Consider the following 57,671-nt stretch of genomic DNA (forward strand, 5'->3'; position numbering starts at 1 on the left):
CGCCCCGCCGCCCCTGGGCACGGTGCAGGTCGAGCAGCCGGTCGCGGACGTCACCGGCCCCTAGCAAGCAAGACGGCCCCGGCACCGATCGGCCTTCCCGGGCCGGCGGGCGCCGGGGCCGCGAGAAAGGCATGGTGGCAGATGCCCCAGCAGCAGATCATTCTCGTCCGGCACGCGGAGACGGCCTGGAACCGCTCCCGCCGCTACTACACCGGGCACGACGATCCCGACCTGACCGCCGCGGGCAAGCGCGAGGCCGGCTTGCTCCGGCCGCATCTTCAGGCCTACCGGGACGCCCACGTGCTGTGCAGTCCGGCGCTGCGGGCCCGCCGCACCGCGGCTCTGGCGGGCCTGAGCGTGGACATCAACCCCGACCTGCGGGAGTGGAGCTACCAGCTGCCCGACGGGCACACCGTGGACGAGCGCTGCGGGAGCGGACCGTGCCACCACGACATCTGGGATGCCGCCCTGCACACGAGGGCGTGCACGGGCGAATGCCTGCCGGAGGTGACCGCCCGGGCGGACTGTGTGCTCGACTGTGCCCGCCGCCTCGCGGCGGGCGGCAGACCCGTCGTCCTCGTCTCGCACGGCAACCTCATCCGGTTGATGACCGCCCGCTGGCTCGGCCTGTCTGCCGCGGCCGGGGCGCACCTGGTGCTGCGCACCGCTTCTCTCGGCCGTCTGGCCCACTACGACGGGCGGCCCAGCCTGCTGGGCTGGAACTTCAACCCGTCCTTCGACGACCGTCTGCCCGCCCACCCCACGGCAGCGCCGCCGCAGCATCACGCCCCCGACACCGCGATGCATCGCCCCTGACGCCCCTGCGCCCCTCATGGAGAAACCGTTGGACACCCACCCGCCCGTAGACCTGGATCCGCATGCCAGGCGTTTCCTGGCGCAGCTGGCCGCGGCCGATGCGCCGCCGCCGGAAAGCCAGTCGCCCCCCATGGCCCGGGCCGGCGCTCTGGCGGGCCAGCGCGCCGCCCGGGCGGTGCTCAAGCCCGTCCACGTCCACGAGCAGCACCTGCCCATCGGGCGCCGTGGCACGGTGCTGGTGCGGATCGTGCGGCCGGAAGGCTCCTCGGGCGTGCTGCCGGCGGTGATGTACGTCCACGGCGGCGGCTGGGTGCTGGGCGACCGCTTCTCCTACGACCGCACCACCCGCGACCTGGCCCACGCCGGCGGCGTGGCCGTGGTGTTCGTGGAGTACACCCGCTCACCGGAGGCCCGCTATCCCGTCGCGCTCGAAGAGGTCTACGCAGCCACCGCCTGGATCGCCGAGCACGGGCGGCAGCTGGGCTTGGACGGGTCCCGGCTGGCGATCGCCGGGGACAGCGCGGGCGGCAACCTGGCCACCGCCGCCGCCCTGCTGGCCAAGCGCCGAGGCGGCCCCCACCTGCTGCAGCAGGTGCTGTTCTACCCGGCGCTGGACGCCGGCTTCGACACGCCGTCCTACGAGCAGTTCGCGGACGGCTTCTTCCTCACCCGCACGCAGATGCGGTGGTTTTGGGACCACTACGCGCCCGACCACTCGGTGCGCACCGAACCGACCGCCGCACCACTGCGGGCCACCGCAGCTGAGCTGGCCGGGCTGCCGCCCGCCCTGGTGATCACGGCCGAGGCGGACGTGCTGCGCGACGAGGGCGAGGCCTACGCCCGCAAGCTCACGCAGGCAGGTGTCTCCGCGGTCGCGGTCCGCTACCTGGGGGCCATCCATTCCTTCACCGCGCAGGACGCACTGGCGGCCTCTCCCCTCACCCAGGCGGCGATCAACCAGGCCGGACAGGCACTGCGGCACGCTCTGGCCGCGCCCCACTCCCAGGCGGGGGGCCGCTGATGTCGACGGCCCTGGTACTCGGCGGAGGCGGCGTGACGGGCATCGCCTGGGAGCTGGGAGTGCTCCAGGCGCTGCAGGAAGCGGGGGTGGACCTTACGGACGCCGACCTGGTGGTCGGCACCTCGGCCGGATCGGTCGTGGCGGTCCAGGCCACCAGCGGCATCGGCCTTCACTACCTCCTCGCCGACCAGTTGGTGCCCGCCGCCACCGCCCAGGAGGTGAAGGCCGACTTCGACCCGCAGGGCACGGCGGCCACCCTCACCCGGCTGATACAGGGTGCCCACGACGAGCGGGAGATCAGGGCTCGGATCGGTGCCATGGCCCTTGCGGCGCCCACCGTCTCGGAGAGAGAGCGGATGCGCACCATCCGAGCCCGGCTGCCCGTGGACACCTGGCCCGCACGCCGGCTGCTCATCACGGCGGTCGACGCACACACGGGCGATCTTGCCGTGTGGGACGGCACCTCGGGCGTCCCGCTGGCATCCGCCGTGGCGGCCAGCTGCGCCGTGCCCGGCATATGGCCGCCCGCCACCGTCGCCCGACGCCGCTACATCGACGGCAGCGTCCGCTCCGCGACCAACGCCGACCTCGCCCTGGGCCATGACGTGGTGGTCGTCCTCGCACCCGACACCGGCCCCGGCCTCAACCCCGCATCCGAGGGACTGGCCGGCGAGGTGCCACTGCTGCGCACGCACAGCCAGGTCCTGGTCATCGCACCCGACACCGTCGCCCGGTATGCGATCGGCCCCAATCCGCTGGACCCCGCCCGGCGGCCCGCCTCCGCCCGCCAAGGCCGGCGCCAGGGGCAGGCGCTGACCAGCACCGTGCGCAAGATCTGGCCCGCTGCCACCGCCCGATAGCCGCACGCCATGACCGGCCGACGGTCGGTCGATCCTCTCCCTGCCCGTGCCGCCGCCCTGCGACGTACCGTCGAAAGGTGCTCCGGGAAGAAGCCACCGGCTCCGCCACCGCGCCTTCGGACCGCCGCCCGCTCCACGGGCTCGCCGACGCGGCCTGGGAGTTCGTACTGACGTCCGTCCTGTTGTACTGCGTGGTCACTGCTGCCCGCTGGCTGACGTCACCGGACTCGCCGCTCGCCGTGGACAGCGCCTGGGCGGCGACGGCCATCGTGGGGGTGGTGGTCGGGATCGTCCTCGTGGTGCTGATCACCTCCCGGCCGGGGCGTTGCTCCGGGGCCCACATGAATCCCGCGATCAGCGTCGCGCTGTGGCTGATGGGTGCCTTCCCCGGGCGTTACGTGCCCGCCTACGCGGTCGCGCAACTGGCGGGTTCTGTGGCAGGCACCGCGCTGGGGCGGCTGTGCTGGGGGCCGGTGGTCTCCCGGCCCTCACTGCGTTATGCCGCCGTGCACCCCAATCCGGCGTGGAGCACAACCGCGCTGGTGGTTGCGGAGGCCGGCTGCCTCACGCTCGTGGTGCTCATGGTGGGGTTCTTCCTGGCCCACCCCGCGATCAGCCGCTGGCTGCCGTACGCCGTCGGCACGGTGACGGCCCTGATCATCACCGTGCTGGGGCAACTGAGCGGGGGCTCGGCGAACCCGGCACGCCAGTTGGGTCCCGCGCTGCTGTCCGGTGGCACCCAGCTGCTGTGGGTCTATCTGGCCGCCCCGCTGATCGGCGCGTCGCTCGGGGCCACGGTTCACTGTCTGTTCCAGCGGCGCCTGGGCGCCCCCGCACCGTGCACCTACCGACTGTGCGGGAGTGACGACGCCGTGCGAAACCGGGCCCGATAAGTGGGCGGGGGCGCGCCGGCCGAGTTCGGCATCGGCCGTTCTCGCCTCACCGCGACGAAGCCAGGACCGAAAAGGTGGGATACAGGTCCGAAAGCACGGCCATGCCCGTGCGGGCGTAGCCGGTTGGCCTCTATGTGTCGACGGATCCTCCGCCGCGCAGGCACCCTCGGAGATCGCCATGCTGTCCCGTCCGCGCTATCCCTATCCTGCAGCTCACCAGAGCGTATTGGCCGTGGACGCCGTACGCCGGATGACGCCGCCTGTGTCGGATCCTGCTCGGGCAGCTGTGGTCGCGCTGCCCGCCGAACCCGCCAGCGTGAGCGTCGCCCGTCACTGGACCACCGACCTGCTCACCCGGTGGGGAGTGAGTGCGGACGCTCTCGACACGGCCGCACTGGTCATCAGTGAATTGGCCGCCAACACCGTCCGTTACGGCCATGCGGAGATGACCATCCGCCTCCTCCAGCAGGAAGACTGGCTGTACATGTGCGTGACGGACTCCGGAGCTCCTTTGGCGGCGCAGCGGCTGGTCATCCCGCAGGAACTGGTCGAGCACGGACGCGGCCTGGCCATCGTCGGGGCACTGGCCGAAACGATCGAGGTGACCCGCGAGCCGGATGGATGGCGCGTGGGCGCGGTACTGCGCGTGACGACGGCCGGGAAACGGGCGCGATCCACCGCCGGCGGGGCCTGACGATGAGAGGAACCTGGCAGGGGTGACGGCCGCCTCCGTACACAGTGAGGCCTTGCCCGCACGAGGGATGGTGTCGTCGGCAAGGCCGGCTGTCTGACTCCGCCGCGGTCCCACGGCTGCCCTCAAGGCCCGGCGTGAGGCCCACACCGCCGCACGTCGGCCCGGCCGCGCACGGTCACGGCGGCTTGGGGGCCGTCGATGAACCTGCTGTTGTCGTCATACACGTACGGGTTGGACTGCATCCCTTGCGCCCCTTGATCTGCCGCATCATCACCGGAGCCGGGGGGCGCGCTGCGGCTGCGATCCGGGCAGAACCTGGTCGGTGTCGCCCCGCCCGGCTGCCGTGCACTCAAGGAGCCGGTGGGTGTGCCGGGTCAGGGCCAGCACCCGGCGCAGCGCGGTGCTCACCGATGCGATGCGCAGCCACTGGCCGCGTCGTCTGCTGAGCGCATGGGCCTGGACCAGGGGGCGCAGACCGGCCGCGTCGATGAAGGTGAGGTCGGCCGCATCGAGGGTCACGCCGTGGCTGTGGTCGAGGCTGAGGCAGAAGTCGAGTGCGCTCTTGACCGCGGGGCCGGTGGCGATGTCCAGTTCGCCGCTCAGGCGGACGAGCATGCTGCAGCCGGATCCCACAAGGAGGGTGATGCGCAAACCGGACGGGCACGGCCAGGAGATCATCGGGCCGAGGACAGGACGGTCGAGCGTGCTCGTGGTCATCACGTGTTTCTTTCCTCAAGAGATTCCTGGCCGCCTCCGACGCGGCGCTCGCTGCCGCCAACGGAACGTAGCCGTCGACTGCATCCAGCCTGCGCCCCACCGCGTCCGTGAGCATCCATCGAGGTGGCGATGGTGGAAATCATTCGTGGGGATGACAGCGACAGGCGCCCTCCTCCCCGGTGCTGTGCTCTAGGGACGGGTGGAGGGCAGGGCAAGTCCCGTGTCATAGGCGAGGATGACAGCCTGAACGCGGTCGCGCAGATGGTACTTGTCGAGGATGTGGGCGACATGGGTCTTCACCGTGGCTTCGCTGACGAAGAGTTCGGCGGCGATCTCCGCGTTGGACAGGCCGCGGGTCAGAGCCCGGAGCACATCCATTTCCCGTTCCGTGAGGGCGTCCAGGCTCGGCGGGGCAGGCACCGGTTCGGGAAGTGCGGCGAACCGTTCCAGAAGCCGGCGGGTCACCCGCGGCGAGATGACCGCCTCCCCTGAGGCGATCGTGCGGATCGCTCCGACGAGGGAGTCGGCAGGGCCGTCCTTGACCAGGAAGCCACTGGCCCCGGCGCGCAGTGCGTCCAGGACGTGTTCATCCAGGTCGAAGGTGGTCAGGATGATCACCCGGGTCGCCGACTTGGTCCGGAGAATACGGCGGGTCGCCTCCACCCCGTCCAGCCGGGGCATGCGTATGTCCATGAGAACGACGTCCGGTTGCAGGCTGCGGGTGTCCTCGACCGCGGCCAGGCCGTCGCCGGATTCACCGACCACGATCAGATCGGATTCGGCTTCGAGAATAAGGCGGAGCCCGGTGCGGATCATGGGCTGGTCGTCGACGAGCAGGATGCGGGTGGCAGTCATCAGGGATAGGCCGTTTCGTTGTCGGGCAGGGTGAGGGGCAGGTCGGCGCGCACGAGGAAGCCGCCGTGCGCACGTGGGCCGATGCGGAGGCTGCCGCCGACGGCGGCGACACGTTCGCGCATGCCCACCAGGCCGTGCCCGCCGCCGGGCGGCACGGGCCGGGCCGCAGCGGTCACGAGCGGACCGTCGTCGCACACCGTGAGCGTCAGGCAGTGCGGCTGCCAGTCGAAGGTGACGGCCGCATGGGTGTGCCCAGCGTGTTTGAGCGTGTTGGTCAACGCTTCCTGCACGACCCGGTAAGCGGTGAGTTCGGTGCCGGCCGGCAGTTGGCGGGCCGTGCCCGTGTGGGTCGACTCCACGCGAAGTCCGGCTTCGCGCAGGGAGTCCAGCAGTTGGGGGATGTCGGCGAGGGCCGGCTGCGGCGAACGTCCCGCCACCGCCTCGTCCTCCTCTGTGCGCAGCAGTTCCAGCAGGCGCCGCAGCTCCGCGACGGTGGCACGGCCGGTCGCTTCGATGGCGGCGTGCATCTCACGGGTCTTGGCCGGGTCCGTGGTCTGGACGCGGTCAGCGGCGATGACCTGCACGATCATCAAGCTCACATGGTGGGCCACGATGTCGTGCAGTTCGCGGGCAATCCTGGCGCGCTCCTCCACCACGGCCGTACGGGCCAGCGCGACCTGCTCCCGCTTCAGGGCGGCCGCATGCTCGAGCGCTTCTGCCGCTATGGCACGACGGGCCCTGACCAGGCATCCCAAAGCCCACGAGGCGACCACGAGGACCTCCACGGCGAGGGCCGAGCCGATGCTGTCGGCGGAGGAGATCAGCACTTCGGTGCTGCCCGCCACCAGTGCCGTGACCGCCAGCAGCCAGTAGGTCGGCCAGCGTCCGAGGCGAACGGTCGTGAGGAAGACCGCCACCCCGACAGCCAGCAGCACCGTGCCGATGGTGGCGCCCCCGCCCGCAACCGGGGCGGGGATGGAGTGGCGGGCCTGGAGCGCGGCCGCTGCCGCACCGACGGCCCACAGCGCGGCGCCCGGCCATCGGCGATGCACCGCGAAGGGAGCTCCCACCATCACGGCCAAGGCGATACCCACCGCGTCCAGGCCATGCCCGGTGGGATGCGCGGGATCGACGGCCTCCGCGAGAGCGGCCACCGCAAGCAACGGGGCGAGCAGGAGGTCCACCGCTGCACGCGGTACCCGACGCCGAGCGAGAGCATCGATATGTCCCTGCCCGCACGCCTCGCGCACAAAAGAAAAACGTCTGCCGATGACAGCTCCCAAAGCGGCCCCTTTATCGCGGTACGGATTCGGCAACGTGCAAGAACTCCGACGGATTTCCGAATCCGGCGCGAAAAGGAAGACGTGGCCCGTTCAGCGGTAAGTACGGCCGAATGTGTGGCCGGAATGAAAGCAGTGGCCGGTCAGCGGACTTTGGCCAGAACCGACCGGGCGGTAAGGGTGGTCCGGAACCGTGCCCGGTAGGCGCCGGGGGTGATGCCGTGTTCCCGCTGGAAGGCCCGGCGCAGGGTTTCCTCGGAGCCGAAACCCGAACGCCGGGCGACGACGTCCAGCGGGTCGGTACCGGACTCGAGCAGCCCTTGTGCCGCTTCGAGGCGAATCTGCTCCACAAAGCGGGTCACGGTCATTCCGGCCTCGGCGCGAAAGAGCCGGGTGAGCTGGCGCACGCTCACGCCGACCCGCCCTGCCACGGCCTCCAGGCCGTGATCAGCGGTGGGATCCGCGGTGACGTCGTCCAGCACCTGCCGCACCGTCTGGTGACGGGGCTGCCGGGCGGCCTGGCGGGCGCTGAACTGGGACTGACCGCCCGGACGGGCCATGAAAACCACCAGGTACTTCGCCGCGGCACGCGCCACCTTGGGCCCGAAGTCCTCCTCCACCAGCGACAGGGCCAGATCGATGCCGGAGGTGACACCGGCGGAGCTGATGACCTTCCCGTCACGCACGAAGATCGAGTCGGCGTCGACCTGAACGTGCGGGAAGTACTCGGCCAGTTCACCAGCCAGGCACCAGTGGGTGGCCGCCCGGCGCCCGTCGAGCAGCCCGGTGGCCGCGAGCGGGAACGCGCCCGCACATACCGAGGCCACCCGGCGGGAGAATCCGGCCAGGCGGCTGATCCCCGCGATGAGGGGGGTGTCGGACACCGCCCGGCGCCAGTCGGAGCGGCCGGGGATGATCAGGGTGTCGATGGTGCCGGTGAACTCCTCCAGGGCCGTATCCGCCGCCAGCCGCGCACCCGCCGTGGTCACCACCTCCCGCCCCCCGCAGGAGGCGGTCAGCAGCCGGTAACAAGCGCCCTGGTCGTTGGCGGCGGCGAACACCTCCAGTGGCCCGGTCACATCCAGCAACTGGACGCAGTCGAAGAGCACCATCACCACGAGGTGCGGCCGACGGTGCGGCCTGCTCCTGCCGTCCATGGGGAAATCCTCCCCCTGCCGCCTCAACCACCACAAGCCGGTCAAAAGCCCGTGCCGACCGGCGCCCTCGACGCTACGGCCACAAACCGCGCGTCTGGGATCGATTGAACAAGTCAGGAGCGGTGGGCGGAGGCCATGGGGCAGTCCGGCTGCGTGCTGCGAAAGCGTGCGCGGTAGGCGCCCGGGGAAACACCGAGCTCGCGCTGGAAGACACGGCGCAGCGTCTCCGCCGATCCCAGTCCGCTGCGGCGGGCGACCACATCCAAGGGGTCGGTGCCCGATTCGAGCATGCCCTGCGCCGCTTCCAGGCGGATCTGCTCGACGAACCGGGCGGCCGTGGTGCCGGCCTCCTGGCGGATCAGCCGGGTCAGGTGGCGCACGCTCACCCCCGCGCGCGCCGCCAGCGCGGGCAGTTTGTGGTCCGCCTGGGGAGCGGCCGTCACGGCGTCCAGCACCGCCCGCACGCTGGCGCTGCGGCCATACCGTGCGCGCAGCCGGACGCTGAACTGGGACTGTCCTCCCGGCCGGGCCATGAAGACCACCAGGTCCTTCGCCGCAGCACGCGCCACCTCCGGGCCCAGGTCCTCCTCCACCAGCGACAGCGTCAGGTCGATGCCGGCCGTCACGCCCGCCGAGGTGATGATCCGTCCGTCACGGATGAACAGCGCGTCACGGTCCACGTGCACCGACGGGAAGCGTGCGGCCAGCTGGTCGGCCTGCCGCCAGTGGGTGGCCACCCGGCACCCGTCGAGCAGACCCGCGGCCGCCAGCGGGAAAGCCCCCGCACACAGGGAGGCCACCCGACCGGCCGAGCGGGCCAGCCGCGTCAGCTCCCCGATCAGCCCATGGTCTTCCACGGGCACGTGCCAATGGGGGCTACCGGGAACCATGAGCGTGCCGATCCGCCCCAACCAGTCCTCCAGCACCCCGTCGGCGGCAAGCCGCAACCCGGACGTGGTCCGCACCTCCTTACCGCCAGGCGAGAGGGCAACCACCCGGTAGCGGCCCCCGTGGTCGTTGGCGGCCGCCAGGACGTCCAGCGGCCCGGTGACGTCCAGCGCCTGCACCCCGTCGTAGAGGACCATCACGACGAGGTGGGTGCGAGGGCCGGCGCCGGCCCGGCGGTTCGAGGCGATCATGACTGCCAGGGTCGGGTCCCGCCTTACGGCGGGGCAAGGACCGATACCCCTCGCATCCGGCCATCGCCCGCCAGAGGGGCCCGCACCGGGGCCCGGACGGGCAGTGTGCGGACATCGGGCGATCGGCTCCTGCGTGGCCCCCGCGCTCACGACGACAGCACAGCTCAGTGGGCGGCCGGCCCGCCGGTGCGGGCCGGTGCAGGGTGCGCACCGTGCACCGGCCCTCTCACAGCAGTCCGGCGCGGGCGGCGTACCAGCCCAGCTGCATGCGGGTGGTGCAGCCGGTAAGGGACATCAGACGGCGGATGCGCCGGTGGACCGTGCGCACGCTCAGCCCCAGTTGGGAGGCCAGGGCCTTGTCGGGCAGGCCGGCCAGCATCAGCGTGAGCAGCTCGAGGTCGTCGCCGCCGACAGTGGCAAGCGTGTCGTCTTCGGGCGCGGTCTTATCGTGCAGCTGCAGCGGCACCGAGCGGTCCCAGACCTGCTCGAACAGGGCGGCCAGAGCCTCCACGAGCCCTGCGGTGCGGATCAGGAGGCAGCCGGACACCGGCTCCTGCTGGTCGCTGCGGACCGTGATCATGGCGAGGTGGCGGTCGGCGATGACGAACTTGCCGGGCAGGACCGTCGCGGCGCGGGCCTGCTCACCGGCGTTCAGGTAGCCGCGCAGCTGCTCCCGCGCGCCGGGCTGGGCCAGCACGGCCCGCTCGTAGACGGCCCGGTACTGCACGCCGTGCGCGAGCATCTCCAGCTCTGTGTCGTTGCTCTCCAGGGCCAGGGCGAAGGGCAGGCGGGTGAACGTGAGCACCTCCCGGCGGGCCGTGCGCTGCAGGCGCACGAAGCATTCCCGGATCTCTTCGGGGTGGATGAGCTCGGCCGGCGGGCCGGCCCCGTCCGCACGGCTGCGGTAGGTGTACATCAGCGCGTCGATGCGGGATTGGACCTTCAGCAGGGCCGCTTGGCGCTGCATCACCGCCGCCGCCACCGCGACATCGGGGGCCACGGCCGTGTACCGGCCGCCGGTCGCCGTGTCCTGCCCGGCCACCAGCCCGAGCGCCGCCAGGTGGGCCAGGCCTGCTGCCGCGGTCTGCGCCGGCAGGTCCAGCAGGTCGGCGAGCCGCTCGGTGTGCTCGCCGCCCAACGCCAGCAGTGTCAGGTAGATCCTCTCCTGGGTCGGTGACAGGCCCAGCGGGGCAAGAACGGGTTCCGCCTCCTGGCCGGGCCCCTGATCCATCACGTTGACCTGCACGCTCGCCTTTCACATCGGTTCGCCTTGACGGGCGGCTCGGCCTGGTCTCGTGCGGCCTGCTGCCCGGGACCCGTGAAGGCTGGCAGAGCCGCAGCCGGCTCGGTAACCGCACCAGTGGCCACTCTTGCCTCATCCTGGGCCATCTCGTCCCTTCGGGCGCGTCGGCTCGTGGCCCGGCCCGGGCGGCCGCCCGCCCCGTGTCTCTCCCGGGCCTGCCGCGTGCGGATACGCCGCATCCGGCCGGGGCTTGTGTGCTCGTCCCGGCCGGATGCGGCCTGTGGTGGTGCATCGGGTGAATCAGCGGGCGGTCAGGATCGCCTCGTTCAGGGTCTGGTCGATGGTGCCGCCCTCGGCGTCCCGGGCGGTGACGTGCAGGGCGACCATTTGGCCGGCCGCCAGGGCGCTGCCCGGCAGGACACCCTGGTAGCGGCCGTCCTCCATCGCGCCGTTCGGCTTGTGCCAGGTCTTTCCGCCGTCGGTGGAGTAGGTGACCTCAAGCGAGGTGATCCGGCTGGGCTGCGCGCCGGCCAGGCGGTGCGCGGCGATCGTCAGGGGCAGGGCGTGGCCCGGCCGGGCCTGGTTGTTCTCGTCCAGCGGGATGCGGTAGTCGAGGTTGAGCAGAGGCAGCGAGACGGCGCCGTCGGTGACGGGCCTGGTCTTGAAGGTCCACACCGTGTGCGTGTCGTTGCCGCTGGTGAGCTTGCCGGGGGTGGTGATGTCGCGCTGGACCTTCCAGGTGGTCGGGGTGGACGGCGCGGGCAGGTCGAAGCCGCCTTGGTAGTCGTGCCAGTCGGCGACCAGCCGGCCGTCCTGCCACGCCCGGGTCTCATTGCCCCAGCCCGGCTCCGTTCCGGCGGGGTTGTCGTTCCACAGGCTGTTGCCGGCGGTGTCGGTCGAATCCCAGGCCAGCATCTCCAGGACGTGCGCGTCCAGCCGGCCGGTGCCGACCGTGGTGAACGGGCCGGCGAGCTGGTCCTCGTGCGTGCGCTCACCCGTGCGGTAGTGCTGGGCCGAGATGCTCATCAGCTGGGTGGTCGCCCAGTTGCTGGAGGAGTTGTGGAAGTACCAGCGTTGCCAGTCCAGGTGGGGGCTGACGTACTCGGTCCGCTTGATGGGCAGGGCGATCTGCTGGTGAGGGGGCCACAGGAAGAACAGCGGCTTGCCGTTCGCGGAGGGCAGCCGTCCCTCGAAGTCGCCCCGGCTTTGCTGCGGGTAGTTGAGGTTGCGGTACTCGGCGTCCACCCGGGCCAGCTTTTCCACGTCCCGGTCCGTGAGCACGTGGTGCATGTCGGTGGGGAAGGAGTGGCCGGTCCAGGCCAGGTCGTACACCTGGGAGGCGTGCGCGGGGTCGGTGGCGTGCGCGGCGTCCACCAGCCGGACGTACTGCTGGGTGTCCAGGGTGCCGTGGACGACGGGATCGGCGGTCTGACCGGCGTACAGGGCGATGTCGGTGGAGGCGTCGGTGGCCATGTCGAAGAACGCGATGTGGCCGGCGCCGTCGGCGCTGGTGCGGTTGGCGTTCACGTAGGTGGTGGCCGTCGCCACGTGCCGGCTGGGGATGTCGGCCGTGACGGGCGAGGTCTTCCGCATGTCCAGCACGACGTCCTTGCCGGGGGTGACCGTGATCTCGGGGATGTTCATCACGGCGGCGGCCAGGCGCCCGTCGGGCTGCATCTGCTCCACGCTGAGGGCGAAGGCCAGATGCTTGCCCTTGGGCAGCAGCATCGTCGTCCCGCTCTCGGCCATACTCACGCCCGTGTGGCGGTCGGTGTCCAGGTCCAGCACCGGGCCGTAGGCGATGGCGGGCTTGCCGTCCAGGCCGAGCGCCGAGAGGTGCAGGGCGCACAGGTCGGACTTCTCGAAGCCGATCGCCAGGTGCAGGGGTGCACCGCCGCCGGTGGGGGTGGCCACGACCTGACCGGAGTACTCGCCTTCAAGGGTCTGGCTCGGGTCGAGGGTGAGGGTGAGGGTCTTGGATCCGCCGGCGGGAACGGTCAGGTGGTCTGCGGACAGCTTCACCATGCCCTCCGGTGCCGCCTGCAGGTTGCTCAGGGCGGTCAGCTGGGAGGACAGGTCGAACGACGCGTCTGCCTTGCCGGTGTTGGTGAGGGTGACCTGCCGGGTCATCGCACTGGTGTTGTCGCACAGCAGGCGGCCGAAGTCGAAGGTCGCCCGGTCGGGGACGACCTGCTGGTCCAGCGCGGCGGCGGCGTCCAGCCGGCCGGCGCCCTGGTCGGAGCCGAAGACCACGCCCGGGGCCGGGCCGCCCAGGGTGTGGGAGCTGGACTGCAGGACGGACTTCAGTTGCGCCGGTGTGTAGTCGGGGTGCTCCTGGGCCAGCAGGGCGGCCGCGCCCGCGACGTGCGGGGTGGCCATGGAGGTGCCGGACAGGGTGGTGTAGTACTGGTCGACCGGGCTGCCCAACGAGGTGCCCGCGGCGCGGTCTTCGACGATGCCGTCCCCGGGGGCGGAGATGTCGGGCTTGAAGGCGCCGTCGATGCGTGGGCCGCGGGAGGAGAAACGGGCCACGGCATCGTCGCGGTCGGTGGCGGCCACCGTCAACGCGTCATCCGCCGCGCCGGGCGTGGCGATGGTGTGGGGCTTGCCGTTGTTGCCGGCCGCGACGACGAACAGGGTGCCGTACTGGGCGGTGAGCTGGTCAAGGGCCAGGCTGTCGGGGTCGGTGCCGTCGGTCGGCTCACCGCCCAGACTCAGGTTGGCGACCTTCGCTCCGTGCTGGGCCGCCCACTCCATGCCGGCGATGACGGAGGAGTCCATGCCCTGGCCGTCGTCGTCCAGGACCTTGACGTTCAAGAGCGTGGCACCAAAGGCGGCGCCCTTGCGTGCCCCGCCGGAGGCGGCGCCGGTACCGGCGATGGTGCCCGCCACATGAGTGCCGTGGCCGACGTGGTCACCGGTGTCGGCCGCGTCGGAGAAGTTGACCGACGCGTCCACCTGGTCGGCCAGGTCGGGGTGGGTGGTGTCGATCCCGGTGTCGATGACGGCGACCTTCACGCCCTTGCCGGTGGCACCGGTCGACCACGCCTGCGGGGCGTTGATCTTCTCAAGGTTCCAGTCGAGGCCGGCGGCCTTGACCTTGCCGTCCAGCCACACGTGCCGGACGCCGGCCAGCGCACCACCCAGCGTGCCGGCGGCCTTGTGGCCGGCCAGCGCGGCGTGACCGGCCTTCGCCAGGGCTGCTCCCAGACCGGCGGCGGCCTTGGAACGGACCTCACCGACGGCGGTGGCATGAATACTGCTCAGCTCCCGACCGGTACGCGCCCAGGCCCCGCTCAGCGCGGCAGCCCGCGCCCCCGAAGCGTGCTGCACGATCAGCGGCAGCGACGAGGCGTGCGCATCGTCGTAGCCCTCCCGCATGAGCTCACCGACATCGAACAGCCGCTCGTCCAGGACCGAGCCCAGCAGCGGCGCCATGTCGCTGGGCACCACCCGCACGTCGCCGCCGGGACCGGTCCACGCGCTGAACACCACATGACGCCCGGGGATGTCGGCGGGCTCCACCGCAACAGCCCGGTGGCCATCGGCGTCCGTGGAGACCTTGACCCGGTCACCGGTGATCAGCGTCACCGTGGTGGCGGCACCCGCACCCAGCCGGGTGGCCTTCAAGGCGACGGGCGCCGCACCGGCCTGAGCGGGCAGGACGGTGATACACAGCGAAGCGGCGGCGACGACAGCCGCCGCGGCCATATGAAGACGTTTCAACAGAACTGACTCCTTGGATCACAAGCAGGCAGACAAAAGTTGTGCCGCATGTCCCGGCACAGGCCCAGAACTTCGTGGATTCACCTGCCGGGCGGCGTCATCTTTCAACGCCGCCGATCACCCGCGAAAGGGCCTGGCATGGCGAACAGGAGTCACCGTCAGGAAGTGGCCACACGCGTCCCGGATAGGCCGTCAGCTCGGCAGACCCTGGGGCCACATGCCACGGCTGAGAGGGAATGCCACGCCGGGGAGCCCGAGCCGGGAACGCGTGGAAAAGAACACCCCCCCTTTCGTTACGACATGAGGCCGCACCGATGTCCCGATCAGAGGGAATGACGGCCCATTCGGTGGCCACTCGGCCTCTTTCCGCCGCTGCTTTTTGTTGGTGACTTGGCGAGCGCACCACTGCGCCGCGTATACATCGACGACCGATCGTCGGCGTGTGCTCCTCCACGGCTACCGCCTGCACGGCCCGACGCACTGCTGGGGTCCTCGACGCACCCGATGCCCTGCTGCGGCCCGAACCGGCTCACGTCCGCCGCCACGGCCGTCCTGGCCCCGCAAGCCATGGCCGGCGGGTCTGCGCCGGGTGGCGGCGGTTCTCGGCCGGCGGACGGAGCAGCATGCTCCTCTCCCCCACAGGGCGGAGCCCAAGGGTGGTCCGAGGAGCGGACGTCTTTCACCCCGGCCGCACGCAGGCTGGTGACACACCGATCCGCCGATGCGGAAAAGAACCTGCCTCCTGGGAGCCATTTTCATGACCCGTGACGCCACCACTCCCGCGCGCCCGACACGCCGACGCGGCAGGTGGGTCGCCGCCCCGCTGTGCGCCGCGGGCGCGGCCGCAGCCGTCCTTGCCCCCGGCGCCACCGCTTTCGCCGCCGGCCATCACACGGCCCCCGCCCCCGCAGCGACCTCGCACACATCACCGGGCCGCCCCTGGGCTGGTGACCATGCCGTCCGGCAGGCCGTCCGCCAGCTGACCAGGGCGGGTCTGCCCGGAGCGGTCGCCCTCGTCCAAGACCACGGCCGCACCGCGATGGCCGCGGCCGGCTACGCCGACCTGGCCACCAAGCGGCCCATGAGCACCGCAGACCATCTGCGCATCGGCAGCAACACCAAGGTGTTCACCGCCACCCTGGTACTGCAGTTGGTGGCCGAAGGCCGCCTCGGCCTGGACGACACCGTGCAGCAGCTCCTGCCGAACATCATCAAAGGCGGCGACCACATCACCGTGCGCCAGTTGCTCAACCACACCAGCGGGCTCTACCCCTTCGAGCAGGACCCAGCCTTCGCCGCCCCCTACTTGCATGGCGACGCCGGATACTACCGATCACCGCGTCGGCTGGTGGCGTTGGCGAACGCCCATGCACCGCTGTTCAAGCCCGGCACGAAGTTCTCCTACTCCAACACCAACTACTTCCTGCTGGGCCTGATCATCGAAAAGATCACCCACCACTCCTACAAGCAGGCACTCAATCACCGGATCATCCAACCCCTCGGGCTGCGCGACACCCAGCTCCCCGTCCGCTCCCTGAAGATCCCCGAGCCGGCCGCGCACGGCTACCTCCTGGGCCAACCCGGCCGCGCACCCCGGGACATCACCTCCGCCATCAGCCCCTCCACCACCTGGGCGGCGGGCGCACTGACCTCGACCGTCAACGATCTGGCCCGCTTCGACCGAGCCCTGCTCACCGGCAAGCTCCTGCCCAAGGCCCAGCTGAACGAGATGATGAAGCTCGGTCCCTACAAGGTCGATCCCGCCGATCCGACCAAGGGCTACGGACTGGGCCTGGAAAAAGTGCGGCTGTGCGGCGTCACCATGTGGGGTCACACCGGGAACGTCCTGGGAACCCAGACCAACGCCTTCACCAGCACCGACGGCACCCGACAACTGGTGCTGGCCACCAACGCCGACACGGACACCTGGAATGCCGGCCAGGTCTCCGCCTGGCTCACCACCGCACACCACACACTCTGCGTTAATAACCCGCATGACAGGGGCCACTTCCCTTCCCACAGTGAACACCACCAAAAGCCGCGCACCATGAGCAGCCACAACGGCCGGATAGACGGCCCAAGGACCTACCGCTCCGCGGAACAACCGACCACGTCCTGACATCGAACGACACGTGGAGCACCGCGAGCTTGTTCACCGTGCCGGTGTTGCCAGCGCGTCTCCCACACTGCCGTGTGGGGGTCGGGTCATCGAGCGACGGCCGACCGCGGCGCTGGCCTGGACCGTCGTCCCGTAGGCGGACTGCCGGTCCTCACGTCCAACGGGCCGACCGCGGTGACCTTCGTGCTGCCTTCAGGACCGGGCCGACCCAGGTCACCGTGCCGACCCGGCGGATGCCACCGCGGCACACCTTCACGTCCGCGAGGCGCTTGGCCGACCGTCGCATTCAGCACCGGCCAGGCCGCCCGCCCGCCCGCCAGGGCGGCACCTGACCGATTCCAACGGCGCCATCACCAACGGGCTGTGGCCATCAGTGATCCTCCCGGGCCGTGCCGACTGTCGCTGCACTTGTCCCGCATGAGCGCCCCGTCGCGGCGCCGGCCCATGCCGCGGCGCCGTGCCGGCCGCGGATGCGGCCCGGCCGTACAGAAGTAGATGAGGAGGCATGCCATGCCTGAACGGACTGTCACCGTCCGCGAAAGCGGGCACCTGGCTCGGACGATCGGCATCGGCCCCCACCGGCTGACCAGCGATGAACCCGACCCGATCGGCACCGACACCGGCGCCACCCCCGTTCAGCTGCTCCTGGCCGGCCTCGGCGCGTGTACCTCGATGACGGTACGCCTGTACGCCGAACGCAGGGGCTGGCCTCTGGCCGGCATCAAGGTCGATGTCCGCATAGCCCATGGGATCGGGCCGCTCGGGCAGATCCTCAAGGATGTCGAGATCATCGGTGACTTGAACGCCGAGCAGATCAGCCGGCTGGCCACCATCGCCGAGCACTGCCCCATCCAACGCATGCTCAATGCCTCGGTGCCCGTGCACACCCGCACCACGGCGCGCCGTCCCTGGGCGCTGCCTGAGAGCCCTGCACTGGCAGGTGCCCCGGCCCGTATCGGGTCGGGGCACCTGCCGTTGGGGGGACCCTGCCGGGTAACGAGAGGGGTGAGGCCGGCGGGTGTCTCATTCCTGCGGCGGAGCACGGAAACCGCTCGTGCGGCAGAGGAACGAAAGGCCGGACGCAACCACGATGGAAACCAAGCCGGACGGGCCGCAAGGGGCCCGCCCGCACGTCGAAAGGGCGCACCATGCCGCACAGTTCATCGACCGGCGACCGCACTCGACCCCTCACCCGACGTCGCACGCTCGCCGTGATCGGGGCGGCGCTGGCCGCCGGCACGGTGGTGGCGACCGGTGCAGGGGCCCAGGCCTTCACCGGCGATGCGTCCCCGACGCACAGGAGCGTCTCGAGGCAGCCGACGATGAGGACGCTGACGCCGCAGGTCCGCGCTCAGCTCGACCGCGCCGTCCAGCGCGTCCTGAAGACCACGCACACGCCCGGTGTGACGGTGGGCCTGTGGGCGCCGGGCAAGGGCAGCTACGTCAAGGCTTTCGGCACCGCCGACACGGCGACGAAGCAGCCGATGTCCCCCCACTTCAACATGCGCATCGGCAGCGTCACCAAGACCTTCACAGTCACCGCACTGCTGCGTCTGGTCGACCACAAGCAGGTGAGTCTGGACGATCCGATCTCCAAGTACGTTCGGGGTGTCCCGAACGGCCATCACATCACGCTGCGCCACCTCGCGGAGATGCGCAGCGGCCTGTTCAACGCACTGTACGACGACGACTTCGCCAAGGCCTTTCTGGCCGACACCAGCCGCACGTTCACCAACAAGGAGCTGCTGGCCTACGCCTTCAAGCACCCGGTCGCCTTCCCTGCGGGCAGCCAGTACCAGTACAGCAACACCAACACCATTCTTTTGTCAATGGTGGTGGAGAAGGTGACCCGGCAGCCCTTCGACCGCTACCTGACCCAGCATGTGCTCAAGCCGGCCCACCTGAAGCACACCTTCATGCCCAAGGGCGCCGAATTCCCCGCCCCCCACGCCCACGGGTACACCGACCAGGCGTCGAACGACGGCTCGATCACGGACGCGACGAACTGGGCTCCGCCGGGCCGCGCGTCCGGGGTGATGATCTCGAACCTGCACGATCTGCGGTCCTGGGCGTCTACCCTTGCCGAAGGGACCCTGCTGTCCAGGGCGACCCAGGCCGAACGGCTGAAGATGCTGCCGACGGGTCGCAAGGGCCTCAGCTACGGCCTGGGCATATTCGACATCAACGGGTGGATCGGGCACAACGGATCACTGCCCGGCTACCAGACGGTGATGGTCCATCTACCCAAGGCCAAGGCCACGCTCGTGGTGCACACCACCAGCGACATCACTGTCAACGGCAAGTCGCTGACCACGAAGTTCGCCAAGGCGGTCACCGGCATCGTGACCCCGAAGAACGTCTACGACATCCCCACCTCCTAGTCGGTCACACGGCGCCCCGGTGGTGTGCCCGCCGGGCCGGGTACACCACCGCAGGACAGCTCAAGGTTCAGTCGGGCCGGTGACACAGCGGCAACTCAGCGCCGGTCTCGGCCTGGTGGACGGCCCAGGCGGCGTTGACCAGACCGATGTGGCTGAAGGCCTGCGGGAAGTTACCGAGCAGTTCACCGCTTGCCGGGTCGACTTCCTCGGCAAGCAGCCCCACGTCGTTGGCGCAGCGCGCGGCTCGTTCGAAGACCTGGCGGGCCGCTCGGCTCTCGCCGGCCAGGGCCAGGGCCTGGGCCAGCCAGAAGGTGCACAGCAGGAAGGTGCCTTCTTCGCCGGGCAGGCCGTCATCAGCGCTCAGGTAGCGGTAGACGAGGCCGTCCTTGCTGGTGAGCCGGTCGCGGACAGCGTCGATGGTGGCGCGCATGCGGGGTGCGGTGGCGGGCAGGAAGCCCACGATCGGCATCATCAGGACGGAGGCGTCCAGTACCTCGGTGCCGAACGCCTGGGTGTAGGCACCGGCCTTCTGGCTCCAGCCGTGATCCTCGATCGCCGCGCGGATCTGGTCGCGGGCACGCGTCCATGCGGGGATGCGGGCGCGGGCGTCAAGGGCGTCGGCGAGTACCAGGGCGCGGTCGACGGCGACCCAGCACATGAGCTTGGAGTAGACGAAGTGCTGCGGGCCGCTGCGGACCTCCCAGATGCCCTGGTCGGGCTGGCCCCAGCAGGCGGCGGCCATATCCGCGCAGGCGGCGAGGAAAGCCTTGGTGGGGGCGTCCAGCGCGGCAAGATCCTCCCGCAGGCGGTGGGCGGCCGCCAGCAGCTCGCCGTAGACATCCAGCTGCCGCTGCTGCCAGGCACCGTTGCCGATACGGACCGGGCGGCTACCGCGCCAGCCGGGCAGGCGGGGCAGTTCCTGCTCGCTCAGGTCGCGTTCGCCGCGGATACCGAACATGATCTGCATGGACTCGCAGTGGGCGGTGTCGCTGGCGCCGGCCTGGGCCATCCACCGAAAGAAGGCCTCCGCCTCGTCGGGGCAGGCGGCCACCCACAGGGCATCCAGGGTGAAGGAAGCGTCCCTCACCCAGGTGAAGCGGTAGTCCCAGTTGCGGACGCCGCCGACGCATTCGGGCAGGGAGGTGGTGGGGGCGGCGACGATCGCGCCGGTCGGCTGGAACGTCAGACCCTGCAGGATGCGCCCGCTGTGACGGACCAGCTCCTCCCACGGACCCTGGTAGGACTGGTGCAGCTCGGACCAGGAGCGCCAGCCGCCGACGGTGTCCTCAAGGTGCGCGGCGATCTCCTCCTGCCGGATCAGCGTGGGGTGGCTGCCGGCGGGCACCTGCCGCAGGGCGAAGGCCAGGCTCTGGCTGGCCTCAAGACGGAATCGGGCGCGGGCCATCTCGTCGATCTGTAGAGGCAGCGGGCAGCACAGGCCCAGTGTGTCAGGGCCTCCGTGGCAGCGCAGTCCGCCCTCCACGGGCAGGAGCAGCGGTCTGACCAGCCCGTATTCGGGGCGCGGCGCGAACTCCATCTCCATGTCCGTACGACCGTCGGTGCATTCCACCACCCGCAGCAGCAGATGCGGAGCATGTTCGCCCAGGTGATGGCCGCGTTCGTTCCACCCTGTGGCGAGCGCGTCGGTGATATTCACGACGGCGGTGGGGGTATGGAACTGCGTGCGCAGCACCAGGCTGCGCTCGAGGTAGTGCCGGCTGGCGGTGTAGGGGCCGGCGGGGCGGATGGACCAGTGACCCGCCTGAGCCCCCAAAAGCCGGGCAAAGACCGCCCGGGAGTCGAAATACGGAAAGCACAACCAGTCGATGGACCCATCCAGACTGACCAGCGCCGCGGTCTGGCAGTCGGAGAGCAGCGCATAGTCCGAGATGGGACGGTCGCTCGTGCCGGTCACCTCCCCATCGTCTCGCCGACCCGCACAGCAGGCAGCACGGTGCGCCACGGGCTCCGTGTCAGGGCCGTGGAAAGGGGATGCATCGGGGGCGGCGGCCCGGTACCGGGCCGGGGATCAGGAGCCGGCGACCGGCTACACGCGCCCGGTGTCGTCAGCGGGGAAGACCGCCTGCCCGTTCTCCGAAAGCCTTGCCTCACACTGAGGCCGCTCTCCTCCTCCAGGAGCCTGTGACATGCACATGTGCCGTCAACGGAGTCGGTCACCGACGACCGGGTTGTTCAGGGGGTCGTCAGCCGCAGCTGCCGGATCTCTCGCTCGAGCCGCTGCCGCTGACTGCGGAGAGGTCGGCGTCGAGGTGGTGTCCAGCGGCAAATGACGGCCCCCTCACAGGCCAGGAGGACGGACAGCAGCAACGGGAACAGGGCGGCCGTCGTCGAGGCCACCCAGGCCGCACAAGCCCAGGGCCGGTCCGAGTAGCCACGGAAGCCCTGACAGACGACCCCCAGCACCGCCGCCGAGACGCGGAGGACGTACAGCAGGTGCCTCCCGAAGACGGCGAGCAATGCCGTGCCCTGCGGGCCATTGGCGTCCTTTGCTCACAGGCGTACCCGGTCGCCTCCGGCATCCTTCTGCCGGGCATGCGCGGCAGAAGTGAGGGCGCCGCCGGTGCGGTGCAGCCTTTCTCCCTCGACGTCGATGTCCGGCAAGAGGGCGCCAACCCACTTCGGCAGCCACCAGGCCGCCCGGCCCAAAAGGGCCAGAACGGCCGGCACAATCGCCATGCGAACGACGAAGGCGTCCAGCAGGACGGCGACCGCGAGCCCGAGACCGACCATCTTCATCGACTGATCGCCCGAGGCGATGAAGCTGCCGAAGACGGCCGTCATGATGGCCGCCGCCGCACTCACCACGCGTCCCCCGTGACGGAAACCGGTCACGATCGCCTCATGCGGACTCTGCCCCGCCGCGTATGCCTCACGCATCCGCGTGACGAGGAAGACCTCGTAGTCCATGGCGAGTCCGAAGACGATGCCGACCATGAGGATCGGCATGGTGCTTGTGATCGGCCCCTTCTGGTCGACGCCGAGGACGTCTGCCAGCCACCCCCACTGGAAGACCGCGACGAGCGCTCCGAGCGAGGCCCCGATCGACAGCAGGAAACCCGCGGCGGCCTTGAGCGGGACCAGCACGGACCGGAACACCAGCATCAGCAGCACGAACGCCAGACCGACCGTGATCCCCAGATAGGGCAGCAGCGCGCCGGTGACCTTCCGGGAGAAGTCGACCTTCATACCGGTCAGTCCCGTCACCATGGTGCGGGCACCCGTGACGTGCTGCAGGTCGGCACTGGAGGCGCGGATGGCGCGCACCAGGTTCTCCGTCTGCACGCTGCCCGGCTTGGTGCTCGGCACCACGGTCACGACCGCGGTGTCGTGCGCCGCGTTGAAGGCGGCGGGACCGACCGCCGCAACCCCAGGAAGTTCCCTCACCGTCGAGGTGACCTTCCGGGCGGCGCGGGTGGCGTCCTTGCCGCCCTTGGCGTCGACCACGACCGTCAAAGGGCCGTTGATACCCGGGCCGAACCCGGCCGACAGCATGTCATACGCCTTACGCTGAGTGGTGTTTGTCGCCATGGCCCCCTCATCGGGCACCCCCAGCTTCAATGAAGCCGCCGGTACGGCCAGCACACCCAAGCCGATCACCGACACCGCCATCACCGTCAGCGGCCGCCGCAGCACGAAACGCGCCCAGCGCGCCCCCACGGTCGGTTTTCCGGATGCTCTGCCCGCCGGCCTCTTACAGGCACGGCGCCCCACGATCCGCTTGCCCGCCATTGCCAGCAGCGCCGGCAGCAGGGTCAGGGCGACCACCACGGCCAGGGCGACCGTTCCCGCCGCGGCCAGGCCCATCTTCGTCAGCACCGGCAGACCCACCACCGACAGGCCCGCCAAAGCGATCACCACCGTCAAACCGGCGAAGACGACCGCCGAGCCGGCCGTGGCAACGGCCCGGCCGGCCGCCTCCTCCCGCTCACGGCCCTCGGCCAGTTCGGTCCGGTAGCGGGTGACGATGAACAGGGCGTAGTCGACACCGACCGCCAAGCCGAGCATCAACGCCAACGTGGACGTCTGATCGCCCAGATCCAGGGGGTTGGCCAGGACGCTGATCGCAGAGACGCCGATGCCCACGCCCAGCAGGGCGGTGACCAGGGGCAGGCCGGCGGCGACCAGCGACCCGAAGGTGATCACGAGGACCACCGCGGCGATCGCCATGCCCACCACCTCCATGCCGGAGCCCCCGTCTCCCGCCTGCGCGGCGCTGCCGCCCACTTCGACGGTCAGTCCCCCGCCGCGGGCCTTATCCACCGTGTGCACCAGGGACGTCTTGGTCTGCTCGCTCAACGTCACCGCCTCGGCCTTGTAGGCGACCGGCGCATACGCAGTCGTACGGTCCCTGCTGACCGTGTGGGCGACAAACGGGTCGGCGACGGATGCCACTTGCGGGGAACTCGTCTTCAGCGCAGCAACCGTCGCCTCGATCCGCGCCCGGTTCGCCGGCTCGGTCACCCGGTGCCCGGCCGGTGCCCGAAACACCACCCGCGCCGACGCGCTCTCCACGTCCATACCGGGAAAGCGCTCCTTCAGCACATCCACCGCCCGCTGTGCCTCCGTCCCCGGCAGCGCAAACGAACTCGGGACGGCAGGGGCCGCCGTGGACGCCGCGACACCGGCCGCAACCAGGAGCACCAGCCACGCAACGGCCACACCGAACCGGTGCCGGAAGGCGAATCTGCCCAGTCTGTAAAGGAAGGTAGCCACGCGACCGCGCTCCACTCGAAATCGTGCTGCTCAAGAAGGGAAAATGCCCAGGTCAAGGCACCCATCCAGTCTTCAGCCACCCCAAGTGGGCGCCATCCGCACTCCAGGCGAACTACCGCCTCAGCCCAAAGGATGAGCCGCGCTGCAGGTCATCCCCCAACCGACAACCTCTCCCCCACTCCGTGCCCGGCGCGCCCGATCAGCATCGGTTCGGTCCCCTGGCACCCGACGATCGCATAGGCGATCGTGAGGCCTTCAGCGCCTTCCAGGTCGGCATACGTCGTGGGACGGACTCGACGTCCACGGGGCCGGTTCGTCACCCGCTGTGCGTCCGGTCTGTGCGCGTCGCAAACGACTTCGCGGGTCAGTGGGACCAGTGCCGCATCAGAGCACCTTTGCCCCGTAGTAGCGTGACGCGCTGGTCGGTGGTGACCTGGCGGCGGGCCCGGATGGTGCTGTTATCCGCGCAGGGCGTGCCCGTGGCGAAGGAGCAAGGCCGCACGATCCGCCGCTGCATCATCTGGCGCAACAAGCACACCGCCGATATTGGCTTGCGCATCCTCGTCACCCGGGCCAACGTCGCCTGACACTTGACGAAGGCAGAGAGATGACCGCACAGACCCACCACGTCGATCACGAACTCATCCAGGCCGCGGCGCACGTGGCTCGCACTCGCTGCCGGGGTGACAACCACACCATGGCAGCCGCGGCCCGCGCCCGAGACGGCCGAATCGTCACCGCGGTGAACGCCTACCACTTCACGGGAGGACCGTGTGCGGAGCTGGTCCTCATCGGTGCGGCAGCCGCCCAGGGCGCCTACGAGCTGGACACGATCGTCGCCGTTGGCGACCGCGACCGAGGAGTCGTTCCCCCGTGCGGTCGCTGCCGTCAGGTCCTTCTCGACTACTTCCCCGCCCTCAAGGTCATCGTCGGCGAAGGCGACCGCATCCGAACCGTCCTCGTCACCGACTTGCTGCCCGAAAGCTACGTCTGGGCCGACCACCAGCTCGACGCCGAGTAGGCCACGACGCTCAGCACGGGCTGGCACCGTCAACCCCCAACGGGGGCCAACATTGCTTGACGCAGCACCAGTAGGGCTTGGTCACGTTCGTAGGGGGTGAGTACGTCGCGGCGTCATCGGACCTCGCCGTCCTGGGCCGTACCTACCGCGCATCGACCGTCCCGGCAGCTTCGACACCCGCTGGGACAGCGGCCGCATCGAAGAGCGCACATCTTGACTTTGCTCGGCGGTGCGTCCGAACGGCTGGACCGCAGTGCGCCGGACGGACACCCCCGATATATCTGACTGATCATCAGGTATGTCTGGGTGGTGATCACCGGCGCTCAGGGGTGAAGGCTCGGTAGCCGGGCCTCGCCCGGGTCGCCTCACCTCCCCTCCCCCACAGCCAAGGGAAGCCGCATGACTGACACGCTCAGACGCGCCACCGTCACCGCCGTCGCCGGCCTCGGCCTGTGCCTGACCCTGCTGCCTGCCGCACCCGCTCAGGCGCAGCCGGCGACCCGCATCCCGTGCAACGACGTCGCCGCCCTGAAGACGGCCATCACCAACGCGAACACCAGCGGCAGCGGCAGCATCGTCCTTGCCCCCCGGTGCGTCTACACCCTGACGTCGGCCGACAACCCTGGTGACGGTCTGCCCGAGATCACCGGCAAGGTGTCGATCACCGGAGACGACACCACCATCGAGCGCAATTCCGCCGCGCCCTTCCGCATCTTCCATGTGCGCCAGGGCGGCAGCCTGAGCCTGAATTCGATCACCGTGCGCTACGGCGAGACGGGCGCCGACGACTCCGACGGTGGAGGCATCCTCAACGCCGGCGGCGCCCTCACCCTGACCGACTCGACGGTCAGGAACAACCGGGCCGGCACCGGCGGCGGGATCTGGAACCAGCAGGGAACGCTCGTCCTGAGGAACACCACGGTCAGCTACAACCGGGCGGCCTTCGGCGGTGGCGTGGCCACCAACGGCACGATGACGATGCAGGGCGGCGCCCTGCGCGGCAACACGAGCGGGATCTGGGGCGGAGGTCTCGCCAACGCGGGAAACACCACACTCACCGACACGTCGGTCGAGCACAACGACTCCGGTGACCTCGGGGGCGGCATCGCCGCCCTCGCGATCAACCGCCACACCGGGCCGCTGCGGTTGAACTCCACCCAGGTCAGCGGAAACATCGCCCGGAACGACGGCGGCGGCATCCGCCTCGGCTCCGCCGAGCGGACGACGCTCTACCGCAGCACCGTCACCCGCAACACCTCCAACGGCAGCTCCGGCGGCGGCATCTCCAACCCCGGAAGCTTCCTGAACCTGTTCATCGGCACGAGCGCACGCATGGAGGCCCAGCCGAACGCGACCCTGCCGCCGTTCCCGGTGGACCTCATCCGCAGCTCCGTCGTGAGGAACTTCCCGGCCAACTGCTTCCCCCTCCGCAGTGTCCTCGGCTGCACCGGCTGACAGCGTCCCTTACGGCGGCGCGACCGGCTGACCGGAAGGACCGTCACGAGTGCCGGCACGGCACCTGACGCGCCCTGTGAGCGGAGGGACCCTGGGCGGTGCGGCCGCGTCACGCGGCCGCACCGCCCTCCCGCACGGGGGCACGCTCTCCGCCTCATCCGATGCAGGGGCGTGTCGCCATAGGGGCCGCCGGGAGCACCGCCGTAGTGGTTTCCGCACCGGTGGACGGCAAAGGCTTCAACAGATGCTGCCGGGGCTGAAGCCTGCTCGGCCCGGTACGGTGCGGTGGTGGAAGGAATGAGCGCGCCCGAACTGTTCACGGGCCTGGTGGGCCGGATCGGGCTGTCCGTCCTTGTGGGCCGGGACGTGCATGAGGCCGTCGGTCGGGGGCGCCGGCCGGGCCCAGCCTCGTCGGGCGCCTGGGCGGACATCGGCGCGTCCGGCGTGGGCGGATACCGGTCCCGCCGCGACACGCTTCTGCGCCCCCAGGCGGTGGCTGCGTGAGCAGGCTCGTGGCCGAGGCCATCCGCACCGGAAGGCTGACACTGCTTCCGCTGCAGGTCGAGCACGCCGAGGAGATGGCCGCGGTCCTGTCCGATCCGGCCCTGCACACCTTCATCGGCGGTGCTCCGGACACCCCCCATGCTCTGCGCTCGCGCTATCAGCGCATGACCGCGGGCTCTCCCGAACCCGCCGTGTCCTGGCTGAACTGGGTGATCCGCCTCCGTGACGAAGACTGCCTGACGGGCACGGTCCAGGCGACGGTCGGTCCGTCCGCGCACGGCCTGGTCGCCGAGGTCGCCTGGGTGGTGGGGACTCCGTGGCAAGGGCGGGGCATCGCCTCGGAAGCAGTCCAAGGACTCGTCGGCTGGCTCGGCCGGCAGCCGGTGCACACCGTCATCGCCCACATCCACCCCGAACACGGGGCATCCGCCGCTGTCGCCACTGCCGCCGGACTCACTCCCACCGATGTGTGGCACGAGGGTGAGATCCGATGGCAGCGAAGCATGGGGTGCTGACGTCGACGATTCACGTCCGGGTGGCTGAGCCTCCGAGGCGGCGATCGCGTGGATTGCGTGGTCATCGCGGTGCTCGAAGGGCGATACTGGCAGGCATGTCCACCTCTTCCCCGGCACCGGGCGCATTCGAGGCGCTGCGCGAGCAGTACGCCCTGCGACTGCCCGCCTCATTGGACGAGCTCGCCGGTCCGGTGGCCGGTACGGTCGATCTGCCCTTGCACGTCGTCTGGTCCGGCCGTCGCTCGTACGGGCTCAGCCGGCCCCGCTCGCGGATGAGCCTCTACCGCACCGTTCTGACGGAAGGGCAGCGCCAGGACCTGACCGCTTTCCTGGACCGTGACCTACTCATCGCTCAGTGGCCGGTGCTGCGCACGCTGATCGGCCGTCCCCTCCGCGACGCCTGGGAGATACGCTTCCCTGAACTGCGCCCGGGCGGGGCCACGGCCGCGTGAGGCTGTCAGAACTGCACCGCCGCCTCCTGGCCGACGTCCTGGCAGTCGGGAGCCCATACCCGCTGGTCATTACCGGTGGTTACGCGGTCCAAGTCCACGGCTTGGTCGACCGCCTCTCCCAGGACGTCGATGTGGCTACCGAGAATCCGGCACCGATCAGCGAGATCATCCGGGTAGTGAGCGACGGGCTCGCAGCACAGGGCTGGCAGGTGGAACAGATCGAGGTCGGAGCGCTCTCGGGCCGTCTCCTGGCCACCGATCCCGGTTCCGGCGAACGGTGCGAGGTCGACGTCTTGAAAGAAGTCATGTGGCATCCGCCGGCGTCCAGCGAGTACGGCCCCGTACTGTCGCTGGACGACGTGATCGGCACGAAGGTGAGAGCCCTCGCCGACCGAGGCGCGGTCCGCGATCTCATCGACGTCCACGCCGCCTCCCAGCACCATTCCCAGGCAGACCTCGAGAACCTCGGTCGACGGCACGCACGGTACGACTTCAACCTGGAGGACCTTCGCGACCGCCTCGCCGGCGCGGAATGGTGGGACGACCAAGACTACGCAGATTACGGGCTTGAGTCCGGGCAGATCGACGCCCTGCGGGCATGGGCTCTGGAATGGGCTATGGACATCGGTGCACGTCTGCAGACACAGGTGGAACCCGACGACTTGTGACCAGAGGGCCAGTTCGCCTCGCTGGACCAACTCTTCTCGGTACGCAGCGGGCACGTTTCAGCCGCCGGGAGGGAGCATGACCATCAGAACGCGGCCGCCGCGCCTGCGGACAAAGTGTCACCCGCAGACGCGGCAAACCGAGCTGGTCAGGTTCCGTCAGGGGGCTGAAGTCGTCTCAGTGGCGCACCTTGACCTTGCTGAGTGCGGCCACACCCAATGCCGCAAGGGCAATCTGGATGAGCCATTCGATCCAGTCGACTCCGTTGGTGTCGGCGACGCCGATGCCCGCTGCGATGGCCGTTCCAATGAAGGCGGCGACGATACCGATGACGATCGTCCACACGATGCCGATGCGCTGCCTGCCGGGAACCACGAGTCGGCCAAGGACACCGATAACGATGCCGATGATGATCGCGCTGATGATGCCTGAGATCTCCACGTCTGGTGCCCCTTCATGAGTTGATGGCACACGTGTGCCCCCAGGAGCCGTCGCCACTCCACTCGCAGCTATCGCTTCGACGGCTGCGCACCTTCACAACCATGAGGGTCGTGGCTTTGCGCCGACGGCTCTGACCGTCCGCTCAGGGCGGGCTCCGGGGGAATCGGGCATGGCCCATCACCGCATGTCGACCGCTCCATGGATTCGTCTGGTCGGAAACATATTGGACAAGACGTGGACCCCGTAGGGATCCACCGCTTTCGGAGGCCTCGTGTGTCATCGACAGCAGGAGCTCCACACGGTCCAGCAACAGTTGCTCACGATCACGTGCGGGCAGGACGGTCCGGGGTAGGACTTCTGGACGTCTTTGGCCAGAGCGTCAAGGTGTCGGCGCAGATCACGGCGCGCGCCGCCCTACGCTTCCTCCCAGGCTGACTTGGCCTGGGTCAGTTCGGTTTGCTCCACGCAGGGTGTGGAGACGAAGGCCGAGTCGTCGTCGAGGTCAGTGGTCGGCTGCGCGTCCAGCGCCTTGGCCAGTCGGCGCAGAAGCTGCAGTGTGGCTGGGCCGCCGGCCTGCTCGATGTTGGAGATTTGCGGCTGAGTCATGCCGGCTCGCACGGCCAGCTGCGCCTGGGAGAGGCCGAGTTCGGTCCGCCGGTCGTAGACGGCTTGACCAAGATCGAACTTCGCCTTGATCTCTGCCCGCCGCGCTTTCAGCTCTTCGGGCTCATCGCCGCGCGCGAGTCTACGGTCGCGAGCCAGCTTCCACCGTGCGTGGCTCATCAGTACTCCTCCTCAATGCGGATGTCGCGGGTGAACGTCTCCTGGGCAGGGGCCGGCTGATGTTGTTCCTCGCAGATTTTCTTGGCGAGGAGTGCTCTCTCGACCTGGGCGTCCTCACGCTGTCAGTTTTAGGCAACACGGTGAGCAGCACGATACGTCGGTCGGAGGTGAGCCAGTGGGTGATGCGGATCTCGTTGCCGTCGTGCCCAAGGATGAACCGCCGCTCCCCCGAACGCCGTCGCCCAGGTGGGACGAGTACGGATGGCCCCAGGGTGGTGGGGGCGTCGAGCAAGCGCTCTACGACGCGTTCAACGACGAGGTACTCGTCCCTTGTACCGCCCATGAGGTGGAGGGACAGATGGTGCTCGGGTTCCGTGCAGCGGCAAGCGAAGACGGTGACTGTGGCGCACTGCGTGCTCTGTCGCGGCGGGCGGCCTCCCACGCGTCCTTATGCGGTCGCGAGTTCGGGGATGCTCTGTTCGACCCAGACGGTTTTGCCGTCGTCGGTGTAGCGAGTGCCCCAGCGTTCTGAGAGGCGGGCGGCCAGGAGCAGTCCGCGGCCGCCTTCGTCGGTGGTGCGGGCGTGGCGCAGTCGTGGGGAGGTGCTGCTGCCGTCGGAGACCTCGCACGTCAGGACGTGGCTGCGGATGAGGCGGAGTCTGACGGGGGGTTTGGCGTAGCGGATGGCGTTGGTGACCAGTTCGCTGGCGATGAGTTCGGTGGTGAAGGTCGTCTCGCTCATGTCCCAGCTCGTGAGCTGCTCGGTGACCAGGGAGCGGGCGGTGGAGACCACGGAGGGGTCGCTGGGCAGGTCCCAGGACACGACGCGTGCGGGGCTCAGGGAGTGGGTGCGGGCGACCTTGACGGCGACGTCCTCGCGGGGGTGCGGTGGGACGAGTGCCTGGGTGAGCATGCTGCACGCCTGGCGCACGGTTCCGGTGTAGCCGGTGAGGAGGTCGGCTATGCGCTCGCGGGCCTGAGCTTCGGGTTGTTCCTGGAACAGGCCGGGGGTGTACAGGGCGAGCATCGAGTGTTCGGGGAGGTCGATGTCGATCTTTTCGAACGGCCCGTCGGAGCAGCACAGGGGGGCGCCGATGGGGTGGTCCAGGGTGACGGTGGTGCCGTCGGGGTGCACGATCACGGGCCAGGGGTGGCCGGCGCTGGCCATGGAGCAGTGCAGCGATACCGGGTCGTAGATCAGGTAGAGGCAGGTCGCGCCGGCCTCTCTGGCGTCGCGGTTCGGGACCGGTGGGGCGCTGTGGCTGTCTTCTTTGCTGAGCCGGCGTGCCAGGTCGTCGAGTCGGGCGAGGAGTTCGTCCGGCTGCAGGTCCATGTCCGACAGTGTGTGGACGGCGGCGCGCAGCCTTCCTGCGGCTGCGGTGGTCTGCAGGCCGTGGCCCGGCGTGCGGCCGGCGACGAGGGCCACGCGGGCGCCGGAGAGAGCGACGGCATCGACCCAGTCGCCGCCGGAGCCTGCCTGTACGTAGGCGTGGGCCGCGTCCAGGGTGTGTTCGGGGAGCACGTCGTCCGGGCGCAGGGCATGCTGCAGTGCGGCAACAGAATTGCGTTCGCGCAGGTAGCGGCGGGCGTTGTCGAGACATGCGGCGGTGCGCTGGGCGAGTTCTGCGGCCAGGGTCAGATCGTCTTGTTCGAAGGGCCGGCGTTCTCCCCAGCGGCAGAACGTGGCAAGTCCCAGAGCCCGGTCCTGCGCGACGAGAGGAACCAGCATCAGGGAATGCGGCTTTCCCCGGTGGGTCGGCAGGCCGGCCATGGCCCGGCGCCCGGCAGCGCTGAGCGGGTCGAGGATGCGCGGCTGAAAGTCGATGAGGGCCTCCGCGGCGCTCACCCTGCCTTCCGGGTCGCCGACCGTTGCAGGGCCCTCGTCCTCGCGGATGCGGACCATCGCGCGGCGCAGCACGGTGTCGGGTTGGACGGGGCCGGGGACGAGGTCTTCTCCGGCCAGGATCGACTCCAGCACTTCCACTGCCATGCCGTCGGCCAGCCCCGGCACGGACACCTCCGCCAGTCCGCAGGCGGTATCGAGCACGTCGAGGGTCGCCCCGATCCGGGTGCCGGCCAGGGCCAGCACGTTCAGCCGCTCCTTGGCCAGGTGGCGGGCGGTGACGTCGATGGTGGCGTCCGCAACGCCCAGCAGCCGGCCGTGATCGTCCTCCAGCGGGAAGACGGAGGCCGAGTAGACATGTTGGTGGTCGGGGTCTCCTGGGGGGTACATCCGCTTTTCGACGGCGATCGCCGCCTGCCGGGTGTCGCGGACCTGCTCCATGATTCGTTCCACCATCTCCACGGCGAAGTCCGGCCATACCTCGGTGGGGCGCCGGCCGACGGCTTCTGCCATCGAGGTGTTTTCCATGCCTTCGGCCGCGGGGTTGAAGCGGATGATCCGCAGCTCGGGGTCCAGGAGGTACAGGCCTACGGGTGAGGCCGTGAAGAGGGTGTCCAGCAGGGCGTGGTCGAGTTCTGCGGTCGGGCATGCCTCCTGCGCGCAGGCGAGCGTCACCTGCCACCTCGTTTCCGCCTCCCCGGCGCCTTCGGGGCGGATGCCGACCTGGCAGGAGACAACGCCGCCATCGGCGTGCCGCAGCCGCACAGCGAAGGTGCCCTCGGCGGTGCGCGGGTCGGCCGGGGAACCGGCATCGGCCAGCAGGTCCGTTACGGGGCGGCCCAGCATCGCGTGGACGGGGTAGCCCAGGAGCCGTTGGGCGGCGGAACTCCATCCGGCCACCGCGCCCCTGTCGTCGACGAGGATGTGGGCCGCCGGATCTTCTGGGTGGGCCGCCTCGGGGTGGTCGCCGCGTTCGGTGGCATCAGATGCACCCATAGTCATCAGCTTTCGGTCGCCTCAGAGCTCGGTATGCCCCCAGTGTCCTCCGCGGGGGGCAGCGACGACATCGGAGCGCATCGGGGCCGGGAGGGCGGGACGGTGGGCGGCCTCCGGCGCCCAGCAAGCTCGGGACCGGAACAGGGGCAGGGGCCGGCGGGTGCGGTCTGCAGCGTCTCGTTTTCGGGCTGTGAGGGGTCGTCGTCGCTCGGCGACATTTGTCTCCGCCTCGCGGCCTGATCGCCTGGCGTGGATTGCCTCCCTGCGGGAGAAATGCCCTTTCGGGGTCCGGCCGCCGCGCGCCGGCCGGACCCCGAAAGGGCTGGTGCGCTGTTTCAGCAGCGCTTGGCCGTGACGGCCTGCCCGGCCACCGGGTCACCCGGGGCGCGCAGGGTGCCGATCGCCGCGGTGCACTCGCTCACCGTGGCCGCCGGCAGCGACCAGAACTCCTGGCCGTTGGTGGCGTTCCACCAGTCCTGGCCGACGACCTGGTCGCGGGAGTAGCTGTAGACGCCGGTGCTGACGTCGTAGTCCTTGATCTTGCTGCGGAAGCTCTGCCACACCCACACGTAGCCGTAGTTGCGCTTGCAGGAGGGCGAGTAGAACTGCTTGACGGACGCGACGTGGGCTCCGGCCCGGTTGATGTAGGCGGTGGCGCCGATCTGGTAGGCGTCCGCGCACACGCCCGCGGCCTGTGCGGTGGTGGTGAGCGGGTTGCCCGCTTCCGACGGGGCGGTGGAACGGGCCGTGAGGTGCTGCTTGGCGGGTGCCGGGGCCGGGCCCGTCCCCGCGACGGCGGAGGCCGCCGGGATCAGTGCGGCGGCGGAGGCCGCCGCGACGACCAGGATGCTGCGAGCACGCATGAGAAAGTTCCCCCTTGCTCCAGGTGACTGTGTCGCTGGTGACGATCGGGCACGCCGGACAGCACAAGGCATGGCAAAACGCCACGAAAGCCTTCACACCCCGTGAAGAGCACTGTCCACGCGTATCGGTCATCAGGTAAGACCGCGCGGACCGCCGGATGGTTGTACCGCAGACCACATCCACTGCACGGCCCACTCCCCCTCTCCCCCGGCAGGGCCCCGACCGGCACAAACACCCCTCACGCGAGCGGACAACCCGGCCGCCACCCGCGGGAGACGGCACCTTCAGGGGTGCGCCGCGCTCACCCGTGCGGCCCGCCATGCGTCCGGGCGGCCGCAACGAGAGGCCCGCGTCGCAGAGTTGGGTTCGTCCTCAACAGGGCGCCCCGTGGCCCGTGTCGGGGATGATCGGGTCATGGAGAACGCGCATCTGCCGACCACCGAGGCGGCCGTCGCCGCGATCCGCGCGATCGCGAAGGAGTACGCGCTGGAGGTGTCGGTCACCGACGACATCGGCGCGGACCAGACCTCGCGGCGCACGTCGGCCGGCGTCTTCACCGTGCTCGACGCCGACGGCTCGCTGCCGCACGAGGCGTTCGTGGAGCTCGGGGGATCGCCGTCGGTGAGCGTGCGCCTGTTCCCGGAGGACGACGCGAAGATCACCGTGGACGGGGTGGACTTCCACGACGTGCCGCGCGACTCGGTCCCCGCGTTCCTCAGGTCCGTCTACGGCGGTCTCGCCTACACCAAGGGCAGGCTGTTTCCGCCCGGCCTGCGGCTCGTCGTGCCGCTGCCCGGCGACGAGACCTACCAGGAGCTGATCCTGGGAGTATGGCTGACGCCGTGGCTGTCCCACAGCATGCGGGACTAGGGTCTTTTGTGAAAGTGGTCGTGGAGTTACGTCCATGAAATGGCGTGGCGGCCATGGACGTTGATCACGTCATGACTCAAGGACCAGCACCTCGCCCACTGTCCGACGAAGCCCTCTCCAGGCTGCTTGGCAAGGAGCAGTTCGGCACACTCGCCACCGTCAAGCGCAGTGGCCACCCCCACCTGACCACCATGCTGTACAGCTGGGATCCCGAAGCCCGCATGGTGCGGTTCTCGACGACGGCTGACCGGGTCAAGGTCGGGCATCTGCGGCGTAACCCGCGTGTGGCGCTTCATGTGCAAGGTGGCGACGTGTGGTCGTTCGCTGTCGCTGAAGGCGAGGCCGAGGTCTCCGAGAGCACGACCGTTCCCGGCGACGCCGTCGGGCGGGAACTCCTTGAGATGATCCCGCAAGCAGCGAAGCCGGAGGATGAAGGTGCGTTCTGGAGCAGCTGGTTGCCGAGCGCCGGGTAGTCATCCGGTTGAAGGTAGACCGCCTGTACGGCACGGCGCTCGACATCGACGGCTAGGACATATCGGGTCCGTGCTGGTCACCGCCACTCGTTCAGGACTGCGACCAGCACGGTCGCCTCGTAGCGGACTGCGGGCTTGTCGTACCTCGTGGCTACGGCCCGGTGGCGCTTGAGGCGATTGGTCCCGCACTCGACGGCATGCCGCTCGCGGTGGTCGGTCTTGTCGAACTTCGGCGGCCGACCGCCTCGTGAGTTACGGCCGGGCACCGCGGTGGCTCTCCGCAGTTCGAGCCGGTACTGGAGGTGAGTGATCATCCAGTGGAGGGTGCCAGGGTGCGCAGGACGTCGAACTCGTTGCCTTCGGGGTCGGCCATGACCACCCAGTTCCGGCCGGCGCCCTGGCCCACGTCCACCTTGGTGGCGCCGAGGCCGAGCAGCCTGGTCACCTCGTCGTCGGTAGTGCTGTCGATCGGGCTGACGTCCAGGTGGAGCCGGTTCTTCACGGCCTTGCCCTCGGGCACCCTGATGAACACCACGGTGGGCGGCATCTGGCGGGCCCGGACCTCCTCGACGGTCGGCTCCCAGGAGCCGATCTCGACCTTGCCCTCGCTCCGGTCGATCACCTTGAAGTCCAAGGCCGCGCACCAGAAGGCCGCGAGGCGCTCCGGATCGTGGCAGTCGACGACCAACTCCGTGAACCTGCTTGTCACAACTCCCCCAGGCAGTGTGGACGGTGGCTCACCTTATGAGATCCCGGCACACGTCCGGCAAGTCCGGGATCGCTACGGCCACTGATTCTGGAGCCCGGCGGCCGTGGTGGAGCATCGTGGACACCGGATCCGCCTCCCGGTCGGGTGGCCGTCTTCGGGTCGCCTGTTCCGGCCGGTCTGTGGGCCATTCGGGCCATCGATGGCCTGCGTCCGATGGATGCGGTGGCCGGATCCGATGCGGCGGCCGCCCGGCTGGGACACCTTCCTTGCGGTAGCGGGGTGGCACTGCCCGAAGAGAAGCCCGGTGCCGTAGCAACGCCCACACCCCTCTGTCTGGGAGGGCGCGTGGCTGCAACGAAAGGCCTGTGATGCCTGAGCGACCGATCGTCGTGTTCGACGTCAACGAGACCCTGCTCGACCTGGACGCGATCCGCCCCACCTTCGAGCGGATCTTCGACGACCCCGCTGCCATGCGCCTGTGGTTCGCCCACCTGATCACCTACTCCGAGGCGCTCACACTCAGCGGTATCTACGTCCCGTTCACCGACATCGGCGGCGCCGTACTGCGGATGCTCGCCGCCACCCGCGACCTCACGATCAGCGACGCCGACACCGACGAACTCACCGACCGGTTCGCCGCCATGCCGCCCCACCCCGAGGTCCCCGCCGCCCTGCGCCGCCTTCACGACCACGGCTTCCGACTGTTCACGCTCACCAACAACCCGCCGGAGACGTCCGGGCGGCAGTTGGAGCGGGCCGGCCTGAGCGATCTGTTCGAGCGCCGTTTCAGTGTCGAGGACGTGCGACGCCACAAACCGGCGCCGGAGGTCTACCACTCGGTGGCCGGCGTACTCGGGGTCGATCCCGGCGCCATCTGCCTGGTGGCGTGCCACGTGTGGGACACGATCGGTGCCGCCGGGGCCGGCTGGCAGACGGCGCTCGTCCTCCGCGAGGGCAACGCGCCGCTCGACGTCGGACCGCAACCCGACTACATCGGGCAGGACCTCGACGCGATCGCCGACCAGCTCACCGAGCGGTTCTGAGTGGCGTCGAGGCCGCTCGGGCGGGGGTCTTGCGACGAGGGCGGGCGGATCAGGCGCGGGTCAGCTGCTGGATGGCTGTGAGCGTGCGGTGTGCTGCGTCCTCGGTCGCCATGTGGCGGGCCGCTTTCGCGGCGGCCCGTGTGTAGGTCTGCTGCTTCACCACCCGCTCGAGGGCGTCGGCGAGGCGTTCGGCCGTCAGCAGACGGAAGGGGATCGGGTCGGTCGCGGCGCCGAGTGCGGCAAGCCGCCCGGCCCAGAACGGCTGATCCGCACTCACCGGTACGGGGACCGCGGGCACGGCGGCGCGCAGTGCGGCGGCCGAGGTGCCGGCGCCGGCGTGGTGGGCGATGGCGGCCAGCCGGGGGAACAGCAGCGCGTGGGGTATGTCCCCGATGGTGAGGACGTCGTCGCCGTCGGCCGCGAGGTGGGCGCTGCCGGCTTGGAGGATGCCGCGCAGCCCGGCGCGGCGCAGGGCTTGCACGGCGAGGCGGCTGAGCCGTTCCCCGTCGCCGGCCGCCATGCTGCCGAAGCCGATGAGGACGGGTCGGGGCCCGGTGTGAAGGAAGTCCTCCAGTTCCGTGGGCAGTTGTTGGGCCGGATCGTGGTGGGGCCACCAGTTGCCCACTACCTCCAGGCCTGGGCGCCAGTCGCGGGGGCGGGGCACCAGCGCGGTGCTGAAGCCGTGCAGGATCGGCCAGTTCGCCTGGTCCATGCGCCGGCGCATCCGGGACGGGGACAGGGGCGGCAGTTGGAGGCGGCGGCGCAGCGTGGTGACCGCTTGGGCGTAGACGTGGTCGGCCATGCGGGAGGCGAGGTGTGCGGCGATGCGGTTGGCGGGGCGGCCCAGTGAGCGGGTGCCGGTGACGGTGGGCGGGAAGTCGCCGGTCGGGGTGGTGGGTTGGAGGTAGACGCCCAGGGTCGGTGTGCCGGTGGCTTCGGCGAGGTGCCAGCCGAGCGGGGCGGTGGTCGTCGACAGCAGGAGCAGGTCCGTGCCGTCGGTCAGTGCGTCGGCGAAGCCTTGACCGAGTTCGGTGACGAACCCGGCGGCGGCCTGTATCAGTTCCCGTTTGCCGCTGGCGCCGCCGTGCGCCTGTGGGTCGGCGGGAAGCGGGTGCCAGGCCAGGCCGGCGTCGCGTGCGAGACAGGCGAAGCTGTCTCCGGCGGCCAGGGCGACGTCGTGGCCGGCCCGGCGCAGTGCGGCGCCCAGGCCCGTGTAGGGGGCGACGTCGCCGCGTGATCCGGCCGCGGCGATCAGGATCCTCATCCGTCCTCCTCGGTGCCGCCGGGTCCGCCCGTGCGGCGGGCGGCGTTGGCGTGGACCGCCTGGCACAGGTAGGCGGCCAGGCCCGGGCGCTGCTGCGAGGGCGGCACGACCAGGGCGAAGGCGCGCGGGTCGGCGGTGTAGTCGTCCGCGATGCGCCGGTGCATGTCGGGCGGGCAGGGGGTGAACCAGCGTGAGATGTGCCGGCGGTGCTCCTCGGCGAGGTCCATGGCCCGCTCGCCGTCGCCGGGCTCCTGCTCGTCGAAGGCTGCGAGCAGCTCCGCGCGCCAGGCGGCGGCCTCGGTCATGAGGTGCCGCCAGTCCTCTTTGGTGTGGGCGGCGGCGCGCGCCATCGCCTCGCGCTGCCCGTTCGAGTGAGCCCACTTCAGCTCCGCCTCGGTGGCGTAGCTCAGGTCGAAGGCGACCTCACCGAAGGCCTCGAAGCGTTCCTGGGGCGTCAGTACTACCCCGGTCTGCTGGACCTCTATCGCCCGTTGCGCCACCTCGGCCAGCCGCTGCAGCCGGGCGATCTCCTCGTTCAGCTGCCGCTGCCGGGCCTGCAGCTGCTGCAGAGCGTTCGTCTGCGGATCCTTGAAGATGTCGGCGATCTGATCGAGGGAGAAACCGAGTTCGCGGTAGAAGAGGATCTGCTGGAGACGGACCAGGTCCGCTTCACTGTAGAGCCGGTAGCCGGCGTGGCTGCGGCCGCTGGGCGAGAGCAGCCCCGCCTTGTCGTAGTGGTGCAGCGTGCGTACCGTCACCCCGGCGAACGCCGAGACCTGCCCCACGGAGTAGCTCATCCGCCTCCCCCTTTCGTTCGTGTACAGCCTCGAGCCTGACGTAAGGGGAGGGTCAACTCGCGGGTGCCAGGAACCCGGTGAGCCCACACGGCTGCAGCACCACCAGGGCCCGTCTTCGAAGATCGCCGGATGCTGGATCCTCCCGTGGCTTCCGGGCCCGCCTGCGTCAACGCGGTATCGCGCGCACCGTCTCGGAGGAGGCGGACCGGCAGCGGCACCGGCGCTGCCGTGGCCGGCGCGGCGGGCGGCCCCGGCTGCTTCCCCTTCTCGTGTTTGACATCACCGGAAGCCATCCACCATGCTTCCATTAATTCATTAGTACAAGCATGGTGGAACCGAGGAAGGGCGACGTGATCGACTACCGGATCGACCGTGGCAGCGGTGTTCCGGCCTACGTGCAGATCGTGGAGCAGACCGAACGGGCGCTCCGGATGGGCACCTTGCAGGTCGGGGACAAGCTGCCCACGGCCAAGGAGGTAGTGGCGAGGACCGCCATCAACCCCAACACCGTGCTGCGGGCCTACCGCGACATGGAGCAGGCCGGACTGGTCGAACTGCGCCGTGGCCTCGGGACCTTCGTGACGAGGTCGCTCGCCCGGCCCGGCGTGGAGAACGACTCCCCGCTGCGCGGGGAGATCACCGACTGGGTCGCGCGCGCACGGACCGCGGGGCTGGAGCGGGCCGATGTCCTCGCCCTGGTCACAGCCGCCCTGGACGCCTACGACAACGAGCACGACAGCAAAACCCCGGGCGACCGGGAGCGAACGAAGGAGGACGCATGACCGGGCCTGACGCGTCGGCCGCGCTGTGCGCCAGGGGACTGGGATTCCAATACCGGCGGCGGGGCGGCCGGGCCCTGCAGGACTGCGAGTTCACGGTGCCCGACGGTCGTATCACGGCGCTCGTCGGACGCAACGGTGCCGGCAAGAGCACCCTGCTGCACCTGGCCGGCGGCCTGCTGCGACCCGGATCCGGGCAGCTGCGTGTGCTGGGTGCCGTGCCCGGCACGTCCGAGGCCCGCGCCCGCGTTGCTCTGCTCACCCAGGACAAGCCGCTCTACCCGCGTTTCACCGTGGCGGACACCCTGGTGATGGGCGAGAAGCTGAACTCCTCGTGGGACCGGGCCACCGCCGAGCGGATCGTCCGCGAGGGCGACATCCCGTTCCACGCCCGCATCAGCGAGCTGTCCCCCGGGCGACGCACCCGCGTCGCGCTCGCCCTGGCACTGGGCAAGCGGCCCGAACTCCTGCTTCTCGACGAGCCGTTGGCCGACCTCGACCCCGTGGCACGCGGCGAGATCATGGCGGAGCTGATGGCCGAGGCCGCGGAGCACGGCATGAACATCGTGCTGTCCTCGCACGTCCTGCCCGAACTCGAGGACATCTGCGACTGGGTGCTGGTCCTGCAGGACGGCCGCATCACGCTGAGCAAGGACGTCGAGGACTTGCGCCAAAGCCATGCCGTACTGATCGGAGCCGCCGACCAGAGGGACACACTGGCCGGACAGCACACCGTCGTGCAAAGCCGTACCGGCGGCAGACAGCTGACGGCCCTGATACGGCAGCACGGACCGCTGCGCGGCGACTGGCACGTCGAACGGCCCAGGCTGGAGGACGTCCTGATCGGCTACCTCCAGGCAGGTGAGCCGGGGCGCCCCGCGCCCACCGAGCGGACGGAGGCGGCGGCATGAAGGGCTCCTTCTGGCTCGCATGGCGCCAGCAGCGCGTGGCGGCCGGTATCGGCGCGGCCGCCCTGCTCGCCACCGCGGCGATCGCGGCGTACTACCGCTCAGGCATGCTGGACGCCCTGCACAGCGGGCTGTTCGACCACTGCGCCACCGGGCCGCTGTACTGCACGCGGTCCGACACCGGCCTGCCGCTGCTCCTGGACGTCGAGCCGCTGAAGTACCTCGGGGCGCTGAACATCGCCCTGCCCGTCGTCATCGGCGTCTTCTGGGGCGCCCCGCTGCTGGGCCGGGACCGGGAACTGGGCACACACCGCATGGTCCTCGCTCAGGGTATGAGCCCCGGTCAGTGGTTCGTCTCCCGCTTTGCCCTGGCCGCAGCGATCACCACCGCCCTCTCGGGCCTGGCCGCGGGTGTGTTCGCCTGGTGGTGGCGGCCGGCCGCCGACCGGAGCTACGGCCTGTTCTGGTACGACAACACGGCTCTGAGCGGCTCCGGTCCCCGCGTCGTGGCGGCCGCCCTGTTCGGCCTGGCAACCGGCACCCTGCTGGGCCTGCTGGCCCGCCGGGTCCTGGCAGCGATGGGCCTGACCCTTCTGGCGACGGGCGTGCTGACGCTCCTACTGGAGTGGACGCACCGGGCCCGACTGCTTATCCCACCGCACACCTACGTCAGCGCCGGCAGCATCCCCAAACCGCCGATGGGCGAGAAGTGGTCGACCGGCAACTACGGCCTGATCACCGCTGCCGGCCGCCACGACGACGTGTTGAACTGCCCCTACCCCTCGGGCACCCAGCTCAAGGAGTGCATGTCGGCGCACGGCTACGTGGCCCGCTTCTACGAGGCCAACCCCGCCGGCGACTACTGGACCTTCCAGTGGATCGACACCGCCGTCCTCGGCGGCCTCGCCGCTCTCCTCACCCTCCTCACCGTGCTGCTCCTGCGCCGCCGCGTCTGACTGCCCGCAACCGCACCGGACCCCATCACCTTCACCCTCCCCCCTCTTCATCCCCTTTCACCCCTTTTCATCCCTCACCGGGACCCCCCTTTCGCACGGAGGTCGATCCGTCATGCCCGCTGACACCAAGACACCCAAAAAGCTGCGCAACAACCGCGCCGCCCTCACCCACAAGACCGGTTACGCCCTGCGTCACCCCGGCCGCGTCATCCCCTACCTGCGCCGGGCCGGCCGGGACGCGTGGCTGCGCCTGAAGCATCCCGACCACGTCGGCTACTACCGGGCCGTGATGGCCTCGGACACCCGCCGCAACCCGGAAGCCGCGGTCGGCAGCCACACCCACGACCGCTGGCTGGCGCTCGGGCAGATGCAGTTCGACTACCTCATCGACCACGGGCTGCGCCCCGACCACCGCATGCTCGACATCGGCTGCGGCAACCTGCGCGGCGGCTGGCGCTTCATCGACTACCTCGACACAGGCAACTACTACGGCATCGACATCTCGCCCGACATCCTGATGGCAGCCAAGAAGACCCTGAGCGAGCGCCGACTCCAGGACAAACTGCCCCATCTGACCATCACCGGCGACCTCACCCTGGACTTCCTGCCCGACGACCACTTCGATGTCATCCACGCGCACAGCGTCTTCTCCCACTCCCCGCTTCAGGTCATCGACCAGTGCCTGGCGCACGTCGGGCGTGTGCTGAGCGAGACCGGGTTCTTCGACTTCACCTTCGACCGCACCGAGGGCACCGAACACCAGGTACTGCGCGAGGACTTCTACTACCGCACCGACACCCTCCTGGCCCTGGCGCGGCACCACGGTCTGCACGCGCAGTTCATGCAGGACTGGGAGGAGCGCCCGCACGGCCAGTCGAAGATACGGGTCAGCCGCTCGCCCCTGCCCACCGCCTGAACCGGCCCTGGTTGCGACATGCCGTCCGACAGACCGTTTCCCGCCCGGAGCGGGCCGGCGCGCCTGGCCGCAATAGACGGACTCCGCATGATGGCAGCGGTCATGGTGGCCGCGTACCACTTCCTCGGGACACCCACCCCGCACTTCTGGGGAAGGACCGCGCTCCGCGACTTCGCGCCGCTCCTGCATGAGATCAGCCGCTACGGCTGGCTCGGCGTCGAGTTCTTCTTCGCCATCAGCGGCTTCGTCATCTGCATGAGCTGCTGGGGGCGCACCCCTGCTCAGTTCACCGTCTCCCGCATCGCACGGCTTTTCCCGGCCTACTGGTGCGCCGTACTCCTCGTCGTCGCGCTCGTCCTGGTCTCACGGATGGGCCACTGGCCCGCCGCCACCCGCATCGACCCTCGTACCGTCCTGGGAAACCTCACGATGGCTCCGGGACCGCTGGGGCTCGACCTGGTCGACAAAGTCAGCTGGACGCTCTGGGTGGAGGCCCGTTTCTACCTCCTGATGGCCGTGCTGCTCGTCTTCGGGCTGTCGTATCGACGGGTGGCGGTCTTCTGCGGGGCCTGGCTCCTGGCCGGTGTCATCGCCCTCGAACTCCGGTCGCCGCTGCTCGACGAATTCATACAGCCTCGATACGCCGGCCTCTTCGTCACCGGAATCATCCTCTACCTCATGCACAGGTTCGGGCAGAGCCTCCTGCTGTGGCTGCTGCTGTGTTTCGCCTGGTGCTACGAACTCACCGTGCTCGAATTCCGGGTGGCCGACCATGCCGCCGTGCCCCCGGGCGAGAGCCGGCCCTCCTGGATCGTGTGCGCGGTCGTGCTCACCCTCTGTCTCGGGCTGCTGGCGCTGGCCGGTGCGGGAGGACCACTGGCGAGGCTGCAACGGCGTTGGCTCGTCACCGCCGGGGGGCTCACCTACCCCTTCTACCTCGTCCACCAAAGCATCGGAATTCCGCTGGCCAAAGGCTTGGTCCGGGTATTTCCGAGGCTGGGGCCGTTGCCTTCGATCGCGGTTTCCGTCAGCTGCATGCTGGGACTGTCTCTGCTGATGCACCTCACGGTGGAACGCCGGCTCGGACCCCTTCTGCGGCAACGACTGACCCGCGACCTACGGTCTCAAGGCCTCTCCGCGAAGCCCCTTTAAAGCCTTCTCCCACTCCCTCGCGGTCATCCCACGGCTCCGCCCGAAGAAGGATCTCGCATGCCCTTCAACACGCTCACAAGACGGCCCCGAATACTTTTCGCCGCCGCCACGGCGGTGGCCACCGCCCTGGCCGTCGTGCTGAGTCTGGCCCTGACGGTCACGACCTACGATCACACCTCGCCACGCGCAGCCCGAGCAAAGGCACCGGGATCGGTGGCCGGAGACGTCGACTGCCGCAAGGCGAAGTGCGTGGCCCTCAGCTTCGACGGCGGCCCCAGCCCGACGACCCCCAGGCTGCTGGACATCCTCAGACACGACGGTCTGCACGCCACGTTCTTCGTGCAGGGCAAGGGCCACATCGCGAGGTACCCCACAATCCTGCGCCGCATCTCGGACGAGGGGCACGAGATCGGCAATCACACGTGGAACCACAGAAGGCTGACGGACCTCGGCGAGACCGACGCCCGGCAGGAGCTGACCCGGACGCAGGACGCCATCGAGCACATCACCGGCACCAGGCCCCTCCTCATGCGTCCCCCGGAGGGCCGAACCAACCGCAAGGTGGCCGGGATCTGCCGGGACCTGGGGCTCGCGCAGGTGCTGTGGAGCGTCACGGCCAAGGACTACGAGACGACCGACTCGGCCCTGATCACCAAGAGGGTGCTCGACCAGACGCACCGCGACGGCATCATCCTGCTGCACGACCTGCACCAGGGGACTGTGCCCGCGGTACCGGGGATCATCAAGGCGCTCCAGCAGCGCGGCTACACCATCGTCACCGTCTCGCAGCTGCTCGCCCCTGCCAGGCCCCGGCCCGGCATGGTCTACCGGCCATGAAGGAGCGCCGCGCGCGTCCTTGGGTGCGGTGGGTGCGGGCGACCTTCGAGTTCGGAAACCAGCGGGTTCGAGGAATCTGAAGGGTGCTCGCGCCGGAACTTGCTGGAGGGGGGAGGTTCTGGCCGGGGGTGCTACGCGGGTTCGACGTCAGCGCGTGCGACAAGATGGGGCCTCCGAGCGGTGGAGGGGCGTTGGGATGGGTTATGAACTGCAGGCAGTCATCGCCAAAGGCGAGGTGCTCCGTGTCGCATCACGGGACTTGCCTGCCGCTCGAGTGGCCTCTCTCGGCCAGGGCCTGTCGCTGATACCGATGACGGACCAGCTCTTCGACGCTGCAACCGACGGCACCGAGGGCCCTCTGAGCTTCTGGCGGCTTCCGGGAGGGTTCGACAAGCGGCTTGCGGACTGGTCAGCCGCCGGGGCGGTGGCCTACGTGGAAGCCGAGTACTTCGGCGGTGTCGGCGAGCAACATGCTGCTGTCTGGGCTGATGGAGCCGTCGTACTGGGACCACTCCATGTACCGGAGGGACAGCCCTTCGGATCTGCTGGCAGCCCGATCTCGCAGGCCCTCCGGGGGCTGGGTGTGGTGGCAGATGCGGCCACGGACGAGTTCGGAACCGTGGGACTGGATCGCCATCGGCACAGCGAGGACTGGATTGCTTAAGCGGCGACTTCCGGATTCCTGCAGCGAAGGGCAGGATGCTGGATCCGCTCGCGGAATCTGCCCATAGCTGTGAAAACTCACCGCCGTCGCCTAACCGTGCCAAGCAGCCTGCGCACTTGCGCCAACGCGTTCGTTACGGGTCCTGCCGAACCCGCTTGAACTCCATTTGGGAACGGCTGGCACAGGTGCGGGCTCGCGGGTCACGAGGAGAGGTGGAGGTGTTGTCCGATCCTGTGGGTCAACCCGTACGCCGCCGGGTGGGCAATCTCCAGTTCCTGTGCGGGGTCCGACCCGGGCCCAGCCGGCCCCCGGGTTCGCGTCCGGCTGGAGGGTCCGGGCGGGGCGGGCGCTCGTAGAACTCCGTGCGGCACGGGCCCCGTGCGTGAGGCGATCGGCCGGAGCACGGCTCGTCGGGTCAGGGCTTCTTGGTGGCCCGGTGCACGAAAGCGGGAGGAAGGTTCGGCCACACCGTCCTCGAGCGTTCCAGCCGGTGGAAGCGGTCGGCGAGTTCGGCGGTGAAGTGACGGGCGGGCGGAGTCCAGGCCGCGTGCAGGTAGGCGAAGGTGGTGAACCGGCCGCCGGGCGCGAGGACTTCGGTCACGGCGTCCAGGATGTGCACGCGCCGCTCGCGCGGCATGACCGTCCACGGCAGCCCGGAGACCACCGCGTCGACCGGTTCGCCCACCGTCGCGGCCAGCTCGGCGGCGGACCCCTGTACCACGGTGAGCCGTGTGTCGCGCCGGGTGGCCGACAGCCGGGCCGCGAGCACCGGGTTGAGCTCGACCGCGACGATTCGCGCGTCGGGCGCGAGCCGGGCCAGGATCGTGTCGGTGAACACCCCGGTTCCCGGTCCGAGTTCGACAACGAGCCGGGCCCGCTCCAGAGCGAGGTCCTCGGTCATCGCGAGGGCCAGCCGTTGTGAACTGGCGGCTACGGCACCGGTCATGCGGGGACGTCTGAGGAACTCGGTGGTGATCGACATGGCGGCCATGCTGGAAGTGCCCCGAGTGGCCGCACGTCGTATCCCCGGCCCGTGTCCGTACGACCGCGGGAGGACCCCGCGACGCCCCGTAGGACGATGCGGGTGAGCGGGCCCCGGCCGTAGCGTGAGGCGGTGCATCGGCTGATCGAGACCCTGCCCCGCTTGCGACGCAGCCACCCGTGGCTGACGGACATCCTGCTGGTCGTGCTGGTGGCCGTGCCCCCGGTGATCCGCCCGCAGCCGGGCTGGCGGCCCGTCTGGGTACAGGCGGGGGTGTATGCCGCCCTGGTGCTGCCTCTGCTGGGGCGCCGCCGTCGGCCGGTGCTCGTCGCGGCCCTGGTGACGGCGGCGTTCTGGGCGCAGTACCTCGGACAGGTGTGGGGACAGGAACCGGGACGCGGCGCCGTCGCCGTGGCCGCGGTCCTGGCCACACTCACGGTGCGTGGACTGCGCCGGGCCGCCGCGGCGACGGTGGTGTGTGCCGCCGGCTGTGTCCTGCTGTGGATTCCCGCGTGGCAGCGGCAATCCACGGGCCCGGACGCCCGCGGTGCCTGGCTCACCTCGCTCGCGGTGGCGCTCCTGCTGGCCGGGGCGTGGGTGTTCGGCGAGTACGTCCGCGCCCGGCGCGCCTATATCGCCGAGTTCGAACGCAGGGCCGAGCTGGCCGAGTCGGAGCGTCTCGCCCTGGCCCGGATCGCCGTCGCCGAGGAGCGGGCGCGCATCGCCCGCGACATCCACGATGTCCTCGCCCACGGTGTGAGCGTGATGGTGCTGAACGCGGAGGGCGGCAGGCTGATGCGGCAGGTCGACCCGGCCGTCGTCGACCGCACCCTCGGTGTCATCAGCGCGACCGGCCGTGAGGCCCTGGGTGAACTGCGCCGGCTGCTGGAGGTGCTGCGTACTCCCGACGCGGACGCCTCGGCCGACAGCTCCGGCTCCGAACCCGGTGGGGCCGTCGAGTCCCTTGCGGCCGATCTGCGGCGGCTGGTCGGACGCCTCAACACGAGCGGCGTGCGCGCCCGGCTGGACTTTCGCGGAGAGCGGGGCGGCCTTCCTGCCGATCTGGCCATGCAGGCGTACCGCATCGTGCAGGAGGCGCTCACCAACGTCGTCAAGCACGCGCCGCCGGACGCCACGATCCAGGTACGGGTCGACACCGGGACCCAGGGGCCCGGGCGGCTGGTCCGCGTCCGGGTGGAGAACTCGGCCGGAGCCGAAGGGCAAGCCGCCGCAGAGCGCCCCGCCCCGCTGTTCTCCTCCGGTCGCGGACTCACCGGCATGCGCGAACGCACCGCCCTGTACGGCGGGAGCGTCGACGCCGGGCCCACGCCCGACGGCGGCTACTGGGTCGCCGCCACGCTGCGCCCCACCGCACCCGAGTCCGTCACGGCAGCCTCATGAGCGGCCGAACCCCGACCCCGGCTCCCACTGCGTCATCGTCCCGGGTGCTGATCTGCGACGACCAGCAGCTGATCCGGATGGGGCTGCGCATGGTCGTCGACAGCCAGCCCGATCTCACCGTGGTGGGCGAGGCCGCCGACGGCGACGCGGCGATCGCCGGCGTGGCCGCCTTGGAGCCGGACCTCGTCCTGATGGACGTACGCATGCCGGGTCTGGACGGGCTCGCCGCGACCGAACACCTCTGCGCGCAGCCCGACGGGCCCCGGATCCTCGTCGTCACCACCTTCGACCTCGACGAGTACGCCTACGCGGCCCTGCGTGCCGGCGCGAGCGGCTTCCTCGTCAAGGACGCCCCCGCCGAGGAGATCCTGGTGACCGTCCGTGCGGTGCTGCGGGGCGAGGTCGTGGTGGCACCCTCGCTCACCCGGCGCCTGGTCGAACGCTTCGTCCTGCAAGCCCCCGCGTCCGCGGCCGCCCAGCACAGCCGCCTGGCCGCGCTCACCGAGCGGGAACGAGAAGTCCTGACCTTGGTCGCCAGGGGACTGGCCAACGGCGAGATCGCCGACCGCCTCTTCGTCGGGGAGACGACCGTCAAGACCCACCTCGGCCGCGTCCTGACCAAACTCGGCCTGAGGGACCGTATCCACGCGGTGATCTTCGCCTACGAGAGCGGGCTGGTACGGGTCGGGGAGTCAACTACTCGGCCGTGAACGACCCCCGCCGTCCGGGCGGTTGCGTGTTCCCGACCGAGCGGCAGTCGCCGGCATCCTGTACGTGCTGCTGCGGACCGGTGTCATCCGGCGTGACATCCCGCGGAGACTGCGGGCTGCTCCGCCTGATCAATTCGCCGCAAGGACCGTACAGAGAGCATATGAGGCCGCGGGCGCTGTCATGTGCGTCGGATGATCAGCACGGCCACGTCGTCGAGGTGGTTTTCCGCGACCGCGTCGTCGAGGATGAGGTCGGCGGTCTCCTCGGCATTCAGCCCGTCATGGACGGCTTGGGCGGCCAGCTTTCCGGCTCGCTCCAGTCCGGCCTCCAGTGTCAGGGTTGGTCCTTCGACCACGCCGTCGGTGACCATGACCAGCGCGGCGTCCTTGTCCAGTGTGAAGGTTTCTTCCGGGTAGTCGGCGTCGGGCAGGACTCCCAGCACCGGGCCGCCCGGCAGCTCACGGATGCTGTGGCTGCCGTCGTCGCGTGCGTACAGCAGCGGCACATGGCCGGCGCTGGCACCGGTGACCCGTCCGTCGCCCGGGTCGATATGCAGCATGGTGCAGCTGGCGAATCGTGCCGCGTCCATGGTGACGAGCAACTCGTTGGTGCGCATCAGCACGGTTGCGGGATCCGGTTCGTGGGCGGCGATCGCGCGCATGGAGGCGCGCACTTGTCCCATGGCCGCGGCGGCGTCCACATCGTGCCCTTGCATGTCGCCGATCTCCAGGGCGACGGCGCCGTCGGGCGTGACGAAGGCGTCGTACCAGTCTCCGCCGATGTCGAGCCCGTCTCGGCTCGGGCGGTAGCGGGCGGCGACCTCCAGTCCTGGGAGGTGCTCGGGCAGCGTGGGGAGCATGGTCTGCTGAAGTGCCGTGGCCAGCTCGACTCGTGCCTCTTGCAACCGGACGCGCTTGAGTGCCTGGCCTGCAAGGTCGGCAAGAGTACCCATGAGGGCCCGCTCGTCCGGGGACGAGTGGTGTGTGCTGTCGTAGGTCACCAGCCAGGCCCCGAGCGGCTGCTCACCGGCCGGGCTGAGGGGGGTGATCGAGATGGCGTAGCCGGTGTCGAGCTGGTCGAAGTACGGCACCATGGCCCCGTGCGGCCAGCAGCGGATGTAGTCCTCCTGGTCGGGAATGAACTGCGGCTTGCCCGTGCGGATCACGTACGGCAGCGGGCTGGGAGCGTCCAGTGGCAGGCCGTGCACGGCGGCCACCGGTAGGGGGATCCCGGCATCGGAGGAGACGCGCAGGCGGTCTTTCGTGACGAGCGCCAGCGCGGCGCCGCTACCACCGAAAGTCGCGGCGAGCCGGGTCAGGACCACCTGCCGCACTTCTTGCTCCGTGACTGCGGTCATCACGGCGGAGGAGAAGGCGGCGATCTCGTCGGCGCGTTGACGCTCAGCACTCAGCGCGACCAGCGCTCTGCGTCGGCGTGCTTCCCACTTGGTGTCGTCACGGATTACTCCGAAGACCCGCTCAGGACCGCCGGACCCGAGAATGATCCGGCGACTCTGGCAGACCAGATGGTGGCAGCCGTCGTGCTCGGTGAGGAACCGCACCTTGATCCAGGGGGACCGGGCGGCCGTTGACGTCACGAGCCGCCGCAGAGGCTCCCGGTCATCGGGGTGGACTCGTCGAACCACCTCGGACAACGGCATGGAGGCCTCCGGGAACAGCGCCGCCAGGGCGGGTGCGCCACCGAGCCATTCCAGCTCACGCTCCTGGGGTGAATACATGCACAGGCCGAGATCGGCAGCCTTGGCCGCCAGACGGAACGGGATCAACAGGCCGCCCCGGTCGTTTCCTGCGTCCAGCGAGTGCACCCATACCCGCTCTCCACCGGCGGGATCGTTCACCGATCGTGCCTCGACAAGACAGACGACAGATGCCGTATCCGGCCCGGGGAACTCCAGCACCCGCATCGCGACCGTGTTCGTCGTGGCGGCGTGGGCCACGAGGCTCTCGACCGAAGTGAGTTGGCTCGCGGGCAACAGATCACCGAAACCACGACCCAGGCACTGCTCCACTGACCTGCCCAGTGCCCTGGCCATCGCGGCATTGAGGCTGAGGACAGCTCCGTCCAGGGCCACGAGAGCCGACGGGGTGGGCCTTCGAAGGAGCTCGTCCAAGGCATCCATCCGCGGCTCCCTGACATATACCAAAACAGCCTTTTCCAATGATATTCGGGATGCCTCCGCGACGGGTGTGTCCGACCGGCTGCGTCACGTGACGACGGCAGGAATCCGCTGGAAACGGTGGGCAGCGGCTCGTGAAGATGAGCACGACCGGCTGTTCAGCTGTATCCCCTGGTCCGGCCTTGAGCGGTCCGGCAAAGCGATGCGTGCCCGCGTCGCTTCATCGGCCCGGGTGACCTGCGATCGTTTCGTGGTAGGTCTTCCCGCTGCTCATCCTGAGCAGCCCGGCGATGCGCCGCTTTGTCAGAGCGGTCGCGATCAGGTCGCCGATGCGAGGCGACAACGCCTCACCGAGCAGCAGCATGTTCGCTGTGCGCGGCAGCACTGCACGTCGCTTCCCCCGCCGGACCGCGGCCACCACGGCTCGCGCCACGTCGTCCGCCGACAGCGGCGTCATGTGCCGGAACGGGGGCGGCATCTCCGCCTCCTTCGCCTCCCGCAGCAGGTCGGTGGCGGTGAGCGCCGGATAGATCACCGACACTCGGATGCCGCTGTCGGCCACCTCCTGGCGGAGACTGTCCGAGAAGGCAGAGACCCCGTGCATCACGATCGCGTACGAGCCGAATCGAGCGAACGCCTTTCGCCCCATCACGGACGACATGTTCACGATCGCCCCTGAACCCTGGCGCCGAAACACCGGAAGCACGCGCTGCGTCACGTTGATCATTCCGAAGAGGCTCGCCTGCATCGTTCGGCGGGCGTCGTCTTCGAACGCCGCCGACTCGACACGGCCCACCCTCCCGATCCCGGCGTTGTTCACCAGCACGTCGATCCGTCCGAATCGGCTCACCGCGGCGTCCACCAGGGCCGTCACAGCCTCGGGGGAGGTCACGTCCATCGGGACCGACAGCACGTCCGACCCCAGAGCGCGCACTTCGCTCTCCACCTCGGCAAGCCGCTCAGCCGAGCGGGCCGCAAGAACCAGCAGCGCCCCCTCCCGGGCGAACACCAACGCAACGGCCCTACCGATTCCCCGCGATGCACCCGTGATCAACACAACCCGGTTCGCGAAGGAGACACTCATGACGACCCCTCTCTCGTTGTATATACAACATGTGGAGCTGGAGCAGGCCCCCGCCCGCCCCTCCTTGAGGGCTATGCGCCTGGCGGATACCCCATGCCGCCCGCAATCTCCTGGACCGCCGCCACGCCCGCTCCCAAAAGCCTGGCAGCCTGTCGCTGGGCCTGCCGCCACTCCGGCATCACGGATTCGATCTTGGCTCGGCCGGCGCCGGTGAGGGCGACTTCGCGCATGCCCTTCGCGTCGGACGCCGAGGCCTCGATCCAGCCCTGATTCAGCAGCAGATGCAGATTCCGGCTGACCGTGGACCTCTCCAACTGGAGCACCTCGCCCAGCCTGGACGGCGGACACGGACCCACCTTGCCCAGGGCGGCCAGCAGGTTGACCTGGGCGATGGTCACCCCGTGATCCTCAAGGGCGCCATCGTAAAGACTGGTGACCGCCCGGCCTATCAGCCGGATACGCACGGCCAGACAGTCCTGCACGATTTCGTCGACGGAGGCACTCACCCCCTCATGTTGTATCTACATCAACCTCAGGTCAAGCGCTCCGCCCGCCGAGCGCCAAGGGGGCCGGAAGCGGTCCTCCCGGTCACCGGAACGCAGTGCGGGTGACGGCGGGGCGCCGGCATGCATGCTCACGGAGCCGGTTCGCATTGCGCGGCGGTTGCCGCGCCCGAGGCGGCGGGCGATGCCGCCGGCTGCTCGGGCGCCGGCGGCCCGCCGACAGGCGGGCGTCCGCCGGGGCGGCGGGCGTCCCTGCGGGCCACGCGGACGACGGCGTCCGCACTGCCCTCGGACACCGCCCGCCCGTCGGGGGAGGAAAGCGGAATTGCCACCGTGCCGGGAAGTCGTACGCGGCGGAGCCTGGGGGAACCGTGGGAATTCTTCATCGTGCTGGACTCCCTTGCTTTCAGGTGGCGGCCTACGAGGCCGCGTCCGGCGGGGCCCATCGCCCGAAGGCCCCGTCGGGGAGGTGGGTGCCGCGCCATCGCCGGGTGATACGCGGAAACGGAACGCACGGGGCCAAAGCGCGTGAAAGCGGGCCCCGGCGTTCGAGGTCGTTCATCGCCCGCTCTGACCCCATCTCAAGCGGAGAATCACCTCCACTTTAGCGGAGGGGTCCTTCCGTTTCAAGTCGGCAGTCGAGCGGCACCGGCGGGTTCACCGGGCTCCACCGGGGCAATCGCCGCCTGCCGCGAGCACGCCACCGTCACCCGACGAGGAAGGCGGGTCGCACATCCGCCCGGGGCGCCCCGGGCCCCGCACGAACGGGGTGTCCGCGTCAGGCCGGCCGGACCAGTGGTGTGCGCTCCGGCCGGCAACGGAGTTTCATGCCGCTGTCGCCGGGGCGCTCACACCCAGTTGCGTCGGGCCGCCGCAACGCCGGCGCCGAAACGGTTCGTCGTCCCGAGCTCCGCGTAGAGGTCCTGGATCCGTCGGCGCAGCGTCCGCGTCGAGATCCCGAACTGGCGGGCAATGGCGTCGTCCTTGACCCCGGCGGCGAAGAGGGCGAGCAGGTTCCGCTCCTCGTCGGTGGGCATCCGGGCGCTGCCGCCCTCGGCGGGTGGACCCGATGGCGGCGCCTCGAAGCCGGGACCGCTCAGTGACGCCGCCGTGGCCCAGTAGCGCTCGAAGAGTTCCGTCAAGGCGTCCAGCAAGGGAGGCGCCTCGGTGTAGAGGCACTCGGTGCTGTCGCCGTCCAGGCTCAGCGAGACCATCGCCGCGAACCGGTCCGCCATCGCCAGCTTGATCGGCAGTGCGGGCACGACTCTGGCCTCTTCGCCGCGCGAGACGAGACTGCCCAACTCCTCCCAGCCGCCTTCGGCGTCGAAGCTGGCCGCCGCGTAGACGACCCGCACCCGTACCCCGCGCCGGACCGCCGCCTCGTCGAGCGGCCCGTTGGGAGCCAGCAGGAACGGCGGCCGGTCCAGAGCGCAGATCTCGTGGCGGGCGCACTGCTTCAAGCGGTAGTAGCAGTCTCCGACCGCCTCCGGCCCGCTGATCGTCCTCGTGGCGGGTTCGACCGCATGGGAGCGCCTGACTTCGTCGAATATCGCGCCCAACGGCTCCGCCGCGTCGCGCACGGCGGCCAGTTGACGCTCGTGCGACTCCACGAGCGCCCGCACGGCGTAGCGGGGATCGACCGTGAGGAACTCGCCCGAGGATCGGCGGCTGACCAGTCCGGAGTGGTGAAGACGCTCCAGCATCGACAGTGCCTGCTCGGGCCGCAGCCCGAACGAGGCGACCACGTCGTCGACGGTCCCGCCTCCGTGGGTCAGCAGCCGGCGGTAGACGGCCTCCGCCTGTGCGTCGAGCCCCACTGCCTCCCACGGTGGGTCGGCTTCCGTCATCGCTCTCCGCCTCTGGCCTGTGCTCGTGTGATCCGGACAGAAAAATACAAGCCGAGGTGACGCGCAGAGCAACAGACCGGGACCTCAGCGCGTCCGGAGCGTGGGCGAGGCCCGCACCACGCGACCGCGTGCGGCCGGCCGGCCGGCCGCAGCGTGCGGACCGCGCGGCGGGGTCTCCCCCAACTGCGCATGATGTATGTGGCATTACAGGGATTTGAGTCATGTCAACCTGGTGACATGGCACTCATGTGCCAAAGCACTGTCTTCACAGTGATGCGAACGGATGGCTGACTACGAACAACTCCGGCACATCTAGTTCGTGAGGTTCCCCTTGCCCATACCTGCCTCCCGCAGACGCGGGTTGACCACCGCCGTCGCCGCCCTGGTGGTGCTGACAGCCACGAGTCCTGCGGCGTCGGCCGATGCCGCGGCGACGCTCCCCTCCCCCGCCACGGCGGCCGCCGGCCCCGCGATCGTCCGCACCGTCACACTGATCACGGGTGACAAGGTCACTGTCACCGCCAACGACCGTGCACAGTCGGTCACGTCGGTGACCGACCCGCGTGGCAGGACCGGTGGCGCGCATGTGATGACGGTCGGCCCGGACACCTATGTGTATCCCGACGCCGCGTTGCCCTACATCGCGTCAGGAGCGCTGGACGAGCAACTGTTCAACGTCTCGGGGCTGCTGAAGGACGGTTACGACGATGCCCGCAGCGACCGGCTGCCGCTGATCGTGACGTACACCGACGCCGCCGCCCGCTCCCGCGCCGCCAAGACGCCGGACGGAGCGCGCAAGACCCTGACCCTCAGCAGCATCCAGGGCGCGGCGATATCCGCCGACCACACCAAGGCGGCCGGTTTCTGGTCGTCCCTGACCGGCACCACACCGGCCCCCGCGGCCGGGAAGGCCCGGGCGGACGGGGCGTCAGCGCCGTCGCAGGGACGGCTGGCCGGCGGCATCGCCAAGGTGTGGCTGGACGGCAAGGTCACCGCCACCCTCGCCGACACCACCGCGCAGATCGGGGCGCCCGCGGTGTGGGCCGGCGGGGACACCGGACAGGGTGTGGACGTCGCCGTCCTGGACACCGGCATCGACGCCGCACACCCGGACTTCGCCGGCCGGATCGCGGCCGCGGAAAGCTTCGTGCCGGGCCAGGACGTCACCGACCGGCACGGTCACGGCACTCACGTCGCCTCCACCGTCGCCGGTACCGGCGCGGCCTCCGGCGGCACCGAGAAGGGCGTCGCCCCCGGCGCCTCGCTGCACATCGGCAAGGTCCTGGACAACAGCGGCAGCGGCCAGGACTCCTGGATCCTGGCCGGCATGGAATGGGCCGCCCGCACCCAGCACGCCAAGGTCGTCAGCATGAGCCTGGGCGGCGGCCCCACCGACGGCACCGACCCCCTCAGCCAAGCCGTCGACCACCTCAGCAAGGAAACCGGCGCCCTCTTCGTCATCGCCGCCGGCAACTCCGGCCCGGAGGCCTACACCGTCAGCGCGCCCGGAGCGGCCGACGCCGCGCTCACCGTGGGCGCGGTACACGGCCCGGGCAAGGGCGTGGACCAGCTGGCGGAGTTCTCCAGCCGCGGCCCGCGGGTGGGCGACAACGCCATCAAGCCGGATCTGACCGCCCCCGGCGTGGACGTGCTCGCGGCCCGCTCCCAGTACGCGCCCGAAGGCGAGGGCGCCTACCAGACCATGAGCGGCACCTCCATGGCGACGCCGCACGTCGCCGGCGCCGCCGCCCTGCTGGCCGCCGCACACCCCGACTGGACCGGGCAGCAACTCAAGAACGCCCTCGTCAGCACCACCTCGAGCACCCAGCGGTTCAGCCCCTTCCAGGCCGGAAGCGGCCGGGTCGACATCGCCGCCGCCGTGAAGTCCACCCTCTTCGCGTCGGGAAGCGCGTTCGCGCAGACCCACTACCCGTACACGCCCGGCCAGACGGTCCGCAAGGACATCACCTACACCAACACCGCCGCCGCACCCGTGACCCTGGATCTCTCCCTGGGCCACGACCAGCTGCCCGAGGGTCTGTTCACCCTCACCGACTCGCGCCTGACCGTGCCCGCACACGGCACCGCGACCGTCGGCGTGATCAGCCACCTCGACGCCGCGGCGGACAATGCCGCCTACTCCAGCCGGCTCACCGCGGCAGGCAGCGACGGCACGGTCCTCGCCCGGACGTCGGTCGGCCTCAACAAGGAGGGCCGGCGGGTCACGCTGTCGGTCACGGCGAAGGACCGGCGCGGCGCCGCCCTGCCCGGCACGCTCGTGCTGAAGGACGTCGAGCGCAACACCCTCCCCAAGGTGTACGCGATCGACGCCTCGGGCCACACGGACCTGCGCCTGCCCCCGAGCACCTACGCGGCCTGGATGTACGCCGACGTCCCCGGCATCGACGGCACACACACGCTGGGCTCCGCCGTGTTCTCGGCGCCGCAGGTCGACCTCGATGCCGATCGCGCCGTCCGCTTCGACGCCGCCGACCTGCGCCAGGCGGCCGCCTTCACCCCGCAGCCGACCGCCAACCAGTTCATGAGGGTGGACCAGTACCGGGCCAACAGCGGCCTGTACCCGTTCATGGACAGCTACATGCCCGAGTACTGGCTGTACGACAGCCTCTGGGTCACGCCGACACCGAAGGTCACCAAGGGCTCGTACCACTTCGCGACCCGCTGGCGGCAGATCGAGCCGCCCCTGACGTTCTCCTCCGGATCCCGGACCTACGAGGACGTCGTCATCCAGAGCTTGTCCCCCAAGCTGCCGGAGGGCACGGGAACCTACCGCGCCGTCTGGGCCGCCGACGGCTCGGCCGCCGACTTCCGCAAGGTGAAGGTGCGCGGCCAGGTGGCCGTCGTACGCCGCAGCGACACCATGTCCGCCCCTGACCAGGCGGCCGCAGCGGCGAAGGCCGGCGCCAGGCAGTTGCTCATCCTGAACGACGGCTACGGCAAGCTGGATCCCTGGGCGCAACTGCCCGACGCCGCACCGCTGCCGGTGGCCTCGCTCGGCACCGACGACAGCGCGCGGCTGCTGGAGCGGATCCGCAAGCCCGGCACGGCGACGCTGCGCGTGGTCTCCCACCCTTACCCGCGCTACCTGTACGACCTGGTCCGCCACAACGAAGGCGCCATTCCTCACGATCCGTCCTACCGTCCCCGCAGCGGCGACCTCGCCCGGATCGACGAGTCCTTCCGGAACACCGAGCAGGGCGAGGCCGTGCAGTACCGCGACGACGTCTCCGTGGCCTCCGGCACCCCCATGCTCAGCAACTCGACGCCCATCCGGGCCCAGGGCACCCTCACGTCATGGGTGACGGCGGGCGCGAGCCTTCGCTGGGCCTCCGCCGCGGCCATGCGGGACCTCGGCCTGCGGGGCGCGGCCCGCGCCTACACGGCGCGCAGCACGACCCGCGAGAGTTGGTTCGCTCCCGTCCAACACCCCCGGCTGCTCAACGACGGCATCATCTGGCAGGCGCCGTACCGGGTCGGCGACATCATCAGCACATCCGTAGTACCGGCCTGGGGCGACTCGGGCGGGCACGCGGGCGTCGTCTGGGCCGACGGAAACACCTCGAAGATCTCGCTGTACCAGGGCGACCAGCTGCTCGGAGAGGACGTCAACGAGGGGATCGTCACCGCCGAGGGCCTCTCCCCGGACCCGCTGCCCTACCGCATCGTGGTCGAGGGCAATCGGAACCTGCCGGGCCGTGCGTACTCGACCCGCACGCGCACCGAGTGGGGCTTCACCTCCGGCACCGCCAACTACACGGTCCTCACGACCCTGCCGCTGGTCCAACTCGACTACGCGGTGCCCACCGACCCGTCCGGCAAGGCGCACCGCCGAACCGGGCTGACGGTCACCCCCGCGCACCTGAACGGGGCGGCGGGCAAGGGAGCGATCCGCACGGTGACACTGGACGTCTCGTACGACGACGGTGCAACGTGGCACCGGACGGCACTGCGGCAATCCGGCGGCAACTGGACGGCACAGCTCGCCGCGCCCTCCCGGGCCCGCTTCGCCAGCCTGCGCACCACAGCGCGGGACACGAAGGGGAACAGCGTGAGCCAGACCCTGATCCGCGCCTTCGGCCTGAAGTAGAGGCAGGGCGCCGACACAAGGGCCCCTGTCCGCGGTACGGACCGCGGACAGGGGCCCGACCCCGTTCCGGGGGCAGGGCGAAACCGGCACCGTGTGCGGCGCATGCCGCGCTGCACCTCGCCGAGGAACCCAGAATCGCCCGGCCCCGTCTGTTTTTTTCGCACGAAGCCCGCGGCGACCTCGAGAACCCATCGAGACGGTGAGGGCCGTTCCTCGACTTCCAGGACGCGGATCACACGCTGGGGCTCGGCCGGAACATGCAACAGGCCATCCAGGACGGTCACATCGACGAAGTGCGCGGCGGTCGGTGGTTCACCTCTGACGAAAAGCCGGCTCGCGCGGCGACCACTACGCA

Annotated in this window: 48 protein-coding genes and 3 pseudogenes (1 of these 51 only partly in view); 29 read left to right on the top strand and 22 right to left on the bottom strand. The window is 70.0% G+C overall.

Going from position 1 to position 57,671, the window contains the following annotated elements:
* The 6 genes from ACSHXN_RS46210 to ACSHXN_RS46235 all read left to right on the top strand — a co-directional run.
* On the top strand, positions 1-64 hold the 3' end of the coding sequence (locus ACSHXN_RS46210; RefSeq protein ID WP_438306945.1) for an OsmC family protein. Its footprint begins 347 nt before the window's first position; 64 of the gene's 411 nt are visible here — the last part of the coding sequence; its start codon lies beyond the left edge, outside the window; the stop codon is at positions 62-64.
* A gap of 77 nt (positions 65-141) precedes the next feature.
* Positions 142-816 carry a histidine phosphatase family protein gene (locus ACSHXN_RS46215; RefSeq protein ID WP_438306946.1) on the top strand — a complete coding sequence of 225 codons (675 nt, stop codon included), beginning with the start codon at positions 142-144 and terminating at the stop codon, positions 814-816.
* A 28-nt stretch (positions 817-844) separates the two neighbouring features.
* Complete coding sequence (locus tag ACSHXN_RS46220; protein ID WP_359457101.1) at positions 845-1,837, top strand: alpha/beta hydrolase; 993 nt, start codon at positions 845-847, stop codon at positions 1,835-1,837.
* Positions 1,837-2,697: a patatin-like phospholipase family protein gene (locus ACSHXN_RS46225; protein WP_438306947.1), complete on the top strand. Its 861-nt coding sequence runs from the start codon at positions 1,837-1,839 to the stop codon at positions 2,695-2,697. Before ACSHXN_RS46220 ends, ACSHXN_RS46225 begins: the two co-directional genes overlap by 1 nt.
* A 77-nt stretch (positions 2,698-2,774) precedes the next feature.
* On the top strand, positions 2,775-3,590 hold the full coding sequence (locus ACSHXN_RS46230) for an MIP/aquaporin family protein (RefSeq protein ID WP_438306948.1): 816 nt from the start codon (positions 2,775-2,777) through the stop codon (positions 3,588-3,590).
* 250 nt (positions 3,591-3,840) lie between these two features.
* Complete coding sequence (locus tag ACSHXN_RS46235; protein WP_438306993.1) at positions 3,841-4,284, top strand: ATP-binding protein; 444 nt, start codon at positions 3,841-3,843, stop codon at positions 4,282-4,284.
* Positions 4,285-4,554: 270 nt separating this feature from the next.
* Here the strand turns inward: ACSHXN_RS46235 and ACSHXN_RS46240 are convergent, their stop codons facing one another.
* From ACSHXN_RS46240 to ACSHXN_RS46270, 7 genes are all read right to left on the bottom strand, one after another.
* Positions 4,555-5,001 (bottom strand): STAS domain-containing protein, encoded by a 447-nt coding sequence (locus ACSHXN_RS46240; protein ID WP_438306949.1) that lies wholly within the window; start codon positions 4,999-5,001, stop codon positions 4,555-4,557.
* 189 nt (positions 5,002-5,190) lie between these two features.
* Complete coding sequence (locus ACSHXN_RS46245) at positions 5,191-5,856, bottom strand: response regulator (protein WP_438306950.1); 666 nt, start codon at positions 5,854-5,856, stop codon at positions 5,191-5,193.
* Positions 5,856-7,040 (bottom strand): sensor histidine kinase, encoded by a 1,185-nt coding sequence (locus ACSHXN_RS46250; protein WP_438306951.1) that lies wholly within the window; start codon positions 7,038-7,040, stop codon positions 5,856-5,858. The genes ACSHXN_RS46245 and ACSHXN_RS46250 overlap by 1 nt, the downstream gene beginning before the upstream one ends.
* Positions 7,041-7,279: 239 nt before the next feature.
* Complete coding sequence (locus ACSHXN_RS46255) at positions 7,280-8,293, bottom strand: GlxA family transcriptional regulator (protein ID WP_438306952.1); 1,014 nt, start codon at positions 8,291-8,293, stop codon at positions 7,280-7,282.
* Positions 8,294-8,406: 113 nt separating this feature from the next.
* Positions 8,407-9,432, bottom strand: a complete 1,026-nt coding sequence (locus ACSHXN_RS46260) for a GlxA family transcriptional regulator (RefSeq protein ID WP_438306953.1) — start codon at positions 9,430-9,432, stop codon at positions 8,407-8,409.
* A 226-nt stretch (positions 9,433-9,658) separates the two neighbouring features.
* On the bottom strand, positions 9,659-10,663 hold the full coding sequence (locus ACSHXN_RS46265) for a winged helix-turn-helix transcriptional regulator (protein ID WP_438306954.1): 1,005 nt from the start codon (positions 10,661-10,663) through the stop codon (positions 9,659-9,661).
* A 312-nt stretch (positions 10,664-10,975) separates the two neighbouring features.
* Positions 10,976-14,401, bottom strand: a complete 3,426-nt coding sequence (locus tag ACSHXN_RS46270) for a S8 family peptidase (RefSeq protein ID WP_438306955.1) — start codon at positions 14,399-14,401, stop codon at positions 10,976-10,978.
* A 757-nt stretch (positions 14,402-15,158) separates the two neighbouring features.
* On the opposite strand from ACSHXN_RS46270, the gene ACSHXN_RS46275 reads away from it, so the two are divergent.
* From ACSHXN_RS46275 to ACSHXN_RS46285, 3 genes are all read left to right on the top strand, one after another.
* On the top strand, positions 15,159-16,520 hold the full coding sequence (locus ACSHXN_RS46275; RefSeq protein ID WP_438306957.1) for a serine hydrolase domain-containing protein: 1,362 nt from the start codon (positions 15,159-15,161) through the stop codon (positions 16,518-16,520).
* A 510-nt stretch (positions 16,521-17,030) separates the two neighbouring features.
* On the top strand, positions 17,031-17,735 hold the full coding sequence (locus tag ACSHXN_RS46280; protein ID WP_438306958.1) for an OsmC family protein: 705 nt from the start codon (positions 17,031-17,033) through the stop codon (positions 17,733-17,735).
* Complete coding sequence (locus tag ACSHXN_RS46285; protein WP_438306959.1) at positions 17,669-18,901, top strand: serine hydrolase domain-containing protein; 1,233 nt, start codon at positions 17,669-17,671, stop codon at positions 18,899-18,901. The genes ACSHXN_RS46280 and ACSHXN_RS46285 overlap by 67 nt, the downstream gene beginning before the upstream one ends.
* A 67-nt stretch (positions 18,902-18,968) precedes the next feature.
* On the opposite strand, the gene ACSHXN_RS46290 is transcribed toward ACSHXN_RS46285, so the two are convergent.
* Complete coding sequence (locus ACSHXN_RS46290) at positions 18,969-20,816, bottom strand: glycoside hydrolase family 15 protein (protein WP_438306960.1); 1,848 nt, start codon at positions 20,814-20,816, stop codon at positions 18,969-18,971.
* Between the two features lie 596 nt (positions 20,817-21,412).
* Positions 21,413-23,635, bottom strand: a complete 2,223-nt coding sequence (locus tag ACSHXN_RS46295; protein WP_438306961.1) for an MMPL family transporter — start codon at positions 23,633-23,635, stop codon at positions 21,413-21,415.
* Positions 23,636-24,057: 422 nt separating this feature from the next.
* Here ACSHXN_RS46295 and ACSHXN_RS46300 point away from each other — a divergent pair.
* From ACSHXN_RS46300 to ACSHXN_RS46330, 7 genes and pseudogenes are all read left to right on the top strand, one after another.
* Positions 24,058-24,123 (top strand): annotated as a pseudogene (locus ACSHXN_RS46300) (helix-turn-helix domain-containing protein); the annotation flags it as partial.
* Positions 24,124-24,242: 119 nt separating this feature from the next.
* The gene (locus tag ACSHXN_RS46305; protein WP_438306962.1) at positions 24,243-24,656 is read left to right on the top strand and encodes a cytidine deaminase family protein; all 414 of its coding nucleotides are present in this window, start codon (positions 24,243-24,245) and stop codon (positions 24,654-24,656) included.
* Positions 24,657-25,055: 399 nt separating this feature from the next.
* Positions 25,056-26,111, top strand: coding sequence for a hypothetical protein (locus ACSHXN_RS46310; protein WP_438306964.1), 1,056 nt, complete (start codon positions 25,056-25,058; stop codon positions 26,109-26,111).
* 297 nt (positions 26,112-26,408) lie between these two features.
* Positions 26,409-26,615, top strand: coding sequence for a hypothetical protein (locus ACSHXN_RS46315; RefSeq protein ID WP_438306965.1), 207 nt, complete (start codon positions 26,409-26,411; stop codon positions 26,613-26,615).
* Positions 26,612-27,130: a GNAT family N-acetyltransferase gene (locus ACSHXN_RS46320; RefSeq protein WP_438306966.1), complete on the top strand. Its 519-nt coding sequence runs from the start codon at positions 26,612-26,614 to the stop codon at positions 27,128-27,130. The genes ACSHXN_RS46315 and ACSHXN_RS46320 overlap by 4 nt, the downstream gene beginning before the upstream one ends.
* Before the next feature lie 95 nt (positions 27,131-27,225).
* Positions 27,226-27,582: a hypothetical protein gene (locus tag ACSHXN_RS46325; RefSeq protein WP_355142000.1), complete on the top strand. Its 357-nt coding sequence runs from the start codon at positions 27,226-27,228 to the stop codon at positions 27,580-27,582.
* Positions 27,579-28,250: a nucleotidyl transferase AbiEii/AbiGii toxin family protein gene (locus ACSHXN_RS46330; protein ID WP_438306967.1), complete on the top strand. Its 672-nt coding sequence runs from the start codon at positions 27,579-27,581 to the stop codon at positions 28,248-28,250. Before ACSHXN_RS46325 ends, ACSHXN_RS46330 begins: the two co-directional genes overlap by 4 nt.
* 175 nt (positions 28,251-28,425) lie before the next feature.
* On the opposite strand, the gene ACSHXN_RS46335 is transcribed toward ACSHXN_RS46330, so the two are convergent.
* The 4 genes from ACSHXN_RS46335 to ACSHXN_RS46350 form a co-directional block, all read right to left on the bottom strand.
* Positions 28,426-28,689, bottom strand: a complete 264-nt coding sequence (locus ACSHXN_RS46335; RefSeq protein WP_355141998.1) for a GlsB/YeaQ/YmgE family stress response membrane protein — start codon at positions 28,687-28,689, stop codon at positions 28,426-28,428.
* 414 nt (positions 28,690-29,103) lie between these two features.
* Positions 29,104-29,472 (bottom strand): helix-turn-helix domain-containing protein, encoded by a 369-nt coding sequence (locus tag ACSHXN_RS46340; RefSeq protein WP_438306968.1) that lies wholly within the window; start codon positions 29,470-29,472, stop codon positions 29,104-29,106.
* A gap of 448 nt (positions 29,473-29,920) precedes the next feature.
* Entirely contained in the window at positions 29,921-32,311 is a 2,391-nt protein-coding gene (locus tag ACSHXN_RS46345; RefSeq protein ID WP_438306970.1) for a SpoIIE family protein phosphatase, read from the bottom strand.
* Positions 32,312-32,646: 335 nt separating this feature from the next.
* The gene (locus ACSHXN_RS46350; RefSeq protein ID WP_438306971.1) at positions 32,647-33,174 is read right to left on the bottom strand and encodes a hypothetical protein; all 528 of its coding nucleotides are present in this window, start codon (positions 33,172-33,174) and stop codon (positions 32,647-32,649) included.
* 415 nt (positions 33,175-33,589) lie between these two features.
* Between ACSHXN_RS46350 and ACSHXN_RS46355 the strand changes: the two genes are divergently transcribed.
* Both ACSHXN_RS46355 and ACSHXN_RS46360 read left to right on the top strand, forming a co-directional pair.
* A complete protein-coding gene (locus ACSHXN_RS46355) occupies positions 33,590-34,045 on the top strand; it encodes a hypothetical protein (protein WP_438306972.1) in 456 nt (151 codons plus the stop codon).
* A gap of 71 nt (positions 34,046-34,116) precedes the next feature.
* Positions 34,117-34,574 (top strand): annotated as a pseudogene (locus tag ACSHXN_RS46360) (pyridoxamine 5'-phosphate oxidase family protein).
* A gap of 21 nt (positions 34,575-34,595) precedes the next feature.
* On the opposite strand, the pseudogene ACSHXN_RS46365 reads toward ACSHXN_RS46360, so the two are convergent.
* Positions 34,596-34,775: pseudogene (locus ACSHXN_RS46365) on the bottom strand (IS5 family transposase); the annotation flags it as partial.
* 53 nt (positions 34,776-34,828) lie between these two features.
* Positions 34,829-35,227: a VOC family protein gene (locus ACSHXN_RS46370; protein ID WP_356114837.1), complete on the bottom strand. Its 399-nt coding sequence runs from the start codon at positions 35,225-35,227 to the stop codon at positions 34,829-34,831.
* 368 nt (positions 35,228-35,595) lie between these two features.
* Between ACSHXN_RS46370 and ACSHXN_RS46375 the strand changes: the two genes are divergently transcribed.
* Positions 35,596-36,270, top strand: a complete 675-nt coding sequence (locus ACSHXN_RS46375) for a haloacid dehalogenase type II (protein WP_438306973.1) — start codon at positions 35,596-35,598, stop codon at positions 36,268-36,270.
* Positions 36,271-36,319: 49 nt separating this feature from the next.
* Here the strand turns inward: ACSHXN_RS46375 and ACSHXN_RS46380 are convergent, their stop codons facing one another.
* Together ACSHXN_RS46380 and ACSHXN_RS46385 are read right to left on the bottom strand one after the other, a co-directional pair.
* Positions 36,320-37,534 carry a nucleotide disphospho-sugar-binding domain-containing protein gene (locus tag ACSHXN_RS46380; RefSeq protein ID WP_438306974.1) on the bottom strand — a complete coding sequence of 405 codons (1,215 nt, stop codon included), beginning with the start codon at positions 37,532-37,534 and terminating at the stop codon, positions 36,320-36,322.
* The gene (locus ACSHXN_RS46385) at positions 37,531-38,331 is read right to left on the bottom strand and encodes a MerR family transcriptional regulator (protein WP_438306975.1); all 801 of its coding nucleotides are present in this window, start codon (positions 38,329-38,331) and stop codon (positions 37,531-37,533) included. The genes ACSHXN_RS46380 and ACSHXN_RS46385 overlap by 4 nt, the downstream gene beginning before the upstream one ends.
* A 326-nt stretch (positions 38,332-38,657) precedes the next feature.
* Here ACSHXN_RS46385 and ACSHXN_RS46390 point away from each other — a divergent pair, with 326 nt between their 5' ends.
* The 7 genes from ACSHXN_RS46390 to ACSHXN_RS46420 all read left to right on the top strand — a co-directional run bounded on the left by ACSHXN_RS46390 (position 38,658) and on the right by ACSHXN_RS46420 (position 44,543).
* Positions 38,658-39,113, top strand: a complete 456-nt coding sequence (locus ACSHXN_RS46390) for a GntR family transcriptional regulator (RefSeq protein ID WP_438306976.1) — start codon at positions 38,658-38,660, stop codon at positions 39,111-39,113.
* Positions 39,110-40,021, top strand: a complete 912-nt coding sequence (locus ACSHXN_RS46395; RefSeq protein WP_438306977.1) for an ATP-binding cassette domain-containing protein — start codon at positions 39,110-39,112, stop codon at positions 40,019-40,021. Before ACSHXN_RS46390 ends, ACSHXN_RS46395 begins: the two co-directional genes overlap by 4 nt.
* Positions 40,018-40,974 (top strand): transporter, encoded by a 957-nt coding sequence (locus tag ACSHXN_RS46400; protein ID WP_438306978.1) that lies wholly within the window; start codon positions 40,018-40,020, stop codon positions 40,972-40,974. The genes ACSHXN_RS46395 and ACSHXN_RS46400 overlap by 4 nt, the downstream gene beginning before the upstream one ends.
* 112 nt (positions 40,975-41,086) lie before the next feature.
* Positions 41,087-41,890 carry a class I SAM-dependent methyltransferase gene (locus ACSHXN_RS46405; protein ID WP_438306979.1) on the top strand — a complete coding sequence of 268 codons (804 nt, stop codon included), beginning with the start codon at positions 41,087-41,089 and terminating at the stop codon, positions 41,888-41,890.
* Positions 41,891-41,977: 87 nt separating this feature from the next.
* On the top strand, positions 41,978-43,042 hold the full coding sequence (locus ACSHXN_RS46410; protein ID WP_438306980.1) for an acyltransferase family protein: 1,065 nt from the start codon (positions 41,978-41,980) through the stop codon (positions 43,040-43,042).
* Between the two features lie 57 nt (positions 43,043-43,099).
* Entirely contained in the window at positions 43,100-43,879 is a 780-nt protein-coding gene (locus ACSHXN_RS46415; RefSeq protein WP_438306981.1) for a polysaccharide deacetylase family protein, read from the top strand.
* 196 nt (positions 43,880-44,075) lie between these two features.
* Positions 44,076-44,543, top strand: a complete 468-nt coding sequence (locus ACSHXN_RS46420) for a hypothetical protein (RefSeq protein ID WP_438306982.1) — start codon at positions 44,076-44,078, stop codon at positions 44,541-44,543.
* 415 nt (positions 44,544-44,958) lie between these two features.
* Here ACSHXN_RS46420 and ACSHXN_RS46425 read toward each other — a convergent pair whose 3' ends face one another.
* Positions 44,959-45,525: a class I SAM-dependent methyltransferase gene (locus tag ACSHXN_RS46425; RefSeq protein ID WP_438306983.1), complete on the bottom strand. Its 567-nt coding sequence runs from the start codon at positions 45,523-45,525 to the stop codon at positions 44,959-44,961.
* A gap of 132 nt (positions 45,526-45,657) precedes the next feature.
* Between ACSHXN_RS46425 and ACSHXN_RS46430 the strand changes: the two genes are divergently transcribed.
* Together ACSHXN_RS46430 and ACSHXN_RS46435 are read left to right on the top strand one after the other, a co-directional pair.
* On the top strand, positions 45,658-46,926 hold the full coding sequence (locus ACSHXN_RS46430) for a sensor histidine kinase (RefSeq protein ID WP_438306984.1): 1,269 nt from the start codon (positions 45,658-45,660) through the stop codon (positions 46,924-46,926).
* On the top strand, positions 46,923-47,636 hold the full coding sequence (locus ACSHXN_RS46435; RefSeq protein WP_355141966.1) for a response regulator transcription factor: 714 nt from the start codon (positions 46,923-46,925) through the stop codon (positions 47,634-47,636). Before ACSHXN_RS46430 ends, ACSHXN_RS46435 begins: the two co-directional genes overlap by 4 nt.
* A 179-nt stretch (positions 47,637-47,815) precedes the next feature.
* Here the strand turns inward: ACSHXN_RS46435 and ACSHXN_RS46440 are convergent, their stop codons facing one another.
* From ACSHXN_RS46440 to ACSHXN_RS46455, 4 genes are all read right to left on the bottom strand, one after another.
* Positions 47,816-49,777, bottom strand: coding sequence for a SpoIIE family protein phosphatase (locus ACSHXN_RS46440; RefSeq protein WP_438306985.1), 1,962 nt, complete (start codon positions 49,775-49,777; stop codon positions 47,816-47,818).
* 217 nt (positions 49,778-49,994) lie between these two features.
* Entirely contained in the window at positions 49,995-50,858 is an 864-nt protein-coding gene (locus tag ACSHXN_RS46445) for an SDR family NAD(P)-dependent oxidoreductase (protein ID WP_438306986.1), read from the bottom strand.
* A 71-nt stretch (positions 50,859-50,929) separates the two neighbouring features.
* Positions 50,930-51,364 (bottom strand): MarR family winged helix-turn-helix transcriptional regulator, encoded by a 435-nt coding sequence (locus ACSHXN_RS46450; protein WP_355141039.1) that lies wholly within the window; start codon positions 51,362-51,364, stop codon positions 50,930-50,932.
* 845 nt (positions 51,365-52,209) lie between these two features.
* Positions 52,210-53,208: a LuxR family transcriptional regulator gene (locus ACSHXN_RS46455; RefSeq protein ID WP_438306987.1), complete on the bottom strand. Its 999-nt coding sequence runs from the start codon at positions 53,206-53,208 to the stop codon at positions 52,210-52,212.
* A gap of 331 nt (positions 53,209-53,539) precedes the next feature.
* Between ACSHXN_RS46455 and ACSHXN_RS46460 the strand changes: the two genes are divergently transcribed.
* Positions 53,540-57,316, top strand: coding sequence for a S8 family serine peptidase (locus tag ACSHXN_RS46460; RefSeq protein ID WP_438306988.1), 3,777 nt, complete (start codon positions 53,540-53,542; stop codon positions 57,314-57,316).
* Positions 57,317-57,671: the final 355 nt, after the last annotated feature.

It is taken from the genome of Streptomyces sp. HUAS TT11 (genome assembly GCF_051553595.1).
Taxonomy (GTDB): domain Bacteria; phylum Actinomycetota; class Actinomycetes; order Streptomycetales; family Streptomycetaceae; genus Streptomyces.

Excerpts from the sequence above, each read along its gene's own strand:
- ACSHXN_RS46215 (WP_438306946.1), top strand. The coding sequence starts at position 142 with ATGCCCCAGCAGCAGATCATTCTCGTCCGGCACGCGGAGACGGCCTGG.
- ACSHXN_RS46225 (WP_438306947.1), top strand. The coding sequence starts at position 1,837 with ATGTCGACGGCCCTGGTACTCGGCGGAGGCGGCGTGACGGGCATCGCC.
- ACSHXN_RS46235 (WP_438306993.1), top strand. The coding sequence starts at position 3,841 with ATGACGCCGCCTGTGTCGGATCCTGCTCGGGCAGCTGTGGTCGCGCTG.
- ACSHXN_RS46240 (WP_438306949.1), bottom strand. The coding sequence starts at position 5,001 with ATGACCACGAGCACGCTCGACCGTCCTGTCCTCGGCCCGATGATCTCC.
- ACSHXN_RS46245 (WP_438306950.1), bottom strand. The coding sequence starts at position 5,856 with ATGACTGCCACCCGCATCCTGCTCGTCGACGACCAGCCCATGATCCGC.
- ACSHXN_RS46255 (WP_438306952.1), bottom strand. The coding sequence starts at position 8,293 with ATGGACGGCAGGAGCAGGCCGCACCGTCGGCCGCACCTCGTGGTGATG.
- ACSHXN_RS46260 (WP_438306953.1), bottom strand. The coding sequence starts at position 9,432 with ATGATCGCCTCGAACCGCCGGGCCGGCGCCGGCCCTCGCACCCACCTC.
- ACSHXN_RS46265 (WP_438306954.1), bottom strand. The coding sequence starts at position 10,663 with ATGGATCAGGGGCCCGGCCAGGAGGCGGAACCCGTTCTTGCCCCGCTG.
- ACSHXN_RS46275 (WP_438306957.1), top strand. The coding sequence starts at position 15,159 with ATGACCCGTGACGCCACCACTCCCGCGCGCCCGACACGCCGACGCGGC.
- ACSHXN_RS46280 (WP_438306958.1), top strand. The coding sequence starts at position 17,031 with ATGCCTGAACGGACTGTCACCGTCCGCGAAAGCGGGCACCTGGCTCGG.
- ACSHXN_RS46285 (WP_438306959.1), top strand. The coding sequence starts at position 17,669 with ATGCCGCACAGTTCATCGACCGGCGACCGCACTCGACCCCTCACCCGA.
- ACSHXN_RS46305 (WP_438306962.1), top strand. The coding sequence starts at position 24,243 with ATGACCGCACAGACCCACCACGTCGATCACGAACTCATCCAGGCCGCG.
- ACSHXN_RS46310 (WP_438306964.1), top strand. The coding sequence starts at position 25,056 with ATGACTGACACGCTCAGACGCGCCACCGTCACCGCCGTCGCCGGCCTC.
- ACSHXN_RS46315 (WP_438306965.1), top strand. The coding sequence starts at position 26,409 with ATGAGCGCGCCCGAACTGTTCACGGGCCTGGTGGGCCGGATCGGGCTG.
- ACSHXN_RS46325 (WP_355142000.1), top strand. The coding sequence starts at position 27,226 with ATGTCCACCTCTTCCCCGGCACCGGGCGCATTCGAGGCGCTGCGCGAG.
- ACSHXN_RS46340 (WP_438306968.1), bottom strand. The coding sequence starts at position 29,472 with ATGAGCCACGCACGGTGGAAGCTGGCTCGCGACCGTAGACTCGCGCGC.
- ACSHXN_RS46345 (WP_438306970.1), bottom strand. The coding sequence starts at position 32,311 with ATGGGTGCATCTGATGCCACCGAACGCGGCGACCACCCCGAGGCGGCC.
- ACSHXN_RS46350 (WP_438306971.1), bottom strand. The coding sequence starts at position 33,174 with ATGCGTGCTCGCAGCATCCTGGTCGTCGCGGCGGCCTCCGCCGCCGCA.
- ACSHXN_RS46355 (WP_438306972.1), top strand. The coding sequence starts at position 33,590 with ATGGAGAACGCGCATCTGCCGACCACCGAGGCGGCCGTCGCCGCGATC.
- ACSHXN_RS46375 (WP_438306973.1), top strand. The coding sequence starts at position 35,596 with ATGCCTGAGCGACCGATCGTCGTGTTCGACGTCAACGAGACCCTGCTC.
- ACSHXN_RS46380 (WP_438306974.1), bottom strand. The coding sequence starts at position 37,534 with ATGAGGATCCTGATCGCCGCGGCCGGATCACGCGGCGACGTCGCCCCC.
- ACSHXN_RS46385 (WP_438306975.1), bottom strand. The coding sequence starts at position 38,331 with ATGAGCTACTCCGTGGGGCAGGTCTCGGCGTTCGCCGGGGTGACGGTA.
- ACSHXN_RS46390 (WP_438306976.1), top strand. The coding sequence starts at position 38,658 with ATGGTGGAACCGAGGAAGGGCGACGTGATCGACTACCGGATCGACCGT.
- ACSHXN_RS46395 (WP_438306977.1), top strand. The coding sequence starts at position 39,110 with ATGACCGGGCCTGACGCGTCGGCCGCGCTGTGCGCCAGGGGACTGGGA.
- ACSHXN_RS46400 (WP_438306978.1), top strand. The coding sequence starts at position 40,018 with ATGAAGGGCTCCTTCTGGCTCGCATGGCGCCAGCAGCGCGTGGCGGCC.
- ACSHXN_RS46405 (WP_438306979.1), top strand. The coding sequence starts at position 41,087 with ATGCCCGCTGACACCAAGACACCCAAAAAGCTGCGCAACAACCGCGCC.
- ACSHXN_RS46410 (WP_438306980.1), top strand. The coding sequence starts at position 41,978 with ATGATGGCAGCGGTCATGGTGGCCGCGTACCACTTCCTCGGGACACCC.
- ACSHXN_RS46415 (WP_438306981.1), top strand. The coding sequence starts at position 43,100 with ATGCCCTTCAACACGCTCACAAGACGGCCCCGAATACTTTTCGCCGCC.
- ACSHXN_RS46420 (WP_438306982.1), top strand. The coding sequence starts at position 44,076 with ATGGGTTATGAACTGCAGGCAGTCATCGCCAAAGGCGAGGTGCTCCGT.
- ACSHXN_RS46425 (WP_438306983.1), bottom strand. The coding sequence starts at position 45,525 with ATGTCGATCACCACCGAGTTCCTCAGACGTCCCCGCATGACCGGTGCC.
- ACSHXN_RS46435 (WP_355141966.1), top strand. The coding sequence starts at position 46,923 with ATGAGCGGCCGAACCCCGACCCCGGCTCCCACTGCGTCATCGTCCCGG.
- ACSHXN_RS46440 (WP_438306985.1), bottom strand. The coding sequence starts at position 49,777 with ATGGATGCCTTGGACGAGCTCCTTCGAAGGCCCACCCCGTCGGCTCTC.
- ACSHXN_RS46445 (WP_438306986.1), bottom strand. The coding sequence starts at position 50,858 with ATGAGTGTCTCCTTCGCGAACCGGGTTGTGTTGATCACGGGTGCATCG.
- ACSHXN_RS46455 (WP_438306987.1), bottom strand. The coding sequence starts at position 53,208 with ATGACGGAAGCCGACCCACCGTGGGAGGCAGTGGGGCTCGACGCACAG.